At 73.2% G+C, this 44,354-nt stretch carries 48 protein-coding genes and 1 pseudogene; 19 read left to right on the top strand and 30 right to left on the bottom strand.

What is annotated here, in order from left to right:
* From ACWEVN_RS14810 to ACWEVN_RS14790, 5 genes and pseudogenes are all read left to right on the top strand, one after another.
* Nucleotides 1-259: pseudogene (locus ACWEVN_RS14810) on the top strand (hypothetical protein); the annotation flags it as partial.
* Entirely contained in the window at nt 256-1,995 is a 1,740-nt protein-coding gene (locus tag ACWEVN_RS14805) for a CocE/NonD family hydrolase (RefSeq protein WP_452051568.1), read from the top strand. The pseudogene ACWEVN_RS14810 and the gene ACWEVN_RS14805, both read left to right, overlap by 4 nt.
* Complete coding sequence (locus tag ACWEVN_RS14800; RefSeq protein ID WP_452051567.1) at nt 1,992-2,468, top strand: nuclear transport factor 2 family protein; 477 nt, start codon at nt 1,992-1,994, stop codon at nt 2,466-2,468. Before ACWEVN_RS14805 ends, ACWEVN_RS14800 begins: the two co-directional genes overlap by 4 nt.
* Nucleotides 2,469-2,490: 22 nt before the next feature.
* On the top strand, nt 2,491-2,805 hold the full coding sequence (locus tag ACWEVN_RS14795) for an NIPSNAP family protein (protein ID WP_452051566.1): 315 nt from the start codon (nt 2,491-2,493) through the stop codon (nt 2,803-2,805).
* Between the two features lie 26 nt (nt 2,806-2,831).
* A complete protein-coding gene (locus ACWEVN_RS14790; protein WP_452051565.1) occupies nt 2,832-3,737 on the top strand; it encodes an acetamidase/formamidase family protein in 906 nt (301 codons plus the stop codon).
* Nucleotides 3,738-3,749: 12 nt separating this feature from the next.
* Here the strand turns inward: ACWEVN_RS14790 and ACWEVN_RS14785 are convergent, their stop codons facing one another.
* The 3 genes from ACWEVN_RS14785 to ACWEVN_RS14775 form a co-directional block, all read right to left on the bottom strand.
* The gene (locus ACWEVN_RS14785) at nt 3,750-5,969 is read right to left on the bottom strand and encodes a heavy metal translocating P-type ATPase (RefSeq protein WP_452051570.1); all 2,220 of its coding nucleotides are present in this window, start codon (nt 5,967-5,969) and stop codon (nt 3,750-3,752) included.
* 86 nt (nt 5,970-6,055) lie between these two features.
* Complete coding sequence (locus tag ACWEVN_RS14780) at nt 6,056-6,199, bottom strand: hypothetical protein (protein WP_449680885.1); 144 nt, start codon at nt 6,197-6,199, stop codon at nt 6,056-6,058.
* Nucleotides 6,200-6,214: 15 nt separating this feature from the next.
* A complete protein-coding gene (locus tag ACWEVN_RS14775) occupies nt 6,215-6,421 on the bottom strand; it encodes a heavy-metal-associated domain-containing protein (RefSeq protein WP_452051564.1) in 207 nt (68 codons plus the stop codon).
* A gap of 135 nt (nt 6,422-6,556) precedes the next feature.
* Here ACWEVN_RS14775 and ACWEVN_RS14770 point away from each other — a divergent pair, with 135 nt between their 5' ends.
* Nucleotides 6,557-7,126 (top strand): sigma-70 family RNA polymerase sigma factor, encoded by a 570-nt coding sequence (locus tag ACWEVN_RS14770; RefSeq protein WP_449680883.1) that lies wholly within the window; start codon nt 6,557-6,559, stop codon nt 7,124-7,126.
* A 1-nt stretch (nt 7,127) separates the two neighbouring features.
* Here the strand turns inward: ACWEVN_RS14770 and ACWEVN_RS14765 are convergent, their stop codons facing one another.
* The 6 genes from ACWEVN_RS14765 to ACWEVN_RS14740 all read right to left on the bottom strand — a co-directional run bounded on the left by ACWEVN_RS14765 (nt 7,128) and on the right by ACWEVN_RS14740 (nt 14,593).
* Complete coding sequence (locus ACWEVN_RS14765) at nt 7,128-9,356, bottom strand: heavy metal translocating P-type ATPase (protein WP_452051563.1); 2,229 nt, start codon at nt 9,354-9,356, stop codon at nt 7,128-7,130.
* 11 nt (nt 9,357-9,367) lie between these two features.
* Nucleotides 9,368-11,278, bottom strand: coding sequence for a cytochrome c oxidase assembly protein (locus tag ACWEVN_RS14760; RefSeq protein ID WP_452051562.1), 1,911 nt, complete (start codon nt 11,276-11,278; stop codon nt 9,368-9,370).
* Nucleotides 11,279-11,348: 70 nt separating this feature from the next.
* On the bottom strand, nt 11,349-11,963 hold the full coding sequence (locus tag ACWEVN_RS14755) for a DUF5134 domain-containing protein (protein ID WP_449680880.1): 615 nt from the start codon (nt 11,961-11,963) through the stop codon (nt 11,349-11,351).
* Nucleotides 11,960-13,300, bottom strand: coding sequence for a PepSY-associated TM helix domain-containing protein (locus tag ACWEVN_RS14750; protein ID WP_452051561.1), 1,341 nt, complete (start codon nt 13,298-13,300; stop codon nt 11,960-11,962). The genes ACWEVN_RS14755 and ACWEVN_RS14750 overlap by 4 nt, the downstream gene beginning before the upstream one ends.
* 263 nt (nt 13,301-13,563) lie before the next feature.
* Nucleotides 13,564-13,788: a hypothetical protein gene (locus ACWEVN_RS14745; protein ID WP_452051560.1), complete on the bottom strand. Its 225-nt coding sequence runs from the start codon at nt 13,786-13,788 to the stop codon at nt 13,564-13,566.
* A 73-nt stretch (nt 13,789-13,861) separates the two neighbouring features.
* Nucleotides 13,862-14,593: a zf-HC2 domain-containing protein gene (locus ACWEVN_RS14740; protein WP_452051559.1), complete on the bottom strand. Its 732-nt coding sequence runs from the start codon at nt 14,591-14,593 to the stop codon at nt 13,862-13,864.
* Nucleotides 14,594-14,655: 62 nt separating this feature from the next.
* Here ACWEVN_RS14740 and sigC point away from each other — a divergent pair, with 62 nt between their 5' ends.
* From sigC to ACWEVN_RS14725, 3 genes are all read left to right on the top strand, one after another.
* Nucleotides 14,656-15,222 (top strand): RNA polymerase sigma factor SigC, encoded by a 567-nt coding sequence (sigC, locus tag ACWEVN_RS14735; protein ID WP_452051558.1) that lies wholly within the window; start codon nt 14,656-14,658, stop codon nt 15,220-15,222.
* Between the two features lie 67 nt (nt 15,223-15,289).
* Complete coding sequence (locus tag ACWEVN_RS14730; RefSeq protein WP_452051571.1) at nt 15,290-15,526, top strand: hypothetical protein; 237 nt, start codon at nt 15,290-15,292, stop codon at nt 15,524-15,526.
* Entirely contained in the window at nt 15,451-16,056 is a 606-nt protein-coding gene (locus ACWEVN_RS14725; protein WP_452051557.1) for an RNA polymerase sigma factor, read from the top strand. Before ACWEVN_RS14730 ends, ACWEVN_RS14725 begins: the two co-directional genes overlap by 76 nt.
* Here the strand turns inward: ACWEVN_RS14725 and ACWEVN_RS14720 are convergent.
* Nucleotides 15,965-16,420: a hypothetical protein gene (locus tag ACWEVN_RS14720; protein ID WP_452051556.1), complete on the bottom strand. Its 456-nt coding sequence runs from the start codon at nt 16,418-16,420 to the stop codon at nt 15,965-15,967. The genes ACWEVN_RS14725 and ACWEVN_RS14720 overlap by 92 nt on opposite strands.
* Nucleotides 16,421-16,560: 140 nt before the next feature.
* Here ACWEVN_RS14720 and ACWEVN_RS14715 point away from each other — a divergent pair, with 140 nt between their 5' ends.
* Complete coding sequence (locus ACWEVN_RS14715; RefSeq protein WP_452051555.1) at nt 16,561-17,517, top strand: helix-turn-helix domain-containing protein; 957 nt, start codon at nt 16,561-16,563, stop codon at nt 17,515-17,517.
* Between the two features lie 50 nt (nt 17,518-17,567).
* Here the strand turns inward: ACWEVN_RS14715 and ACWEVN_RS14710 are convergent, their stop codons facing one another.
* From ACWEVN_RS14710 to ACWEVN_RS14680, 7 genes are all read right to left on the bottom strand, one after another.
* Nucleotides 17,568-18,296: a D-Ala-D-Ala carboxypeptidase family metallohydrolase gene (locus tag ACWEVN_RS14710; RefSeq protein WP_449680872.1), complete on the bottom strand. Its 729-nt coding sequence runs from the start codon at nt 18,294-18,296 to the stop codon at nt 17,568-17,570.
* Between the two features lie 35 nt (nt 18,297-18,331).
* Nucleotides 18,332-19,645: a GH25 family lysozyme gene (locus tag ACWEVN_RS14705; RefSeq protein WP_452051554.1), complete on the bottom strand. Its 1,314-nt coding sequence runs from the start codon at nt 19,643-19,645 to the stop codon at nt 18,332-18,334.
* Between the two features lie 360 nt (nt 19,646-20,005).
* Nucleotides 20,006-21,697: an alpha/beta fold hydrolase gene (locus ACWEVN_RS14700; protein ID WP_452051553.1), complete on the bottom strand. Its 1,692-nt coding sequence runs from the start codon at nt 21,695-21,697 to the stop codon at nt 20,006-20,008.
* A 63-nt stretch (nt 21,698-21,760) separates the two neighbouring features.
* Nucleotides 21,761-22,261 carry an RDD family protein gene (locus tag ACWEVN_RS14695; protein WP_449680869.1) on the bottom strand — a complete coding sequence of 167 codons (501 nt, stop codon included), beginning with the start codon at nt 22,259-22,261 and terminating at the stop codon, nt 21,761-21,763.
* Nucleotides 22,258-22,908, bottom strand: a complete 651-nt coding sequence (locus ACWEVN_RS14690; protein ID WP_310970117.1) for a response regulator transcription factor — start codon at nt 22,906-22,908, stop codon at nt 22,258-22,260. Before ACWEVN_RS14690 ends, ACWEVN_RS14695 begins: the two co-directional genes overlap by 4 nt.
* Entirely contained in the window at nt 22,908-24,098 is a 1,191-nt protein-coding gene (locus ACWEVN_RS14685) for a sensor histidine kinase (protein ID WP_452051552.1), read from the bottom strand. The genes ACWEVN_RS14690 and ACWEVN_RS14685 overlap by 1 nt, the downstream gene beginning before the upstream one ends.
* 25 nt (nt 24,099-24,123) lie before the next feature.
* Entirely contained in the window at nt 24,124-24,570 is a 447-nt protein-coding gene (locus ACWEVN_RS14680; protein WP_449680867.1) for a hypothetical protein, read from the bottom strand.
* A 184-nt stretch (nt 24,571-24,754) separates the two neighbouring features.
* Between ACWEVN_RS14680 and ACWEVN_RS14675 the strand changes: the two genes are divergently transcribed.
* The 3 genes from ACWEVN_RS14675 to ACWEVN_RS14665 all read left to right on the top strand — a co-directional run bounded on the left by ACWEVN_RS14675 (nt 24,755) and on the right by ACWEVN_RS14665 (nt 27,577).
* Nucleotides 24,755-25,222: a hypothetical protein gene (locus ACWEVN_RS14675; RefSeq protein ID WP_449680866.1), complete on the top strand. Its 468-nt coding sequence runs from the start codon at nt 24,755-24,757 to the stop codon at nt 25,220-25,222.
* 46 nt (nt 25,223-25,268) lie between these two features.
* Nucleotides 25,269-25,691, top strand: a complete 423-nt coding sequence (locus tag ACWEVN_RS14670; protein WP_449680865.1) for a hypothetical protein — start codon at nt 25,269-25,271, stop codon at nt 25,689-25,691.
* Between the two features lie 266 nt (nt 25,692-25,957).
* Nucleotides 25,958-27,577 carry a glycoside hydrolase family 27 protein gene (locus ACWEVN_RS14665; RefSeq protein ID WP_452051551.1) on the top strand — a complete coding sequence of 540 codons (1,620 nt, stop codon included), beginning with the start codon at nt 25,958-25,960 and terminating at the stop codon, nt 27,575-27,577.
* 222 nt (nt 27,578-27,799) lie between these two features.
* On the opposite strand, the gene ACWEVN_RS14660 is transcribed toward ACWEVN_RS14665, so the two are convergent.
* The 5 genes from ACWEVN_RS14660 to ACWEVN_RS14640 all read right to left on the bottom strand — a co-directional run bounded on the left by ACWEVN_RS14660 (nt 27,800) and on the right by ACWEVN_RS14640 (nt 32,924).
* The gene (locus tag ACWEVN_RS14660; RefSeq protein ID WP_452051550.1) at nt 27,800-29,011 is read right to left on the bottom strand and encodes a hypothetical protein; all 1,212 of its coding nucleotides are present in this window, start codon (nt 29,009-29,011) and stop codon (nt 27,800-27,802) included.
* The gene (locus ACWEVN_RS14655; protein WP_452051549.1) at nt 29,005-29,619 is read right to left on the bottom strand and encodes a hypothetical protein; all 615 of its coding nucleotides are present in this window, start codon (nt 29,617-29,619) and stop codon (nt 29,005-29,007) included. Before ACWEVN_RS14655 ends, ACWEVN_RS14660 begins: the two co-directional genes overlap by 7 nt.
* A gap of 221 nt (nt 29,620-29,840) precedes the next feature.
* Nucleotides 29,841-31,277: an alpha/beta hydrolase gene (locus tag ACWEVN_RS14650; RefSeq protein WP_452051569.1), complete on the bottom strand. Its 1,437-nt coding sequence runs from the start codon at nt 31,275-31,277 to the stop codon at nt 29,841-29,843.
* Between the two features lie 29 nt (nt 31,278-31,306).
* Nucleotides 31,307-32,026: an ABC transporter permease gene (locus ACWEVN_RS14645; RefSeq protein WP_449680861.1), complete on the bottom strand. Its 720-nt coding sequence runs from the start codon at nt 32,024-32,026 to the stop codon at nt 31,307-31,309.
* A gap of 13 nt (nt 32,027-32,039) precedes the next feature.
* Complete coding sequence (locus tag ACWEVN_RS14640) at nt 32,040-32,924, bottom strand: ABC transporter ATP-binding protein (RefSeq protein WP_449680860.1); 885 nt, start codon at nt 32,922-32,924, stop codon at nt 32,040-32,042.
* A 154-nt stretch (nt 32,925-33,078) separates the two neighbouring features.
* Here ACWEVN_RS14640 and ACWEVN_RS14635 point away from each other — a divergent pair, with 154 nt between their 5' ends.
* Nucleotides 33,079-34,200: a sensor histidine kinase gene (locus tag ACWEVN_RS14635; RefSeq protein ID WP_452051548.1), complete on the top strand. Its 1,122-nt coding sequence runs from the start codon at nt 33,079-33,081 to the stop codon at nt 34,198-34,200.
* Nucleotides 34,197-34,799 (top strand): response regulator, encoded by a 603-nt coding sequence (locus ACWEVN_RS14630; protein WP_449680858.1) that lies wholly within the window; start codon nt 34,197-34,199, stop codon nt 34,797-34,799. The genes ACWEVN_RS14635 and ACWEVN_RS14630 overlap by 4 nt, the downstream gene beginning before the upstream one ends.
* Before the next feature lie 12 nt (nt 34,800-34,811).
* On the opposite strand, the gene ACWEVN_RS14625 is transcribed toward ACWEVN_RS14630, so the two are convergent.
* A complete protein-coding gene (locus tag ACWEVN_RS14625) occupies nt 34,812-35,354 on the bottom strand; it encodes a hypothetical protein (protein ID WP_452051547.1) in 543 nt (180 codons plus the stop codon).
* 55 nt (nt 35,355-35,409) lie between these two features.
* The gene (locus tag ACWEVN_RS14620) at nt 35,410-36,600 is read right to left on the bottom strand and encodes an FAD-dependent monooxygenase (RefSeq protein ID WP_452051546.1); all 1,191 of its coding nucleotides are present in this window, start codon (nt 36,598-36,600) and stop codon (nt 35,410-35,412) included.
* A gap of 57 nt (nt 36,601-36,657) precedes the next feature.
* On the opposite strand from ACWEVN_RS14620, the gene ACWEVN_RS14615 reads away from it, so the two are divergent.
* Nucleotides 36,658-37,194, top strand: coding sequence for a MarR family winged helix-turn-helix transcriptional regulator (locus tag ACWEVN_RS14615; RefSeq protein WP_449680855.1), 537 nt, complete (start codon nt 36,658-36,660; stop codon nt 37,192-37,194).
* A 27-nt stretch (nt 37,195-37,221) separates the two neighbouring features.
* Here the strand turns inward: ACWEVN_RS14615 and ACWEVN_RS14610 are convergent, their stop codons facing one another.
* Together ACWEVN_RS14610 and ACWEVN_RS14605 are read right to left on the bottom strand one after the other, a co-directional pair.
* A complete protein-coding gene (locus tag ACWEVN_RS14610) occupies nt 37,222-37,800 on the bottom strand; it encodes a TetR/AcrR family transcriptional regulator (protein WP_449680854.1) in 579 nt (192 codons plus the stop codon).
* Between the two features lie 70 nt (nt 37,801-37,870).
* Nucleotides 37,871-38,881, bottom strand: a complete 1,011-nt coding sequence (locus tag ACWEVN_RS14605; RefSeq protein WP_452051545.1) for a glycoside hydrolase family 3 N-terminal domain-containing protein — start codon at nt 38,879-38,881, stop codon at nt 37,871-37,873.
* Nucleotides 38,882-38,997: 116 nt separating this feature from the next.
* On the opposite strand from ACWEVN_RS14605, the gene ACWEVN_RS14600 reads away from it, so the two are divergent.
* From ACWEVN_RS14600 to ACWEVN_RS14590, 3 genes are all read left to right on the top strand, one after another.
* Nucleotides 38,998-40,053 (top strand): LacI family DNA-binding transcriptional regulator, encoded by a 1,056-nt coding sequence (locus tag ACWEVN_RS14600; RefSeq protein ID WP_452051544.1) that lies wholly within the window; start codon nt 38,998-39,000, stop codon nt 40,051-40,053.
* Between the two features lie 83 nt (nt 40,054-40,136).
* Nucleotides 40,137-40,922, top strand: coding sequence for a GAF and ANTAR domain-containing protein (locus ACWEVN_RS14595; RefSeq protein WP_452051543.1), 786 nt, complete (start codon nt 40,137-40,139; stop codon nt 40,920-40,922).
* 86 nt (nt 40,923-41,008) lie between these two features.
* The gene (locus tag ACWEVN_RS14590) at nt 41,009-41,407 is read left to right on the top strand and encodes an ATP-binding protein (RefSeq protein ID WP_452051542.1); all 399 of its coding nucleotides are present in this window, start codon (nt 41,009-41,011) and stop codon (nt 41,405-41,407) included.
* Nucleotides 41,408-41,431: 24 nt separating this feature from the next.
* Here ACWEVN_RS14590 and ACWEVN_RS14585 read toward each other — a convergent pair whose 3' ends face one another.
* The 4 genes from ACWEVN_RS14585 to ACWEVN_RS14570 all read right to left on the bottom strand — a co-directional run bounded on the left by ACWEVN_RS14585 (nt 41,432) and on the right by ACWEVN_RS14570 (nt 44,185).
* Nucleotides 41,432-41,836 (bottom strand): VOC family protein, encoded by a 405-nt coding sequence (locus ACWEVN_RS14585; protein WP_449680849.1) that lies wholly within the window; start codon nt 41,834-41,836, stop codon nt 41,432-41,434.
* 19 nt (nt 41,837-41,855) lie between these two features.
* The gene (locus ACWEVN_RS14580) at nt 41,856-42,404 is read right to left on the bottom strand and encodes a hypothetical protein (protein WP_452051541.1); all 549 of its coding nucleotides are present in this window, start codon (nt 42,402-42,404) and stop codon (nt 41,856-41,858) included.
* Nucleotides 42,405-42,492: 88 nt separating this feature from the next.
* Entirely contained in the window at nt 42,493-43,608 is a 1,116-nt protein-coding gene (locus ACWEVN_RS14575; protein WP_452051540.1) for a hypothetical protein, read from the bottom strand.
* Nucleotides 43,562-44,185: an RNA polymerase sigma factor gene (locus ACWEVN_RS14570; RefSeq protein ID WP_452051539.1), complete on the bottom strand. Its 624-nt coding sequence runs from the start codon at nt 44,183-44,185 to the stop codon at nt 43,562-43,564. Before ACWEVN_RS14570 ends, ACWEVN_RS14575 begins: the two co-directional genes overlap by 47 nt.
* Between the last annotated feature and the right edge of the window lie 169 nt (nt 44,186-44,354).

The following is a 44,354-nucleotide window of genomic DNA, read 5'->3' as shown; positions in this document are numbered from 1 at the left end:
CTGCCAGCCGGCGGAATCCATCGCGTCGCGGAACCGCTTGAAGAACGGCCACAGGACGTTCTGCTCCCACGCCTTGCTGTCCTGGCCGGCCGCGGCGCTGGGCGCCTACGAGGCGGACCGGATCCCCCGGTACGCCCGTGCCGCGGAACTCTCGGCGGCCGTGGAGCACGCCCCCACGCCGCAGGGGTTCGCGCGGCACTACGCCGCGTTCAGCCACTGGATGCTCACCTCGTCCGCCGGGAACCCGGTGCCGGCATGAGGTTCACGGTGGAGGTGGACGTGCCGGTGCCGATGCGCGACGGCGTCGCGCTCGCCACCAACGTGTGGCTCCCGGACGGGCCCGGGCCGTTCCCGGCGCTGCTGGTCCGCACGCCCTACGGCAAGGATGACGCCGGACTGTACGGCAATCCGAAGCTCCCCGACGTGTTCGCCCTCGTCGAAGCGGGGTACGCCGTGGTGGCGCAGGACGTCCGGGGCACGTCCCGCTCCCCCGGGACGTTCGTGCCGCACGCCCACGAGGGCCCGGACAGCGTCGACACCCTCGCCTGGCTGGCCGCGCAGCCGTGGTGTGACGGTGCGATCGGCATGTGGGGCGGGTCGTACCTGGGGTTCAGCCAGTGGCAGGCCGCCGCGCGGAACGTTCCGGCGCTGCGGGCGATCGCGCCGGTGATGACCTCCGCCGATCCGTACGCGGCGCCGTGGCGCTCCCCCGGCGGCGCGCTGTCCCAGGACGCGGTCCTGACCTGGGCCACCCTCTCGGCCCTGCGCACCCTGCAGCGGGGACGCGACGAAGGGCGCGGTGACGCCGGGACACTGCTGTCCGGCCTGGCCGAGCCGCGGTCGCTGCACGAGCCGTTGCCGATCGCCGACCGCGCCGCGGTGGCCCGATCGCTGCCCTGGCTCGGCGACGTGCTCGCCCACCCGGAACGGGACGCCTTCTGGCAGGAGATCGCGGCGACCGACCACGGCGAGCGGATCACCGTCCCGGCGCTCCACATCGGAGGGTGGTACGACGTGTTCATCCATGAAACCGTGCGGTCGTACCGGATGCTGCGCCGCCGCGCCGGCAGCGCCGCCGCCCGCGACGGCCAGCGGCTGATCATCGGCCCCTGGTCCCACCCCGACGGCACCGACCTCGGCACCTACCCCGACCGGTCGTTCGGGCTCGCCGGCAGCATCAAGACCGCCGGCGTCACCGAAGCGCACCTGCGGTTCTTCGACCGCTGGGTCCGCGGCCGCGAGCTGCCCGACGACCCCCACCGGGTCCGGATCTTCGTCATGGGAACCGACGAATGGCGCGACGAGCCGGACTGGCCGCTGCCGGACACCCGCTACACCGACTTCTTCCTCGACGGCGGCGGACGCGCCAACACCGCCGGCGGCGACGGTGTCCTGACGTCCGACGCCCCGGCCGGGAACGCCACCGACACGTTTCGCTACGACCCGCGCGATCCGGTGCCCAGCCTGGGCGGCACCGTGCTCGCCGCCGCGCCGGGGGCCTACCCCGGACCGGCCGATCAGGCCGCGGTCGAAGCGCGCGAGGACGTCCTGTGCTTCACCACCCCGGTGATCGAGCGCCCGGTCGAGGTCGTCGGGCACGTCACCCTGGTGCTGCACATCCGATCGTCCACACCGGACACCGACTTCACCGGCAAGCTCGTCGACGTGCACCCCGACGGCCGGGCGATCCTGCTGTGCGAAGGCATCCAGCGCGTCCGCTACCGCGAGTCCCTCACCGAACCGGTGCTCCTCGCGCCGGGCACGGACGCCGAACTGACTCTCGACCTGGGCGTCACGGCGAACGTCTTCCGGCCGGGGCACCGCATCCGGCTCGAGGTGGCCGGCAGCAACTTCCCCCGTTACGACCGCAACACCAACACCGGCGCGGCGATCGCCACCGACGGCGCCGACGACGTGGTGGTCGCCGTCAACCACGTCCACCACGGCCCCGCGCACCCCAGCCGGCTGGTCCTGCCGGTGGTCGAACGCCCATGAACGCCCTGCAGGAACTCCTCGACCGCGCGGCCATCGCCGACGTCGTCGCCAATCTCGCCCACGCCCAGGACGACCGCGACTGGGCCACCTTCCGGCGGCTGTTCGCCGACGAGGTGACGCTGGACCTGTCGACGCACTACCACGGCCGCCCGCCGACGACCGTGACCGCCGATGCCCTGGCCGAACTGGCCCGCGCGACCCTGGAGGGTTTCGACAGCACCCACCACACCGCCACCGGCCTCGTCGTGGACTCGTCCGGCGACGACGCGACATGCCGCGCGCACGTGGTCGCCTACCACCACGTCCCCGCCGAGCCCGGCGTCGTCGACCACTGCACGATGCGCGGCCGCTGGGAGCTGGAGCTGCGCAAGCTCGGCGGGCGGTGGCTCATCTGCCACTGGACCGTCCTGCGCACCGCGCCCTGGGACGGCTCCCCCGACGTCTACGCCCTCGCCGCCGCCCGCCGCTCTTGATCGCCCCCGAGGAGGACCGCCGATGTTCTACGAGATCCGCACCGAGCACGCCCGCCCCGGCCGCGGCCGGGAACTCGCCCGCTACCTGGACGAGACCGTCATCCCCCTCCACCGGGAACGGGGGATGGAGGTGGTGGGCTCGTTCACCGTGGCCGGCGACGAGGACGCCGTCGTCTGGATCCGGCGCTTCGCCGGCGACGCCGACCGCGAACGTATCCTGGACGCCGTCCACCGGGATCCCCGGTGCGCGGCCCTGGCCGAGACCGTCGCCGCGCTGACCGGGGAGCCCGCGTCCACGGTGCGCCTGGTACCGACCGCCGGGTCCCGGCTTCGCTGAACATCCTTATCCGGAAAGGAAAAACCGTGGCCGAGTACCGGCTTCCCGCGACGCGGGAGACCACAGTGGACGTCCTCGACCGGGCCACCCCGCCCGTGCTGACCGTCGATCCGGGCGACTCCGTCCTGGTCGAATCGCTCGACGCCGCCGGCTACCTGGACCGCCGGGTCGATGGCCCGGCGAGGTACCCGCAGCGGCGCGGGCACTGCCTGACCGGGCCGATCGCGGTGCGCGGCGCCGAGCCGGGCATGGTCCTGGGCGTGCACTTCAGGTCGATCACGCCCGGCGACTGGGGCTGGACCACCGCCGGGGTGAAGGACACCGCGCTCAACCGCAGGCTCGGCGTCGCCGACGGCCCGGCGACGGCGCTGACGTGGGACATCCACGGCGACACCGCGACCAGCAACCTCGGCCACACCGTCGGCATCGCGCCCTTCCTCGGTGTCGTCGGCGTGCCCCCGGCCGAGCCGGGACCGCACTCGACCATCCCGCCGCGGGCGCTCGGCGGCGGCAACCTCGACTGCCGGGACCTCGTCGCCGGGTCGACGTTGTACCTGCCGCTGACCGTGCCCGGTGCGCTGCTGCACCTGGGCGACGGGCACGCGGCCCAGGGCCACGGCGAAGTCGGGGGAACGGCGATCGAGTGCCCGATGACCACCGAGGTGACGCTCACCCTGGCGGCGGACGCGGCGGTCCCGGGCATCCACGCCGAAACCCCCGAGGGCCAGGTCACCTTCGGCTTCGGGGCCGGCCTCGACGAGGCGATGGCCGACGCGCTGGCCACCATGGTGACCTGGCTGCAGCAGCTTCACGACCTCGACCGGGCCACCGCGCTCGCGCTGGCCTCACCGGTCGTCGACCTGCGGATCACCCAGGTCGCCAACGAGACGTGGGGCGTGCACGCCGTCCTCCCGCACGACGCGATCCGCTGAGGGGCATCCGGTTCACAGTCCGCGCGCGACCGGCAGCCCCGGCCGGTCGCCCGCCGGCTGGAACCGGGTCAGGCGCAGGCTGTTCGAGACGACCAGGCAGCTCGACAACGCCATCGCCGCACCCGCGATCATCGGGTTCAGCAGGCCCGCCGCCGCCAGCGGCAACGCGGCGACGTTGTAGGCCAGCGCCCAGAACAGGTTCGCCTTGATCGTCCCCAACGTCCGGCGCGACAGCCGGATCGCGTCGACCGCGGCCATCAGGTCACCGCGGACGAGCGTGAGGTCACCGGCTTCGATCGCGGCGTCGGTTCCGGTGCCCATCGCCAGCCCGAGGTCGGCCGAGGCGAGCGCGGCCGCGTCGTTGACGCCGTCGCCGATCATCGCCACCACGTGGCCCCGCGCCTTGAGGTCGGTGATCACCTCGACCTTCTGCTCCGGGGAGACGTCCGCGATGACCTCGGTGATCCCCGCCTCGCGGGCGATCGCCTGCGCCACGGCCTCGTTGTCGCCGGTGAGCAGGATCGGCGTCAGCCCGAGCCGCCGCAGCTGGAAGATCGCCGCCGACGACGTCGGTTTCACCGTGTCGGCCACCACGAGCACGGCGTGCGCGAAACCGTCCCACGCCAGGATCACCGCGGTGTGCCCGGCCTGCTCGGCCTTCTGCTTCACGGCCAGCAGCGCCTTCGGCAGCCGCACCGAAAGGCGGTGCATCAGCTCGGGCCGGCCGACGACGACGCGGTGCCCGTCGACCCGGCCCAGCACCCCGTACCCGGCGACGTTGCGGAACTCCCGCACCTCCCCCACCGAACCGAACCGGCGGAGCGCGGCGGACACCACGGCGTCGGCGATCGGGTGCTCGGAGGCGTTTTCGAGCGCTCCGGCCAGCTGCAACGCCAGGTCCGAGGGGACGCCGTCGACCGTGCGGACGGCGACCAGGCTCATCTTGCCCGTGGTCACGGTGCCGGTCTTGTCGAGCACCACGGTGTCGACGCGGCGGGTCGACTCCAGCATCTCCGGCCCTTTGACCAGGACGCCGAGCTGGGCGCCGCGGCCGGTGCCGACCAGCAGCGCCGTCGGCGTCGCCAGGCCGAGCGCACACGGGCAGGCGATGATCAGCACCGCGACCGCGGCGGTGAACGCCACCGCGGTGTCCGCGCCCGTCCCGAGCCAGAACCCCAGGGTGGCCAGGGAAAGCGCCATGACCACGGGGACGAACACGGCGGACACGCGGTCGGCCAGCCGCTGCACGTCGGCCTTGCCGCTCTGGGCGCGTTCGACCATCGCCGCGATCCGGGCCAGCCGGGTGTCCGCACCGACGCGCGTCGCCCGCACGACCAGGCGGCCGCTCATGCTGACCGTGGCGCCCACGACGGGGGTGCCGGCGGACACCTCGACCGGGACGGCCTCCCCGGTCACCAAGCTCAGGTCGACCGCGGAGTCGCCTTCCTCGACGACGCCGTCGGTGGCGATCTTTTCGCCGGGCCGGACCACGAACCGCTCGCCGACCCGCAGCTGCTCGATCGGGACCCGCTCTTCACGGCCGTCTCGCAGTACCGACACCGACTTCGCGCCGAGGTCCAGCAGCGCGCGCAGGGCCGCGCCGGCCCGGCGCCGGGACCGGGACTCGAAGAACCGGCCCGCGAGGATGAACAGGGTGACGCCGGTGGCGACCTCGAAGTAGATGCCGTCGAGGTTGTGGTCGGCGGCCAGGGTCAGGGCGAACTCGTGCCGCATCCCGATCACGCCCGCGCCGCCGAAGAACAGCGCGTAGAGCGACCAGAGGAAGGCCGCGGCGACCCCCATCGACACCAGCGTGTCCATGGTCGCGGTGGCGTGGCGCAGGTTGGTCCACGCCGCGCGGTGCAGCGGCCACGCACCCCAGACGACGACCGGAGTGGCCAGCACCAGCGACACCCATTGCCACGCGGGGAACTGCAGCGCGGGCACCATCGCGAGGACGATCACCGGCACGCTCAGGACGGCCGAGCCGAGCAGCCGCTGCCGCAGCAGATCCGGTGCCGCCGCAGCGGGCTCGGCGGCCTCCGGTTCCGGCGGAGCGGGCGGCTGCGCGGTGTACCCGGCGGCCTCGATCGCGCGGACGATGTCGTCGACGGTCAGCGCCGCCGGCACCGAGACCAGCGCTTTTTCGGTGGCGTAGTTGACCGACGCCTCGACACCGTCCAGCCGATTGAGCTTGCGCTCGATCCGCGCCGCGCACGACCCGCAGGTCATGCCGCCGATGACGAGTTCGATCTCCGTGCCCGGCACGACCGGCACCGGCGGGGCCGGAGCGGGCCGCACAGGAGGCGAGGCGGGCGCTACGGGGTGCCGGGCAGGTGCATGGAGGGCGTGGATGGGGCGGGTGACGGGCTCGGGCCGACGAGGCTGCCCAGCAGCCACGCCAGACCGAACACCAGTCCCAGCACCAGCACGAACCCGCTCACCTTGGCCGAAGTCGGCATGACGGCCTCTCTCGTTCATCGGACGAGCTGGTAGCCCGCGACCTGGACGGCGCCCTCGACCTGCTCCAGCGCCAGCACGCCCTCGCTGGTCACCAGGACGCGGCCCGAGCTCAGGTCGACCTCGACGTCACGGACCCCCGGCAGCTCGCCGACCTCCTCCTTGACCGACGCGACGCAGTGTCCGCACGTCATTCCCGTCACCACGTATGTGCTCTGGGTCATCGTCACACCTTCCGGGCCCGTGGCCGTCTCCTGACGAGGCAGTGGCCTCGTTGCAGCAGAGGTCGGCCCGGACGGCGGAATGGTTCCCGTGATTTCTTTTTGAACCATCCCGGCTCGAGCCGCGTAGTAGCCGGTGTGAGGCCACAGTCATCGGATGACGCCGACATCACCCACTGGGCCCGGCTCGCCGGCCGCGGCGATCGGGTTGCGCTCGAGCGGTTCCTGCGGGCGACCCAGCCGCACGTCTGGCGGTTCGTCGCCGGCCTGAGCGACCCCCAGTCCGCCGACGACCTGACCCAGGAAACCTACCTGCGCGCGCTGGGCAGCCTCGGCCGCTTCCGCGCGGAATCCTCGGCGCGGACGTGGCTGCTGAGCATCGCCCGCCGCGTCGTGGCCGACCACATCCGCGCCGCCCAGGCCCGCCCCCGCCCGGCGACCCTGGCCGACTGGCGGGTCGACGCGGGCCGGACCACCGAACGCACCGCGTTCGAAGAACGCGTCCTGCTCGACCACCTCGTCGCCGCCCTCGAACCCGACCGGCGGGACGCGTTCGTGCTCACCCAGACCCTGGGACTGTCCTATGCGGACGCCGCCGAGATCATCGGCTGCCCGGTCGGCACGGTCCGCTCCCGGGTCGCCCGGGCCCGCGACGACCTCGCGGCGGCGATGCGCGACACGACCGTGCGGCGGACCGCCGCCGGGTGAGTCACCCCTCCCGCTCCCCGGAACCGCCGAACGAACGCAGCCGCAGGCTGTTGGACACCACCAGCACCGAGGACAGCGACATGGCCGCGCCGGCGATGAGGGGGTTGAGCAGGCCGAGGGCCGCCAGCGGCAGTGCGGCCACGTTGTAGCCGAACGCCCAGGCCAGGTTGCCGCGGATGATCCGCAGCGTCCGGTCGGCGAGCCGGATCGCGTCCGGCACCACCCGCAGGTCCTCGCGCACCAGCACCAGGTCGGCCGAGCGCAACGCGATGTCGCTGCCGCGGGCCATCGCCATCCCGAGGTCGGCGGTGGCCAGGGCCGGGGCGTCGTTGATGCCGTCGCCCACCATCGCGACCCGGGCGCCGGTGGCCCGTAGCTCCTCGATCGCGCGGGCCTTGTCCGCGGGCAGGACCCCGGCGCGGACCTCGTCGACGCCGATCTCGGCCGCCACCGCCTGCGCCGCGACCTCGTGGTCGCCGGTGAGCAGCACCGTCCGCAGGCCCTGGGCGCGCAACGCGGCGACCGCGGCCGCGGCGGACGGCTTGACGACGTCGCGGACCTCGATCAGCCCGAGGGGTTCGCCGTCGACCGCGACCAGCACCGGCACGGCCACCCCGGCGGGCGTCCCGAACTCCGAGGGGATGCCTCGTTCGCCGAACAGCCGCGGGCTGCCGACGAGGACGACGTGACCGTCCACAGTGGCCTCGGCGCCCAGACCGGGAAGAGCGGTGAACTCGGAAATTCCGGGAAGCGACGGGAGTTCGGCTCGGGCGGCGCCGACGATGGCGGCCGCGATCGCGTGCTCGGAACCCGACTCGACCGCGCCGGCGAACCACAGCAGGTCGCCTCGGGTGCGGCCGGGCGCCGGGCGGCACGCGGTGACGGTCATCCGGCCGGTGGTCACCGTGCCGGTCTTGTCCAGCACGACGGTGTCGACCTTCCGGCTCGCTTCGAGGGCGTCCGGGCCCTTGATCAGGATGCCCAGCTGCGCGCCGCGGCCGACTCCGGCCAGCAACGCCGTCGGCGTCGCCAGGCCCAGTGCGCACGGGCAGGCGATGATCAGCACCGACACCGCCGCGGTGAAGGCGGCCCGGCCCGGGTGCCCGGTGAGCAGCCACGCGCCGAGGGTCGAAGCCGCCAGGACGAGGACGACGGGGACGAACACCGCGCAGATCCGGTCGACCAGCCGCTGCACGGACGCCTTGCGCGCTTGGGCGTGCTCGGCGAGCGCGGTCATCTGCGCGAGCTGGGTGTGGGTGCCCACGGCCGTCGCGCGGACCACCAGCCGTCCTTCGCGGTTCACCGACGCGCCGATCACGCGGTCACCCGGGGCCACCTCCGCGGGCACCGGCTCCCCCGTGACCGCGCTGACGTCCACAGTGGATCGTCCACTTTCGACGATGCCGTCGGCGGCGAACGCCTCCCCCGGCTTCACCACGAACCGGTCGCCGACGGCCAGCTCCCCCACCGGGACCAGCGCCTCGACGCCGTCGCGCAGGACGCGCACCTCCTTGGCGGCGAGGGCGTCGAGCGCGGCCAGCAGCCCGGCGGCGGTGCGCCGGGACCGGCTCTCGAAGTAGCGCCCGGCCAGCAGGAACGTCGTCACGCCCGCGGCGACGTCGAGGTAGATCGCGTCCGCGCCGGCCGCGGTCGGGCCGAACCCGACCCAGTACCCCGGTTCGTGGTCGCCGAACACCGTCGCCCAGGCCGACCAGCCGAAGGACGCCAGCACCCCGAGCGACACCAGGGTGTCCATATTGGACGACCGGTGCCGCAGGTTCCGCAGCGCCGCCCGGTGGAACGGCAGCGCCGCCCAGAACACCACCGGCACCGCGAGCGCGAGGCACAGCCACGGCCAGCCGGGGAACCGCAGCGACGGCACCAGCGCCAGGGTGATCGACAGGTTGCCCAGGGGCACGGCCAGCAACGCCGCGACGAACAGCCGCCGACGCAGGTCACGCACCCGGGTCAGGGTGAGGTCCTCGTCGTCCTCGCCACGGACGCGCGCGCCGTAACCCGCCTTGCGGATGCGCTCGACCAGCAGGTCGTCGCCGACCGCGGCGGGGACCTGCACGGTGGCGCGCTCGGTCGCGTAGTTGACCGACGCGCGGACGCCGTCGACTTTGTTCAGGGTGCGTTCGACCCGCGCCGAGCAGGCGGCACAGGTCATTCCGGTCACGGCCAGCTCGACCGTCCGGACCTCCCCGGCGACCGGGGTGGTGGTGGACATGCGGGTTCTCCTCAGTTTCTGCGGGCCGCGAGCTCGGCGAGCATCGCGTTGTAGGCGTCGAAGTCGCCCTCGCCGTGACGGTCGGCGCGGCGGGCCTTGCGTTCGTCGTCGCGCGCCCACTGCACGAGCAGCGCGACGACCAGCACCACCATCGGGATTTCCCCGCTCGCCCAGGCGATCCCGCCGCCGAGCCGCTGATCGGCCAGGAGGTCGCCGGCCCACGGCAGGGCGAGGTAGTGGTAGTAGGTGGCGGCGATCAGGGTCTGCTTGCTCATCAGGAGCACGCCGAAGAAGGCGTGGAACGGCATCACCGCGAAGAGCATCCCGAGCCGGGCCAGGTGCGGCAGCGGCCGCGGCGTCCGGTCGGCGCCGACCGCGACCCACGCGAACAGGTAACCCGTCCCCAGGAAGTGCAGCTTCATCAGCTGGTGCGCCCAGTGGTAGAGCATCGCCTGGCCGAACAGGTCCGAAAAGTACAGCGCGTAGAACGATCCGGTAAACAGGATCGCCGCGACCGCCGGGTGCGCGAAGAAGCGCGTGACCGGGGCGTGCAGCAGCGCGACCACCCACTCGCGGGCACCGGGGACGTCGCCGCGGGCCGGAAGGGCGCGCAGGGCGAGCGTGACCGGCCCGCCGAGCACCAGCAGCACCGGTACGAACATGTTCAGCGCCATGTGCGTCGCCATGTGCAGGCTGAACGTCCCCGGCGCGTAGACCCCGAGGCCGGACGACGTGCCGGCCACGACGATCGCCCACCCGGCGAGCCAGGCCGCCACGCGGCCGGGCGGCCAGTGGTCACCGCGGCGCCGCAGCCGCCGGACGCCGAGCAGGTAGGCCGTCACCGCGATCAGGGCGAGCGGGGCGAACAGGAGGTCCGGCCGCCAGTCCCCGAGCAGCCGGGCCAGGGTCCGGGGCGCGTCGAGGTCGTAGCCGAGGACGGTTTCCTGCACGGTCGCCGGGTGGTTCACGAACGACGGCGGCACGAGCAGGGTCAGCGCCGCCGAGCCGCCGGTGCCCAGGGCCAGCAGGAGCAGTTCCGCCACGGCCGGCCGGAAACCCGTCTGGCGCCGGCGCCACGCGGCGATGCCGAACCCGGCGGCGAGCAGCAGGACGGTCTCGACCGCGAGGACGAGCCCGTAGCGGCTCACCAGCCCGTCGGGGCGGGCGAGTGCGAAGCCGGAAACCACGCCCGACACGGCCGTCACCACGAAGCAGGTCAGCGACAGGCGGTGGTAGCGCCGCAGGACGAGATCCGCGGGTCCGCGGCGAAGCCGGGCCAGCAGGGCCACCGACGCACCGAGCCACGCGCTCGCGGCGAGCACGTGCCAGAACATCGCGTTGGTCGCGATGTCGTGCCCGGCGCCGACGGAGACGTGTCCCACGGCCACCAGGGGCAGCAACCCCACTCCGGCGACCGCTGCCGCGGCGACGACCGTGCGCCAGGCCATCGCCGGCCACGCCAGCGCCGTCGCCACCGCCGCCGCGGCCACGACGCACAGCCAGGCCTTCGGTTCTTCGGTGGCGCTGAAGGTCGGCAGGAACACCTCGGGCCGCAGGACGCGGGACACCGGCAGGCCCGCGGCGACCGCCGTCGAGAACGGCACCGCGACCACCGCGGCGGCCAGCCAGCAGGCCGCACAGCCCGCGGCGAACCGGCTCGCCCCGAAGGCGTCCGCCGACAACGAGCCGCCCCGGCGGCCCGGCGCCACGAACGCGGCGAACACCAGGCCGCCGAAGCAGCCGGCCGCGGCCGCGTCGGCGGCGAACCGGACGACCGCGAACCCGTAGGTGGTCAACGGCCCGGGATCGGCGTTGCCCACGGGCGCGTAAACATCGCCCGCGGTGGCGACGACGAGCAGCACCAGGGCGAGCCCGGCCACCACCGCCGTCACGACCGCGGCGCGGAACCGGGACGTCGTCACCCCTCAGCCGTCGGACCGGACCCGGCCGCGGTTCCCGCGGGTGAGCCAGCCCACAGTCCACTGAGGACGATCAGGCCATGGTCAGCAGCATCAGCGCCATGCCCAGCGCCATCACGCCGTTCGCGCCGCTGCCGAGGCTGCGCAGCGGCGGCCGGGACACCCGCGCCTCGTCGATCGCCCGGGCCAGGAACACCAGCCCGGCCACGGCGAACACGACCACGAGCACCAGCGCGACGGTCGTGACGTCCGCGGGCGTGCTCCCGGCGGCGCCGGACACGGCCATCGCCATCCCGGCGTGGCCCGGCATCTCCATCGTCCCGCCGGGCCCGGCCATCCCGGCCATCGCCCGCGGCATCACGAACACCATCCACGCCATCGCCGCCATCATCACGACGTGGTAAAGCGCCGCCCGGCGGCCGCCGTGGTCCCCGTGTGCCGCCCCGGTGACCACGGTGACGGCGAACCACAGCGCCGCGAGGGCGAAGAACACCGTCTGCGGCCAGCGGGCGAAGCTCATCGTCGCCGGCCACGCCATCGCGACCATCGCCACGCACATCACGACGTGCAGCACGTCGCCGGCGCGCTCCCCCGCGGTCCGGTCCTGCAGGCACCGGTAGGCGCAGAACGCCCCGGTCAGCGCGAACAGGGCCGTCACGATCCAGCGCAGGCCTTCCGCGGTGATCATGCCGCCACCTTCCGCCGCCGGGCCTCGAGCAGGCCGTCCACGATGAGGAAACCCAGCAGCGACAGGCCGAACAGCGGCAGGTAGTAGCCGACGACGGCGACCACAACCAGCGCCGGGGCCAGCGCCCGCCCGGGGATCTTCCGCCACGTGGCCCGGGCCGGTGGCCGTCCGGCGCGGGCTTCCCCGCGCGTCGGCCGGCGCAGCCACCACATCCGGTAGCCCCAGCCGATCACCGCGATCAGCGCGACCGCCAGCAGCGTCAGCACGATCTGGTTCCAGATGCCGAAGAGGAAGCCCATGTGGGCGTCGATTCCCCATTTGCTCAGCTTTGCCGCGAAGTTGTAGTCGGCGAACCGCAGCGTGTCGGTGACGGTCCCGGTCGCCGGGTCGACAGCCATCGAATCGGCCCGCGTCGGCCAGCTGCGGCCCGTCTGCGCCACGACATAGCCCTTGCCGGGCCCGGCCGGCGGCCGCACTTCGACCGGCCCGGTCAGCCCGGCCTGCACCGTCGCTTCGCGAGCGCCGTCGAAACCGATGTCCCGGCCGCTCGACGCGGGCACGGTCGCGGACACCGACGGAGTGGTCCAGTCCAGCTGCGTACGCAACTCGCTGATGCTGTTCCCGGCGTACTCCGACCACGTCAGGCCGGTGGCCGAGAGGAACAGCAGCCCGATCGCCAGGACCAAACCGGTCCGGCCGTGCCAGGTCAGCAATTTGGCGCGCCGGCTGGCGGCGGCGGCCCGCTTGCGGCGGACCCGCCCGAACCAGAGCGCGAGCCCGGCCAGCACGACCCCCCAGAGCCAGCTGGCCGCGAGTTCGCTGTACAGCCGCCCGAAATCGCCGAGGTGCAGGCTGCGGTGCAGGACGTCGATCCAGGCGCGCACCGGCATCGCCTGGCCGGAGCCGTAGGTTTCCAGCTGGCCGCGGACGTCCCCGGTGTGCGGGTCGACGAAGACCGTCCAGTGGAAGCTGGGTTCGAGGCCGGGGCGGTCGAAGATCACCTGGGTCGTGTCGGTCGGGGTGGGGCCGGGACGGACGCCGGTGAGGGTGCCGTCGGGCACGAGGGCTTTCGCCGTCGCGGCCTGCTGGTCCAGCGGAATCGTGGTGGCCGCGGCCGGGACGTGCAGTTCGTGGTCGTAGACGGCTTGTTCCGCCTGGGGCGCCCAGACGTAGGCGAGCCCGGTGATCGCGGCGATGAGCAGGAACGGCCCGACGAAGACGCCCGCGTAGAAGTGCAGGCGCAGCAGCAGCGGCCGGATCCCGGCCCAGCCGAGCCGAGGTTCGGCCGGGCTTTCCCGCTCCGGCGTGAGCTGTTCCGCGTTCTGGTCGATCGACATCGAGCTCCCTTCAGCCACCGCCCTGGTGAAAGAGTCGGCCCGGGAGCGCCGCTGGTTCCCGGCAACCGGGTGACCCGGCTCACCGCCCCCAGCTCTGGGGAGCCACGGGCCGGCCCGGCGGCGATTTCTTGTCGGGAACTTCGCCCGGCGGGCAGCCGACCACTGGTGCGCGGGGATCACGCGGCCGGGGCCGCTCCGCGCACCAGGGCCGGCGGCGCCAGGGGTTCTTCACTCCTGAGGCTCCCGGATCGCCGCCGGCCCGCTCAGCCCGCCGGGGCGAGCACCGCGTCCAGGACGCCGGATTTCACGTCGGCGACGAGCACCGCCAGCTGTTCGCGGCTCATCTCGATCCGCTGCCCGAAGTCGTCGGTGATCACCACCTCGCGTTCCGCGGGCGCACCGTCGGCCAGGAACAGCTCCGGGCACCCGCAGTTGCACTGGCCGCAGAACGTCGCGACGTGCCGCAGGCCGGAACCAAGCTCGGACATGGTGATCAGCTCCTCGTCGGTCGATCCCCTCACCCGGTAGTCGGCCGGCAGACGCCTTCGGTTCCCGCCGATCTCAGGCCGCGTGGCGGCCGGTGGGTCGCTGCGGAAACCGGCGCCGCTGCGGCCGGTCGCCGGATCCGAGCTCGGGAGCGTCCGAGGCGCTCGTGTCCGCACCGCCCGGCGCCGGGAGGCGGTCGGCCGATGGGGGTGCGGTCTGCCGCGTGTGCTGCCTGCGCACCGCGAACAGCAACGCGACCCCCACGACCACCAGCCCGTGCGACGCCACCCGGTCGAACGCCACCTGCCCGGTCGACAGATCGACCCCCGACACGAGACCGAGCACCACCACGAACCCACCCAGCGCGGGCAGCAACCCCGAAGCGGTCGCCGGGCGCAGCGCGGCCCACAGCAATCCGATCCCCACCGCGACGTTCCAGGCCGCGCTCTCGTTGCCCAGGTGCACCGCCGCGGCGAGGCCGCCATGACCCGCGTGGCCGACGTCCGCGCCCAGCAGCTCGGCCAGCCCGAGGCCGCTCTGCACCAGGGCCACCAGGCCCAGCGCCAGCCGCAGACCCCACCGCTGCGGCTGCGGCGCGGGCACCTCGGCCAGGATGCGGGCCGTCAGGTCGGGGACCTGTGGCGCTTCCCGGACCAGGGTCAGGCGGCGCAACGCCATCGCGCGCTCCTGCCAGGCCCGGCACTCCGGGCACCCGGCCAGGTGCCGGTCGAGCAGTTCGTCCGGCACCGCCGGCTGCTCGCTGTCGATCCGGGCCGAAATCGATTCGCGCAGTTCGGAGCAGTCCACACCCCAATAGTCGCCCACCGGGCGGTCCCGGTTCCCGCGGGTGTCGGCTACCGTGTCCGATCGTGACTTCCGGCAGGGACCGCGACGACGAGCGGATCACCGCGCTCGCCTTGGCCGCCGTCCGCGGCGACCAGGGTGCCTTCGAGGCGTGGGTGCGGGCGACGCAGGCCGACGTGTGGCGCTTCGTGACGCACCTCAGCGACGCGACCACCGCCGACGACCTCACCCAGGAGACCTACGTCCGCGCCGTCACGGCGCTGGCCCGGTTCGCCGGCCGCTCCTCCTCCCGCACCTGGCTGCTGTCCATCGCCCGCCGCGTCGTCGTCGACCACTTCCGCGCCCGCTCGGTCCGCCCGCGCTCGTCCGGCCAGGAGTGGGAAGCCGCCGCCGAAGCCGAGTCCGCCCGCCGCACCGGCCGCGGGTTCGAGGACCTCGTCGAGCTGGGCCTGCTCCTCGACGACCTCGACCCGCAGCGCCGGGAGGCCATCGTGCTCACCCAGGTCCTCGGGTACTCCTACGCCGAAGCCGCCGAGATCTGCGACTGTCCGATCGGGACGGTCCGGTCCCGGGTCGCCCGCGCCCGCGAAGACCTCCTCGCCGCCCGGGACGAACGGGACAACGCCGTCTGAGCCCGTTCTGCGCCACCCGCGGTCGGGAGCCGGGGAACCCGGAAGGCCGGCGGTGGCAAAGAGGGGCATGACATCGTTGCGTGCCGTGGGAGACAGCGATCCGCCGGTGGCCGGGTTGCCGGGGTCGGACGCGGAGCTGGTGGCCGGGAACGCCGAGCAGTTCGGCGTGGTGTTCGATCGGTACGCGGGGGTGCTGCACCGGTACTGCGCCGGCCGGGTCGGGGCGAGGTGGCGGAGGACGTCGTCGCCGACGTGTTCTGCGTGGCGTTCGAGCAGCGGGACCGGTACGACGCCGGCCGGGTGAACGCCCTGCCCTGGTTGTACGGGATCGCGACCAACCTGGTGCGGCGCCGGTGGCGGCAGGAGGTCGCGCGGTACCGCGCCATGGCGAAGGTGGTGCCGCCCCTTGCCGGCGGTGACGAGCCCGCGCAGCGGGCCGTCGAGCGCACCGATGCCGCCGAGTACGTGCGGCTGATCACTTCGGCTCTCGAACGGATGCCGAGCGCGTCGACGTCCAGGACGGCGAACAGGCTGAGCGGAACGCCGTTGTGCTCGGGCCACGGCGTGCCGGGGTCCAGCAACGCCGGACCGCCCCACCTGCCCAGGCCGGCCGCGGGGCGGCCCGGCTGCACCGGACGCAGCCCGAAGCCGGGTTCCGCCAGGGCTGCGACCTGGGTCCCGACGAGCTCGCCCAAGTGCTCGACGCACAGCTCCCGCACCCTCGCGCAGGCTTCCGCGAAGCTCACCGGCGCACCCTCCGGCGGTAGCGGATCAGGCTCGCGACGACCAGGGCGAACAGGACCAGCGCGAGGCCGCCCACCACGAAGGAGATGACGGCGGTGGTGCGGGTGTCGCCGTTGCGCTCGGGGTCTCCGGGGTCGTAGTTGATCTCGAATCTGTCCCCGACGTGGGCGTTGTAGGGAATGGCCCGTTCGGTGTGGTAGGTCCGGGCGCCGACAGTGAAGACCGCGTCGCCGGTGCTGCAGGCGTTGTCCGCTGTCGCGGTGTGGCAGGCGACGACCGTCGCGGTGGCGGACGCGGGCTCGCTGGGCGCCTGCTGCCACTTGACCACGCCGATCGCGAGCAGAGCCACCGCGAGACCGCCGGACAGCACCGCGCCGACGACGAAGGCCGGCCAGTTGAAGCGTTCAGGCCTGCGCCGGGACGGCCCCGGGTGACGCTTGCGGCTCTGGTTCACCGGTCCACGATGTCATGACCCGCTCGCTCCCGGCGGCGCTCCCCCGGGTGGCGTAATCCGTCAGTTTCTGCCCGGAGTGCGCCGCGACGGTGTTAACTTCCGTCCGTCATCCGCTGCCCGAGCGAGGTGTTCGAGTCACAGTGACACTGCACACGGACAAGTTCGCCGCCTACCTGCGCATGCTGAAAGACCGCAGCGGGCAGGGCTATGAACGGCTCGGCAAACAGGCCGGGGCCAGTGGCTCCAGCCTGCACCGGTACTGCTCCGGCAAGAGCGTCCCCGCCGACTACCGCGTCGTCCACTCGTTCGGCAAGGTCTGCGGCGCCTCCCCGGCGGAACTGCGGGAACTGCACCAGCTGTGGGCCCTGGCCGACGCCGGCCGCGTCGACGAAGCCGAGCAGGCCGGGACCGGTGCGGACGCCGCGCCGCCACGCCGGCGGCGCGCCTACGCCGCGATCGCCATCGCGGTCGTGGTGCTGCTGGCGGCCGGTCTGGTCTGGCTCACCGCCGACGCGTCCCCGCCGGCGCCCGGCCGGTACGCCGACCGGACGCTGTTCTCCCCGGGGTGCCAGCCGCCGGTCAGCATGGGGCAGCACGACGAATGCGTCACCGAGGTGCAGAACCTGCTGGTCGCGGCCCAGGGGCGGCTCTCGGTCGACGGCTCGTTCGGACCGGAGACGCTGCGCCGGGTCACCGCGTTCCAGGTGCTGGCGGGCCTGCCCGCCCGCGGGGTGGTCGACGAGGCCACCAAGACCGCGTTGTACGACCGCCGGACCAGCATGGCGACCTGGCCGGCGGCCATGGTGGAGCAGCGGGTCCGGGCCGTGTTCACCGAAGCGCCGGACACCGCGGTCGCCATCGCGCGCTGTGCCTCGTTCCTCGATCCGCTCTGGGTGCTGCCGAACACGAACGGCAGCCGCAACTGGGGCGTCTTCCAGATCTCCGACGCCCGCCTGCTGGAGCTGGGCGGCTCGCCGCGGCAGGCGTTCGACCCCGTCTGGAACATCGACGCGGCGCACCGCCTGTGGAGCGTGCGCCACGACTTCCACGACTGGCCGGCCTGTTCGGCGGCGCTGACGGACCCGAAGCCGCACTGAGCACGGCCGGGCGCCGGGAATCCCCAGGTCCCCCGGCGCCCGCCGCCGGATCAGACGGTGCCGTTCTCCCACCACCACGACCGGCCGAGGTCGGCCCGGCTGTCGACGTGCTGGTGGTCGGTGTTGTAGGTCTCCAGTCCGGAGAACCCGCACGTCTCGGCCTTCTGGTAGACGGTCTTGTTGGCCACGCCCGGCACGTTCAGGTCGGCCGCGGTGCCGTACAGGTGCATGCTGTCGCTCGCGCCGCCGATCTCCGCGTTGTGCGCGATGCTGCGGAACCCGGAGTTCACCGTGATCGGCTTGTTCCCGAGCTTCTTGCGCAGCGCCTCCAGCTTGTACATGCAGCGCCGGGCGTTCTCCTTGGCGGTGGCCGCGCTGACCTTGCCGCCGTTGAAGGTGCCGCTGTCGCGGTCGGTGAACTCGCTGAAGTTGAAGTGGACGGTCGACCCGTCGCTCTGCTCCAGCGCGTTGAGCGCGGCCTGGGTGGCCGGACCGACCTGGGCGTCCGCGCCGAGGCCGTAGGCCGACTGGAACCGGCGGACGGCCGCCGCGGTGCCGGGCCCGAACTCGCCGTCGATCGAGACGCGGCTCTGGGCCGCGTGGTCGGCCGCCCAGCCGGCGACCCGGATCTGGAGCTCGGTGACGTCGGCGCCGGTGCTGCCCTCCTTCAGCGTGCGGGACCACGGGTAGGCCTGGGCGGTGCCGGTCAGCAGCAGCGGGCTCACGGCGGCGGCCGCGCCGAGCACCACCGCGCCGCGGAGCACCGAACGGCGGCTCATGGGAAGACTCATTCTCGTCCTTTCCTAGCGGGGATTCAGCGGTTGGCGAGCTGGTCGAGGTCGGCCTGGGTGCCGTTGAAGACGTCGCCGGTGGCCGGCGCGGGGATGCCGGCGGGGATGGCCGCGTCGGTGTACTGCCACATCAGCCAGGTCTTCGAGCCGGCGGGCAGCGCGGGCTGGGTGACGGACTGCCGGTAGTCCGCGAGCTGCATCGGGTAGGCCGAAAACGCCGTGGTGCCGCCCAGGCACGCGTCCAGGAACGACTTCTGGGTGTAGATGATCGGGGTCCGGCCGAACGCCGCCTGGACCTTGTCCAGCCACGCCTTGGCGTCGGCGACGGTGACGTGCGGCGGGCACCCGCCGGAGCCGTCGTCCTTCCACTCCAGGTCGAACACGGGCGGCAGGTCACCGGCGCGCTTGCCGGTGTAGCCGGTGGCCTTCACGGCGGCGATGAACCGGTCGGCCTGCGCGCCGCCGGTGCCGGCCGCGGTGCCCGTGTAGAAGTGGTAGGGCCCCACGGCCAGGCCGGCGTTGCGCGCGGCGGGCAGGTCGGTGGCCAGGTAGTCGTCGGTGACGTTGAGGCCGCGCGTCGCTTTGACGGTCGCGAACTCGACTCCGGACGCCTTGACCGCGGCCCAGTCGATCGGCGCGCCCCCGGGGTGCTGGTACTTGGCCGTGTCGACGCCGTCGATCGGGTGCCCGGCGGGCTTCGGCGGCGTGCAGTAGGTGTTGCGGCCGGACCAGTCGGTGACCTTCGCCCAGGTGGTGGGCCCAGCGATGCCGTCGGCACTGGCGTTGACGCAGTGCTGGAACTGGATCACCCGGGTGCGGGTGCCGTCGCCGAACTGCCCGTCGATCGTCAGCGGCGGGTAGTGCCCCGGCTCCATGGCGAGGTTGAGCCGGCACTGCAGTTCCTCGACGTCGGTGCCGCTGGAGCCGCTCTGCAGGGTCGGGCGGGCGGTGGACAGGCCGCACACGACGCTCTGCGCGGCGCCGGCGGTCCCTTGGGTGGCGCACTGGCGCGGCCTCGCGGCCCAGGAGTTGAGCGCGGCCCAGGTGTTCGGCCCGATCCGGCCGTCCACGCTCAGGGCGGCGCACTTCTGGAAGACGCGGACCCGCGCGTCGGTCGCCGGGCCGAAGGAGCCGTCCGCGCCGATGGGCGGGTACCGGCTCGCCTTGGTCGCCAGGTTCAGTTCGCACTGCGCCTCGGCGACCGCGGCGCCGGTCGCCCCTTGTTCCAGGGTGGGCCGGCTGGTGGTGTGCCCGCACACCGCACCGGGTTCGGCCGCGACCGCGGCTGCGGCGGGGACCACCAGCAGTACCGCGACGGCCAGAGCGAGTCTTTGCATGGCGAGAAGGCTGGCAGCGGCCGGGCCGCCGATCGCCCTCCGGCGGCCGACCCGGGACGCCGGGACGGTCCCACCCCGCCGGACCAGCGGGAACGCCACTCCCCTGGGACGCGGCGGGGACGCCGGGCCGGCTCAGCCCCGCGGCACGCCGAGGGGTCGACCGGCCGCCGCGACGCCTGCGTACTTCACCTCGGACTGCCGTCGCGGCGGTCCCCGAGTTCGGGGGCGACGGGCGGCCGGGCCGGCGCGGAAATCCTCGCCGGCCGCGTCGCCCGGGACACGCGACGCGGTCCCCGCCGGGCGGCGGGCCACCTGGCCTCCCGCCGCCGCGGCAAGCGACCCCCTCGGAGACGAACCCCGTCAACGCCCGTCGTTGAGCTCCCCGATGCTGCGGCGCACGACGGCACGCAACGCCGGCTCGCGAGTGTCGGCGGCACTGGCCGTCGCCACGTGACCGCCGGTGACCGGGCCGGCCACCGGGAAGACGCGCTCCTCGCCGGGCAGGGGCACGCCCGGGCAGGTGACCGAGCCCGGCCGGGAGTTCGCCGTCAGGAAGACGTTGACCATGCCGTCGACGCACGGGTTGCCGCCCAGGGCGTACTGGCCGTGGAACGCGGCGTCGTCGACCGACACCAGCGGGACCCCGGCGGCGCGGACCGCCGAACGTGCCTGCTCGTAGCCGGTCTGCGGGTCGAACTCACCCTGGACCACCAGCACGTTCGCCGCCGCCTCGGGCGGCAGCCCGGCCAGGGCCTGCCGAGGCCGGTCGGACCAGAACCCGCACGGCTCGGTCAGCCCGTAGGCCCAGCCGAAGATCGGGTACTGCGGGCCCTGCCGGTCGGACAGGCGCCGGTACCAGCCGGCGGACCTGGTCGGCTGGTCTCCGCACGCCACCGCGTAGCGCGTCCCGGAAACCTTGCGGTAGTCCGGTTCCGCCGCCGCCAGCCCGGCGGCGACGTCGGCGCTGGTCAGCTGGGCCAGGCGCTTGCCGAACACGGCCGTCGACCAGGTGTCCAGCTGCCCGGCGAGGGCGGCCGGGGGCTGGACCGGCTTGCCGTCCAGCTCCCCCGCGCCGGCGACGAGCACAGCGGCGACGAGGATCCAGCGGATTTCGTTGCCGTTGCCGACGAACAGGGCGTCGAACTGGTCCGGGGCGACGCCGTGCCCGGCGTAGAACCCGCGCAGCCGCTCGATCTTCTGCTTCACCTCGGCCGGCGAAGCGCCCAGCTGATCGGGGAACTGCCGGGCCAGCCACGGGACGAAGACCTCGTCGGTCTGCCGCTGCCCGATCTTCGGGAACGCCTCGAAGTCGGCCTGGAGCCGGCCTTCGAAGTCGACGCTGGAATCGAGCACCACCTTGCCCGCGCGGTTCGGGAACAACGACGCGTACTTGGCACCGAGCCAGGTGCCGTAGGAGTACCCGAGGTAGTTCAGCTTCTCGTCCCCGAGCAGGGTCCGGATCAGGTCCATGTCGTGCGCGGTCTGCCACGTCGTGACGAACGGCGCGACCGCGTCGCTCTGGCAGGCCTCCGCGATCGCCCGCGGTGTCTTCTGGTGCTCGGCGATGCTCGCCGCCGAGCGGTCCCGCGCGTCGAGCGGGCCCTGCGGCAGCCGTCCCGCCGGGACCTGGCAGACGAACCCGGCGTCGGTGGTCCCTTCGTGCCCGGTGCCGCGCGGGTCCATGCCGATGATGTCGTACCGCTCGTTCACGCTCGGCTCGAGGCCGGCCAGCGCACCCGCGAGGGAACTGCCCTGCCCGCCGGGGCCACCCGGGTTCACCAGCAGTGCGCCGAGGCGCTCGCCCGTTGCCGCGACGCGGCTGACGGACACGCTCAGGTCCACTCCGGAATCCGGGTTCGCCCAGTCCCGCGGCACGGTGATCACCGCGCATTCGGCCGGCTTCGCCCCGGCGGTGACCGGGAACGGGCACGCTCCCCAGGTCACCTGCTGTTCGGCGTAGCGGTCCGGCGTGGCCGCGGCGGCGGTGCCCGCGGGAACCGCCGCCGCCAGCACGACGGTGACCAGAAACCGGCTCGCTGTCTTGTTTTTCACGTGACGCCCCTCGTCCGGGTGAATGATCAACCCGGAGTATGGCGCGCATTCCCGGCGCCGGGATCAACCAAAAGTACGAGGACCGGCCCGCACCACGAGGGTCCGCGCCACCAGGTCGCCGATCCGCTGCCGCCGCCGGGAAACCGCGATGCTGACGACGGCCACCAGCCCGAGCAGCAACCCGTCGACCGTCATCAGCAGCCACCGGATCACGTAGGCACGCGCCCTGGGCGGCCCGCCGCGCAGGGTTTCCACCCGCAGCCCCATGACGAGCATGCCCGGCGTGACCCCGCCGCGGCGCAACGGGATCCAGATCTGGATCACCGCGTCACAGGCGTAGTTCACCGCGAAGAACGTGATGACCGGACCCCACAGGATCACCTTCGGCGGCACCCACCCCCACTGCAGCAAGGGAATCACGACGAGGCCGGCCGCGAGCGCGGCGAACACCCCCACGCCGGTGGCGAGCGCCTGGTCCAGCCCCGCTTGCACCACCCGGCGTCCCGCCATCCGCAGCCGCTCCGGCAGTTCTCCGGGCGCGTCCCGCCCACCGGCCGAGGTCATCCCAGCAACCCGCGCTGCCACGCCCAGACGGCGATCTCCGTGCGGTTCCGGAGTTCGAGCTTGCGCTGCACGCTCGCCAGGTGCGTCTTGACCGTCGAGAGGGAGACGCGCAGGTCGTCGGCGATCTCCGCGTTGGTCCGGCCGCGGGCGACCGCGAGCACCACATCGGACTCGCGGTCGGTCAGCAGGCCCGGTGTCCCCTGCGCGCGCTGCCGCGCCTTCTCGGTGAACCGGGCCAGCAGGCGCACGGTCACCGACGGCGACACCATCGCCTCGCCGCCGGCCGCCGCGCGGACCGCGTCCACCAGCAGCTGCGGGCCGGCGTCCTTGAGCAGGAACCCGCTGGCGCCGCCGAGCAGGGCGGCGTAGACGTTTTCGTCCGCGTCGTAGGTCGTCACCACCACCACGCGCAGCGGTTGCGCGACGCCCGGCCCGGCCAGCAGTTCGGTGGCCCGCAGACCGTCCACTTTGGGCATCCGGATGTCCATCAGCGTGACGTCCGGCCGCAGCTGCCGCGCCAGCCGGACGGCGGTCTCCCCGTCGGCGGCTTCGGCGATCACCTCGATGTCCGGCGCGGCGTCCAGCACCAGCCGGAACCCGGTGCGCACCAGCACCTGGTCGTCGGCGACGAGCACCCGGATGGTCATCAGAGCCCCCTCGGCAAGGCGTCGAAGGGCGCGTCCTCGCCGGCGAGCGGGAGCCGCGCCGCGACCCGCCAGCGCGCCCCGGGTTCCGGCCCGGCGGTCAGGCTGCCGCCGAGCATGGTGAGCCGCTCGGTCATGCCGATGATCCCGAACCCGCCGGGTGCGGCCCGGCCCGGCGCGGCGACCCCGTCGTTGCGCACCTCGAGCACGAGCTCGTCGGCCTCGACGCGGGCGGAGACGACCACCTCGGTCGCGGCCGGCGCGTGCCGGCGGGCGTTGGTCAGCGCTTCGGTCACGACGCGGTGGACGGTCGTGGCCACCTGGGCCGGCACCGGCAGCTGGTCCAGTTCTTCGGCGACGTCCACGCGAGCCGAGGAGCCGGCGGCCGCGCGCACCGCGTCGCCGAGCGCGGCACCGGACAGCAGGGGCACGTCGCGGGTGTCCCGCAGCATCCCGACCAGCCGGCGCGCGGCGGCCAGTGCCGCACCGCCGGCTTCCTCGATCTCGCGGTAGACCGCCGCATGCCCGCCGACGTCCGCGTTCGCCTCGGCGATCGCCCGGGCGGCCTGCACGCGGACGACGATCCCGCTGACGTGGTGGGACACCAGGTCGTGCAGTTCCCTGGCCAGCTGCAGGCGTTCCTGGCCGCGCACCCGGTCCAGCGCGGCCCGCTGCCGGGCGTCGGCCGCCCGCAGGATCAACCCGACGCCGAGGCAGGCGCCCCAGTACGCCGCGGCCGCCACCGCCAGCAGCGTCTCCGGCTCGCCGGCGCCGTAGCGGAGCAGCGGCGCGGCGATCATCACCGCCCCGAGGGCCGGCGCCAGCGCGGCCGCGTGCCTCGGTTCGAGCTTGCGGCCGGCGGCGGCCGTGAGCAGCCCGGCGGCCACGATCTCGGCGAACGGCGGCTGGCTCCGGGCGTGCGCGGTGATCACCACGACCGTGCTGAGCGCCGACAGCGCGGCGACGACGCTCCCCAGCACGCCGACGTGGCGGGGGAAGCGCCGCCGCAGCACGGCCAGCACCGGGATGGCCGTCCCCGTGGAAGCCAGGAGCCCGGTGAGCGGCGCCGCCCAGCCCCCGCTGCCGCCGGGGACGCGCAGCACCAGCACCACGTCGGCGACGATCGCCGCGACCAGCACGGCGAGCTCGGTGCCGAGCATGCCGCGCCGGGCCCGTGCCCCCGCTCTCCGCATGGCCGTCATGATCTCGCGCCCCGGCTCAGCCCGCGCGCCGAACCCCGGCGAGGTAGCGGTTGGACGGCGTCAGGTAGCTGAGCACCGTCGCGACGACGGCCACCCCGCAGCTCAGGTAGCCCGCCCACGACGGTTCGGTGGTGAGCAGCGACGCCGCCTGCAGCAGGGTGAAGACGGTCAGCGTGACGCGCGCCCAGTTGCGGCCGGCCTTGAGCTTGAACGACAGCCACAGGTAGACCAGCGCGATGACCACGGCGATGGCGACCGGAACGGCCTGCGCGACCAGCGTGAGCCGGTCGAGCTGCTCCGGCGCCAGCGTGGGGTTGGTCCGCCGCAGAGCCGCCGCGATCTCGTCGCGCGCGCTGAGGACGAGCAGCCCGCCGGCGATCGCGGACACGGTGGACACCAGGAAGCCGAAGAAGGCGGCGATGATCGTGCTGGGCGGGTTTTCCCGCGCGGTTTCGGTAGTCATATCGGAAAGTTAGGACGCACCGCGCCCCGATACCGGCTGAGGCGAGCCCGTCTCGTACTTTCGGCCGAGGCACTCGTCCGCTCCGCCCGACCGGCCACGTTCCGCGAGACTGCAGTGCGACTGCAGTGCCCGCTGCCAGGCTCCCCGGCGACAGCAGGTCGATCTTGACGAGGGGACACGCACGATGACGGGCAAGACGTGGATCAGGGGAATCGCGGTGGCCGTGGCCGCGGCGGCGTTGCCGGTGGTTCTGGCCGGCCAGGCCGGCGCGACGACGACCGCGTTCCCCAACGACTCGTGGGACATCAGCAACGACGTCTCCCCGCTCGGGCTGAGTTCCGGCGGGGTCATCTGGAGCAATCGGAGCGCCGTCCTGCAGGGCAGCGTGCAGGATTTCGGCGGCAACTTCGCCACCAGGGTCTACTTCACCGCGTACGCCGGTGACACGAAGGTCGACGGCGACGGGCGCACCGCGGGCCCCGGCAAGACGGTGCCGTTCAACTTCTCCGTCGGCGATCCCGACCGGGTCGGCGGGTTCGACCGCCTCTCCATCCAGGTGTGCGAGCTCGGCGCGGACGGGCCGCAACTCTGCAGCCCCGGCGTCAACCTGCACCGGGACGACCTGGGCGAACGCCGGGTCTGGCGCCCGTAGCCTGCGCCCACCCGGTGTACCGAGCCGAGCGAAGGAAGAAATCGCCATGAAAACCCGGACCATTCTCGCCGGCGCGCTGCTGAGCGCCGCGGCCGTGGTGACGACCGCGGCGCCCGCCAGCGCGGCGACGAACCCGTACACCGCGGCCGAAGTCTGCGGCAGCGGCTACCGCGTCATCTCCTCGAAGCCGGCCAAAACCGACGCCGGACGCGAGTACGGCGGTGTCTACCTGCTCTACAAGTCCGGCGGCTACAACTGCGTCGTGACCATCAAGTGGACGTCCATCGGGGTGGCCAGCGACACGATGGCCGCGCTGTACCGGGATTCCGAGGACCACAGCCGGAACCTGATCGACCAGGGGAACTTCAAGTACTACGCGGTCGTGCGCGGCTACGCGCCCGACTGCATCAGCTACGCGGGCTGGGTCGGCGACGCCGTCGCCACCAGCGGGTGGGGTTGGTGCGACTGAACGCTCACGCGGCAGATTCGCCGTCATGAGCGATCCGAATCCCCGTACGAAGGCCGCCGGGTGCTGAGGGTCTTGGGGGTCGGCGCGGCCGGGGCCGTTCTCGCTGCCTGCGGGAGCGGGTCCGGCGGCGCCGGAAACTGAAAGTTTCAGCGGGAAAAGCCTCCTCCGCGGCAGTTGTGTTAGCGTTCACACTCCACCGTCACTGCCGATGGGGGTTTCCGTTGCCGCACGCGCAAGCACGCCGAACCAAGCGCTCACCAGGTCCTTTGTGGACGGTCTGCGCACTGATCGCCGCCCTCTTCTCCCTCGCGACGCCGTCGAGCGCCGCCGCCGCGCCGGCGCCGATCACCAAGCCGCCGATGGGCTGGAACTCCTGGAACTCCTTCGCCGGGGCGATCGACCACGCCGTCATCGAGCAGCAGGCGGACGCGCTCGTGTCCTCCGGTATGAAGGATGCGGGCTACGAGTACGTCAACATCGACGACGGCTGGTGGACCGGCAGCCGCGACGCGAGCGGCAACATCACCGTCGACACCGCCAAGTGGCCCGGCGGGATGTCCGCCATCACCGCCTACATCCACAGCAAGGGCCTGAAGGCGGGCATCTACACCGACGCCGGCCGCAACGGCTGCGGCTACTACTACCCCACCGGACACCCCGCCTACCCCGGCACCGGCGCCGAAGGCCACTACGACCAGGACTTCCTCCAGTTCTCCCGCTGGGGCTTCGACTACGTGAAGGTGGACTGGTGCGGCGGCAACGCCGAAGGGCTCAACGCCCGCACCGCCTACACCCAGATCAGCGACTCGATCTCGCGCGCCACCGCCCAGACCGGGCGCCCGATGACCTTCTCCGTCTGCGAATGGGGCGGCAACCAGCCCTGGAACTGGGCGCCCGGCATCGCCAACCTGTGGCGGACCAGCGGCGACATCATCTACTGGGGCGAGCGGCCGTCGATGTCGAAGATGCTGGCCAACTTCGACGCCGCACAGCACCCGAGCGCGCAGAGTCCCGGCCACTACAACGATCCCGACATGCTCATCGCCGGCCTGCCCGGCTTCTCCGACGCGCAGAACCGCACCCACCTGAGCCTGTGGGCGATCTCCGGCGCGCCGCTGATCGCGGGCAACAAGCCCAGCGACATGAGCGCGGCCACCCGCGCGACGCTGACCAACCGCGAGATGATCGCCATCGACCAGGACTCGCTCGGCCGTCAGGGCACCAAGGTCGCCGAGGACGCCTCGGGCCTGCAGGTCTACCAGAAGGTGCTGTCCGGCACCGGCCGCCGGGCCGTCGTCCTGCTCAACCGCACCGGCTCGGCCGCCACCATCACCGCCCGGTGGTCGGCACTGGGCCTGTCGGGCTCGGCGGTCGTCCGCGACGTCTGGGCCGGCACCGACCGCGGCACCTTCACTTCGAGCTACGCCACCACCGTCGGCGCCGGCGAGGCGGCCCTGCTCACCGTCACCGGCACCGACGGCACACCCCCGGGGGGCGGCGGGCCGATCACCGGCAAGCAGTCCGGCCGCTGCCTCGACGTGCCCAACGCGACCACCGCCAACGGCACCCAGCTGCAACTGCTGGACTGCCAGGGCGGCCCGGGCCAGACCTGGACCCGGACGGCGAGCCGCCAGCTGACGGTCTACGGCAACAAGTGCCTCGACGCATCCGGCCAGGGCACCGCCAACGGGACGGCCGTGGTCATCTGGGACTGCAACGGCCAGGCCAACCAGCAGTGGACGGTCAACGCGAACGGCACGATCACCGGCGTCCAGTCCAACCTCTGCCTGGACGCCAGCGGCCAAGGCACCGCGAACGGCACCAAGGTCCTCCTCTGGGCGTGCAACGGCCAGGCGAACCAGCAGTGGACCGCGCCCACGGCGTGAGCGTCACCACTGAACCGGCTCGGACACAGCACTCCGCACGAGAACCTCCGTCCGCCACGGCACCGGGGACACGGAACCCCGGTGCCGGGCGGCGCCCGGCCTCCGCCCTAGCCACCTTCCTCATCGCCACCGACGACCGCCAGGTCCTCCAAGGTCCACGGCAGACTTGGCTTGCCCTCGACCGTCACGCCGTACCTACGCAGCTCGTCGAGAGTGGTGGTATCACCGTTGGCCTTCAAGATCCGCTCGACCTTGTCCCAGACATCGGCCCGCCCACGGCAGAAGGCGACGAGATAGTGGTCCAGCGCCTTGTCGTACCGGTTCTGCCGCACCTGCCGGTCGGCCAGGATGACTCGAGCGTCCACGTTCCCCGACGTCCAGTTCGGACTCGATCATCGCGAGCGCTTCGTCGAAGTGCTTCTCCCTGATCAACGCGACCAGCAGCCGCGGATCCGTCCGGCGCAGCAGTCCCGTCGACTGCACCTCCCGCAGCAGCACCAACGCTTCGGACGTGCGATCGAACTCGAGCAGCAACTCCGCGGCTTGCAGCCGTGCGGCGGGGTAGCCGTGGCAAGCCGCCTGCTCGAACCAGTACACCGCACCACCGAACTCCCGCAAGGGCATCTCCCCCAGGAATTTCGCGGTGTTGGTGGATTCCTGCAACGACGCGTTCGCCGCCGCGGCTCTTCTCGCGGCCAATGCGAATCCCTCGGCCAGCCACTTCATCGCCGTGCCCGGGTCCGCTCCGTGGCGAGCCGAATACGCCTCGAGCGCGGCTACGGCGGCATCACCACCCAAGAAGTCCGCCACCGGCAGTGCCGTGTCCGGGTGAGCCGAATCCACTACACCGAGGTACCACCGCACCGCCTCGTGAATCGTCTCCGGCCTGTCGGGACGACACAGTGCGACGGCGATCCGAGCCGCCGCCTGCGGCGATCCCGCACCGCGGGCCCGCCGGTAGTAGTCGGCAACGGCAGCCACCTCAAAGAGGAACGCGGCTTGTTCCGCGGCCGACACCCACGACTCGTCGTGTCCGCGTGCTGCGGCCTCGGCGTAGCATTCCATCGCTCGACGGCGAAGGCCGCGCTCCACATGAACTTTGGCGACTTCGGCGAGCGCCTGCGGTCCACCTTGGCGGGCAGCATGCGGGGCGTGCGCCAGTGCCGTATCGCTGAGGCCGGCGCGCGCGTACATCCTGGCTGCGTGGATGCGCGCACCCGCGACGTTCAGCTCGATCGCTCGGTCGCACCAGCGCAGCGCCTCCTCGATCTCACCACGGCCGAGCAGCAGATCCGCCCCGACCAGGTAGGCATCGGCATCGCCGGCTTGCGCGTGCTCCCACAGCCACCGGACAGCCCGTGCTTCGTCGACGTATTCGGTAACGAGCTCAGCGATTCCGGGCAAGGTGTTCAACCCCGTCGCCGTCCTCAGCACGCTGAGGAAGCTGCTTCATGCCCGCCCAGGCGAAGATCCCGGCGGCGACCGCCATGGCCCCGCACAGCGGCCAGATGCCGCTGCCGAGCCGAGTCCAGGCGAACACCCCGAACGCAATTGCGCATCATGTCGGCGAGTTCGCGGCGCGCGGCCGAGGTTGCGCCGTCACGCACAAGCTTGAAAAACTGCGCTGCTTCGCGAATCAGGCCCCGGCGCCGGCACTCGCGCCCCATCGGGATCAAGCTGCTCGGTGCCGAAAACGCGAACAGTGCGGACCACAGATGCCGGGCCGGTAGTGCATGCTTTCCCGCCTCGGTGACGAACTCGCACTCCAGGTAGTCGTTGAGCCGGTACATCTGCTCCGTCACGCTCGCGTCGGTGCCATCGCCGGAGCGCGCCAGCAGCATCCCGGTGTCGCCGACTCCACAGGCCGTCAGCTGGTCGATCGCCTCCTCGAACCAGCTCTCGCTCGGCCGGGCCCGCTCCCACGCCGGCAGGTACTCCGCGGCTCCGGCTTTCACCACCTGCGCCCGCATCCACGGGCCGTGGCCGATGATCCCGGCGTCGATGAGGCACTGCATGATCGCTCTGGCGGCCGGGCTGGCCATCGAGAACCGAACGGCCCGGCCACACCGCCGACTTCCTCATCAGCGCGCAACGGCAGCGCGCCGGCCGTCGCGTCGTCCACCGAGTCCGACGCTTCACAAGGGATGAAGAGCGTCCTCGGCACGCAACCGCGGCTCCAACGCGTCGTCGCGCATCGGGTGCTGACCCGCCGCACAGGTGCGGCGGGTCAGCACCCCGAATGGTGACCGGGCGGCGCGGTCCCTCAGGAACCCCCGCCGACCTGGGCTGCGCAGTGGACGTCACGTGCGGGCCGCTCCCCCGTCGCCAGGAAGTTCGTCACCGCTGTGTTCGCGCACTGGTTGAGACCCAGGTACACGCCGTGGCCGCCCTGGTCGGCCGTCACCATCCGGGCGCGCTCGCCGAAGGCCGTGCGCAGCTTGAAAGCGTTCACCGACGGCGTTGCCGGGTCGCGGTCGTTCTGCACCATCAGGACGTTCGACGGGCCGTGGCCGGTGATTCGCACCGGTTGCTCCTTCGGGGGTGCCCAGTAGGCGCACGCCGAGATGTTCGCCGTGGCCGCTCCGAGCAAGGGGTAGCGGATGCGGTCGACCGCCACGTTGACCTGGTACGTCGCCACCGATCGCGGCCACGGCGAATCGCCGCAGATCACTGCGAAGCGGGAGGCGAAGAGGTTCTCGACCGAGCCCCACACGGGCGCCGGTTTCGGCGGACGGCCCTGGTCGAGGGCCTGCCAGTCCGCGGCCAGCGGGGTCAGGTCCGTCGCGTACAGGCCGCTGAACGTCAAGCCGCGGAAGACCGAGCCCGTCACCTCCGCCACCGGGGTGCGGTCCAAGCGCGCCGCCAGCTCGTGGAACTTGGCCGTCACCTCCGCCGGCGTGCGGCCGAGGCCGTACTCCGGGTGCGCCGCGGCGAACTTCGCGAAGTCCGGAAAGCGGTCTTCCATGCCCCGGGCGAACGCGCGCATCGCCGTGATGTCGTAGCCGTCCGGGCCGAGATTGCTGTCCAGCACGATGCGGTCGCTGCGGTCCGGGAACATCGTCGTGTACACCGCGCCCAGGTACGTGCCGTAGGACGCGCCGAGGTAGGACAGCCTGGACTCGCCGAGCGCGGCCCGGATGCGGTCCATGTCCCGCGCGATGTTCGCGGTGGTGACGTGGGGCAGCATCGGGCCGGTGGCGGCGTCCCGGCACTGCTGTGCCTCGGTTTTCGCCAGCTTCGCCTGCTTCACGACGTCGGCCGGGCCGCCGGCGTAGGGCAGATTGCCGACCGCCAGCTGCTCCGGCGTCAGGTCGCACGTCACCGGCGTGCTGCGCCCGACGCCCCGCGGGTCGAACCCGATGACGTCGTAGGCGTCCAGCACGCTCTCCGGCAGCTTCAGGTACTTCAGCAGCTGCGGGTAGTCCAGGCCCTCGCCGCCGGGGCCGCCCGGGTTGGTGAACAGCACGCCGCGGCGCTTTTCCGGGTGCTTGCTCGGCATGCGCGACACGGCGAGGTCGATCGTGCGGCCGCCCGGGTCGCCGTAGTCCAGCGGCACCTTCATCGTCGTGCACTGCAGGTCCGGGACCGGGAAGGCGCCGGCCGGGCACGGTCCCCAGGCCGGGCCGGTCGCGGCGGACGCCGGGGCCACGGCCGTCGCGCCGAGCAGGGCGACCGCGGTGGTGAGCAGGGTTTTGCGCAACATCGGTGTTCCTTTCGTCCGGCCGCGGTTCAGCGGCGCGGTTCCCAGCGGAAGAGCCGCGCGGCCAGCGCGACGGCGACGACGACCCAGGCGAGCGTCGGCGCGAAGAGCACGAGCGAATCGGCGAGCGGGACGCCGCCGTTCCAGGCGTTCAGCACCAGCTCGGTCGCCGAGCCACCGGGCAGCAGGCGCTTGAGCAACGTCAGGTCGCCGGTGCCGGTGAGGCCGACCCAGCCCGACACGGCGAGCACGCCGATGCTGATCGGCAACGTCGTGACCTGCGCGTGCTCGGGCGAGTTCGTCAGCCCCGCCGTGGCCAGTCCCAGCGCCAGCATCATGACCACGGTGGCCACCACGGCAGCGGTCAGCAGCAGCGGGTTCGCCGGCTTCCCGGCGACCCCGGCCAGCACGCCGAGGATGACCGCGATCTGGAGCACGGAAAGCGCGGTGATCGGCAGCAGCAGCCCGCCGAGGATGCCGGCGTCCCCCGCCGCGGTGGAGCGCAGGCGCTTGAGGAACAGGTTCTGGCGGCGGGAGGCCAGCGTGGTCACCGACGTCGTGTAAAGGCCGATCCCGGCGACGAAGAACAGCGCCAGCGTCGCGATGTAGCCGATGCTGCCCCCCTCGGTGAACAGGTCGCGCTTGGCGACGAAGAACGCGCTCAGCGCGGCCGGCAGCACCAGGGCGGTGACCAGCACCAGGCGGTTGCGGAAGATCTGGATCAGCTCGCCGCGAGCGATCGTGAGCATGGGAGTCCTTCTCTCAGGAGTGTTCGATGGCGCGGAAGACGTCGTCGAGCCGGGTCGGCCCGGCCGCCAGGTCCTGCAGTTCGACGGCGTGGTCCTCGGCCCAGCCGAGCAGCGTGTGCAGGTCCTTCTGGAGGCCGAAGGTCTCGACGAGGAACTTGCCGTCGCCGCCCCGCGAAGCCAGCAGCGGCGGCGCCGGCGCGTGCGGCGGCAGTCCGAAGTGGATGGTCGCGGGCAGGGTGCGGGTCAGCTCGGCGACCGTGCCCTCGCGGTGGAAGGCACCCTGGTGCATCAGGCCGATGCGGTCGGCGCGCTGCTGGGCCTCCTCGAGGTAGTGAGTCGTCAGCACGACGGTCGAGCCGTCCTCGCGCAGCCGGTCCACCGCGTCCCAGAGCGCGTCGCGGGACTGGATGTCCAGGCCGGTGGTCGGTTCGTCGAGGAAGACCAGCTCGGGGGTGCCGTACACGGCGGTGGCGAAGTCCAGCCGCCGCTTCTCGCCGCCCGAGAGCTGCCCCACCTTGGTCCCGGCCTTGCCGGTGAGGCCGACGACGCCGAGCACGCGCCCGACGTCGTCGGTGCGTTCGGTGAGCCGCCCGACCAGGCCGACGGTCTCGCGCACCGTCAGGTCCGGCGAGAACCCGCTCTCCTGCAGCATGATCCCCATCCGCGGGCGGACGGCGGCGCGGTCGCGGGGGTCCTTTCCGAACACCCGCACGGCACCCGAGGTCGGCGTGCGGTGCCCTTCGACCGTTTCCAGGGTCGAGGTCTTCCCGGCGCCGTTGGTGCCGAGCAGGGCGTACAGCTCTCCGCGTTCCACTTGGAACGAAAGGTCCTTCACGGCGGGGAAGCCGCCGTAGGTGAGGGTGAGACGATCGACGTCGATGACCGGTGTCGTGGACATGCCGCCATTCCAGCGCCGATCGCGGCGGGGCGGCAGTGCGCTCGCGTCACCACCGCACCGTGACATTCCGGCCCCGGAAGCATGACGTGGCGTCACTGGTCGGGCCCCGGGCGGTGCGGCATGCTGGCGGGTACCGCGCCGACCCCGGAGGACCATGACCGAGACCCGCCGGAGGTGGTCCGGCGGAGCCGTGCAGGACCGGCTGCGCCGGCTCAACCTCCTCACGACGGTGCCGCCGCTGGCCTTCGTCGGCGTACTGCTGCTGGGGCTCACCGCCCGGTCGTGGTGGCACGCCGGCATCCAGGTCGTCGGGCTCGTCGCGGCGCTGGCGACGGCCGAACGCTGGACGGCGGGCGACTACCTGCGCGTCGCGCGGCCGAGCCTGGCCGTCACCTCGGTCGTCTGGCTGGCCGGGGCACTGACGGACGACACCGGCGCGTTCTTCGGCGTGTCCATCGTCGGGTCGTTCCTCGTCCCCCCGCTGCGCCGCCACCGGCTCGCGGCCCTCTTCGGGGTCGCCGCGCTGGTCGCGGTCCTGGGCCTGCCCAACGTGCTCGTGCACCCCGGTGACACCGGGCCGCGGCTGGTGCAGTTCGTGGCCGTCCCGGCGATCGCCGTGCTGATCTCCACCGGGTTCATGTTCGCCACCCAGCGGCTGTTCGACCTGGTCGCCGAGCTGGAGCAGTCCCGCGAGCGGGAGGCGGAACTGGCCGTCGCCCGGGAGCGCGTCCGCTTCGCGAGCGACCTGCACGACATCCAGGGACACACGCTGCACGTGGTGAAGCTCAAGGTGGCGCTGGCGGAGAAGCTCCTGGACGCCGACCCGGACCGCGCGCGGGAGGAGCTGCGGGAGGTGCACACGCTCGTCGGCGACACGATCGTCCAGACCAAGGAGCTCGCCTACGCCCAGCGGCGGCTCAACCTGTCGGCGGAGCTGGAGAACGCGAAGAACCTGTTCGAGGCGGCGGGCATCCACGTGCGCCTCGAACGGGAAGCCGAGCCGGACACGCGCGTCGGCGAGCTGCTCGGCCAGGTGCTGCGCGAGACGACGACGAACATCCTGCGCCACGCCGAGGCCCGGCACGTGCGGATCACGCTCGGCCGCACCGGGATCGCGATCGTCAACGACGGCGCGGGCGAGCCCGGTCCGCTCGGCGGGCTTTCGGCGTTGCGGCACCGGCTGGCGGAGAACGGAGGCGAGCTCGAGGTGTCGCACGAGGACGGCCGGTTCCTGACGGCGGTGGCGTTCCCGGAGCTCGGCGGAGCCGTCCGATGACGACCGTGGTGCTGGCCGACGACGAAGTCCTGCTGCGCAAGGCGCTGGCGGCGCTGCTGCCGCTGGAGGGCGGGATCACCGTGCTCGCCGAGGCCGAAGACGGCGAGCAGGCGGTGGCGGCCACCCTGCGCCACCGCCCCGACGTGCTCGTCATCGACCTCGAAATGCCGGCGGTGGACGGTCTCGGCGCGGTCGCGGAAATCCGGCGGGCCCGTCCGGAGCAGGTCGTCCTCATGCTGACCCGGCACGCCCGCCCCGGCGTCCTGCGGAAGGCGCTGAAGCTGGGCGTCCAGGGGTTCGTCAGCAAGGCCGCGGAACCCGCGCACATCACCGCGGTGATCCAGACCCTGCACGCGGGCAAGCGCTGGATCGACCCCGACGTCTCGGCGCTCGCCGTCGTCGACGACTGCCCGCTGACCGAACGCGAGCTCGACGTCCTGCGCGCGACGCGCGAGGGGTATTCGGTGGCCGAGATCGCGGGCCGGCTGCACCTGGCCGAGGGCACGGTGCGCAACTACCTGTCCAACGCGATGCAGAAGACCCAGACCCGCACCCGCCACGAAGCGGCCCGCTACGCCCACGAGCACGACTGGCTGTGACCGCCGCGGCCGTCACCGGGTCGCGGACGTCGCCGGAGCGAGGGCCCGGCTTCGCCCGGAAGATCGCGGGCGAGCCCACGGCGTGCGGCCCCAGGGCTTGGCCACCGACAGCCACGTCATGAACAAGAAGGCCAGGATGTTGAGCCCGGCCCCGTAGGCCAGCCGGCCCGCCACCGGGCTCTCGACCCCGGAACCGGCCGCCGCGATGCTCTGCTCGACCCAGACCCCGAGACCGAACGTGCTGTAGCCGATCACCGCCACCGTGAGGACCAGCTTCACCAGCACCCACCAGAACCGCGTGACCCCCCATTTCGTCACCAGGCCGAGCAGCACGCCTCCGGCCAGTGTGGCGAACGCGGCCGGGATGACCACGAAGTCGTCGATCCGCTCGATCAGCACGTACGACACCCGCCGCACGGCCGCGTCTGCGGTGTAGCCGGCCGTCATCGCGAGCACGACGTTCGCCGCGCCCGCCCCCATCCAGCCGACCGACACCGCCACGTGCAGGAACACCAGCACCTGCCGGAAGCGCTTGCCCACCGTCCACCGCGTCACCCGTCCATCGTGACCGCCGGAACGCCCGGCCGCAGCGCCGGCGAGCAACGATTCCTCAGCTCGTCACGAGGTGCGGCAGCGGACGCTCGGTGGCCGCGACGCTCGTCACCTTCGCGACGAACGGGGCGAACGGCCGCGAGGTGAGGACCTTGTCGGCCATCCGGCGCAGCCGCACCCCGAACCGGGTCCGCGGGTACGCGAACGGCACGATCCAGCGCGGCAGCGTCTGGACGTCGTCGACGAGCGGCCGCATCCACTCCTCGTAGGCCACGAGCGCCGGTTCGAGGTCGCCGCCTTCCGCGGCGGCCAGCGACGCGGCGAGGACGTAGCCGCTGACGAGCGCGAGTGACGCACCGCCCCCGCCCATCGGGGTGACGCACCAGGCCGCGTCGCCGGCCAGGCAGACCCGCCCGCGGTGCCAGGCCGGCATGCGGATCTGGGTGAGGTTGTCGATGTAGACGTCCTCGGCGGTGTCGAAGGCGTCCAGCACTCGCGGTGCTTCCCAGCCGGCGTCGGCGAAGCGGGCACGGACGCGGCTGAGCGCGCCGGCCCGGTCCAGGCGCGTCAGGTCTTCGGCGCGGGAGAAGGACAGGATGGCCCGCGTGGTGCCGTGGTTGTCCGGCCGCAGGTGCACCTGGCGGCCGCCCACGGCGGTGTACCAGCGCCAGCGGTCGTCGTCGCCGGTGACCCGCGGGATCGTGCCGAACACCATCGCGATCCCGAGGTCCCGGCGTTCGACGCGGTCGCCGAAGAGCCGGTCGCGGGTCGAGGACCGGACGCCTTCGGCGATGACCAGGAGGTCGGCTCGCAGCGTCCGGCCCGACGTGGTGGTCACCGAGACCGCGGCGGCGTCCTCGCCGACCTCGGTGATCGATTCGCCGTAACCGATGTCGACGCCGTCGGGCAGGTGTTCGAGGATCGTCCGGGCGAAATCGCCGCGCAGCACTTCGAGCTCGGCGGTCGCGCCGTCCGGGCCGCCGGTGGGCAGTTCGCCTAACACCCGCCCGGCGGCGTCGACGAAGACGGTGCCGGTTTCGGTGGTGTTCCGGGCCTTGATCGCCTCCGTCAGGCCCATCCGCGCCAGGACTTCGCGGCCGGCGCCCCGGACGTCCACGTTCTGCCCGCCGTCGCGGAACGCCCCGGCTCGTTCCAGCACGGTCACCTCCCACCCGGTCCGCCGCAGCCAGAAGGCCGCCGACAGACCGGCGATGCTCGCCCCGGAGACCACCGCGTGTCGTGTGCTCATCTCACTCCCGATCAAGGTAGCTTTACTCTGAAGCTACTTCATGGTGAAGGGATCTGCATGGCCACGCCGGATCCGCTGACCGCCGACTGGACCTCGGCCCAGGTCGGCGTGATGCACTCGCTGCGGGACTGGGCAGTCGGCTTCGCCGAGCTCACCCAGCACCTCGCGGCCTGGATGGGCTTGCCGGGGTCGGACGCCAACGCCCTGAGTCAGATCACCTGGGCCGCCGAGACGGGCACCCCGCTGTCCCCCGTGCAGCTGGCCCGGCGGATCGGCATGACGACGGGTGCGACCACGGCCCTGGTGAACCGGCTCGAGGCGGCCGGCCACCTCCGGCGCAGCCGCGAAAGCACCGATCGCCGCCGGGTGACGTTGCGCCCGTCCCCCGCCGCCCGCGAGCGTGCCCGCGAGTTCCTCGCCTTCGCCGGCGTGGAGGTCGCGGCCGTCCTGCAGGCCGCCGACCCGGACGAGCTCCGGATCGTCACCGCGTTCCTGTCCCGGATCACGACGGCTTCGGCCCAGGCGAACCACCGCCTGGGCGGCTCGTCCGGGCGGCGTCATCCGACGGGCGGCCAGGAGCCGCTGGCTCGGTGACACCGGTTTCTTCGCCGAAGCGGCGAGCTATCCGTCTTCGCGCGGGCGGCGCAGCCCGTCCAGCACGAGGGTGATGACACCGTCGGCCTCGGTCCGCCAGCCGGGGCGGTCGTGGGCCGCGCCGATGCCGTGCAGGGCCATCAGCACGGCGCCGGCGTCGACGTCGTCGCGGACGGTGCCGTCCCGGACCGCGGCGGCCACCAGGTCGACGACCGCCTCTTCGAGCGCGCGGCCGCCTTCGGCGAGGGCACCCGATCGGTCGGCCCACAGCGTGGCCAGCGTTCGGGCGAGGCCTGCGTGGGCAGCGATGTGATCGACCATGGTGCGCAGGAAGGTCGCCAGCGCCTCGGCCGGGGGCAGGGTGGCCTGCAACCGGCGGGCGCGCTCGCAGAGCATGGCGACTTCCCCGCGGTAGACCGCCTCGGCCAGCGCCTCCCGGGTGGGGAAGTGCCGGTACAGCGTGCCGGTGCCCACGCCGGCCAGCCGGGCGAAGTCGTCGAAGCGCAGGTCGAAGAAGCCTCCGGCGTCGAAGACTTCCCGAGCCTTGGCGAGCAGGGCCTCGCGCTTGCGCTGGGCGTCGGCCCGCAGCGGCTTGTCGGCAGTCACGCGCTCCCCCGCCGTAGCAACTGGAGATGATCTCCACATCGATGCTACCGCACGAGGTGACCGGGGCGGGTCAAGCCCTTCCGCGCGCGAAGTCGCCGGCCGCGCGGCGGACCCGGGTGGCGGCCTGGGCCAGGCGGACGGCGAACGCGTCGTCCGCCTGGGCCCGGGCGGCGATGGCGGCGGCCAGCTCGGCGACTTCGGGGCCGCCGGGGAGCAGGAGGAGGTCCGCGCCCGCGGCGAGCGCCGCCAGCACCGTCTCGCGCACCGGACGGCCCTTGGTCGTGGCCGGGGTGTCCAGGTCGTCGCTGACGACCAGGCCGGTGAAGCCGAGGTCGCGGCGCAGCACCGCCACCGTCGCCGCCGAGGTCGACGCGGGTTCGGCCGGGTCGATCGCCGGCACCACCACCGGGCCGGTCATGATCGCGCCCACGCCGGCCGCCACCACCCGGCGGAACGGGGTCAGGTTCGCCGGGACGGGCTCTTCCAGCGCCGTGTCGTGCAGGGCCGGGTCCAGGGCGAGCTCGGGGTGGCCGGGGAAGTGCTTCGCCACCGCCAGCACGCCGGCGCTCTGGACGCCCGTCACGAACGCGGCTCCGATGCGCCCGGCCTCGTCGTGGCCGAAGGGCAGCGTGCGGCCGGTCAGCCACGGGTTCGGGCCGGAGAGGACGTCGAGCACCGGGGAGAGGAACACGCTCACCCCGAGCGCGCGAGCGGCCCGCGCGACGGCGGCCGCGGCCGCGGAGATCTCCTCGTCGGGCAGCCCGGCCAGGGTGCCGGCGTCCGGGAAGGCGGGCACCAGGTCGTGCAGCCGGGCGATCCCCCACGGCTCCTGGTCGACCGCGAACAGCAGCGGCTCCCCGGCGATGTCGTCCAGGTCGGCGGCGAACGCCGCGAAGTCCGCGGCCGACTCGACGGCCCGCCGCTCGGGGGTCATCGCGCGGGCGACGTACTCCTCGCGGGTCTCCCCGATCAGGACCGCCCGCGTACCCCGTCCCACCAGGTCGCGAAGCCACGGTTCGGGCTTCAGCGCACCGGCGACCGGCAGCAGGACGGCATGCGCGTCGCGTTCGAACTCGGTCACGTCCGGCCTCTTCCCGACTTCACTGCGTGGTTGGTTATACGATTAAATTTGAACGGAGAGTAGGGCCGCTGTCAAGCGGTCGTGCGTCACCGGACTCGATCGAGGAGACTGCGCCGATGGTCACGATGAAGGACGTCGCCCGGGCCGCGGGGGTCTCGCAGGCCGCGGTGTCCTACGCCTACGGCCGGCCCGAGAAGCTCTCGACGGCCCAGCGCGAGTCGATCCTGGCGGCCGCCGCCCGGCTCGGGTACGCCGGGCCCGACGCCGTCGGCGCCAGTCTCCGCTCCGGCCGCAGCGGCGCGATCGGCGTGATGCTGATGGACACCCTCGAGTACGCCTTCACCGACCCCTCCACCCGGTGCCTGCTCGAAGGCATCGTGCGGACGCGCCGCTTCGACGACCTGGGCCTCACGCTCCTGCCGCTCCCCCACGACGGCGGCGGCCAGGCGGCGTTGCGCGGCCTGGTGGACGGGGTGATCGTGCACAGCCTGCCCGACGACCACCCCGCGCTGCTGACCCTCCGGTCGCGCGGCCTCCCGATCGTGGTCGTCGACGCCCCGCGGCTGCCGGACGTTCCGCTCGTCGGCATCCCCGACCGCGCGGCCGCCCGCACCCAGGTCGAGCACCTGCTCGAGCTGGGCCACCGCCGGCTCGGGATCATCGCCGAACGCCTGGTGCCCGACGGCTTCCGCGGGATGGTCGACGCGAGCCGCCGCGCCGCCTGCACCGAACGCGTGGTGCGCGAACGGCTCACCGGCTACCAGGAGGCCGCCGAAGCCGCCGGCCTGGACTTCGAGGGGCTGCCGTTGATGGAGGCCGGCGGCTTCGACCGCACCGCGGGCGTCCCGGCGGCGCACCGCCTCCTGGCCGGCCACGACGTGACGGCGGTGGTGGCCACGTCGGACACGATGGCCATCGCCGTGCTCGAAGCGGCGGCCGAGCGCGGGTTGCGGGTACCCGAGGACGTGTCGGTGGTCGGCTTCGACGACGCGCCGGAGGCCGGATCCCGCGGCCTGACCACCATCCGGCAGCCGATGGTCCGAAAAGGACAGTCGGCCGCCGAGCTGTTGTTCGCCCTGCTGCGCGGCGATCCGAAGCCGGACGACGTGTCCCTGCCCACCGAACTGGTGCGGCGGCGCACCACGGGCCCGCCGGGCCCCAGGCGGCCGTAGCGGGCGGCGCCCCGGCGGGCTAGTTTGGTCGTCGCGATGGTTGAGCACACAGCCGTCTTCCGCAGCGACCCGGGGAGATCGGCATGAGCAGTGACCAGGACTGGCAGCGCGACAAACAGGCGTTCGTCTCCGACCTCCTCGCGCCCGGGCCCCTGGCCCGGCAGTTCGCCGAGCTGACGCGCACCCTGCTCACCGCCCCGACCGTCGAGGACGTCCTGCAGCGCGTGCTCGAAGCCACCACGGTGATGGTCCCGGACGCCGACCTCGCCAGCTTCACGCTCCTCGACGCCGACGGCGGCTTCCACACCCCCGCCGAGACCGACGAGGTCGCCACCGAACTCGACCGGCTGCAGTACCGGTTCCGGGAAGGCCCCTGCGTCGAAGCCGCCGAGCCCGGCGGCCCGGCCGTCGCGATCGCCCCCGACCTCACGGCCGAACCGCGCTGGCCCCGCTGGGCGCCGGCCGCCACGGAACTCGGGATGGGGTCCGTGCTGTCCACCGCCCTCATCAGCGGGCCCCCGGCCGGCGAGTCGAGCGGCGCGCTCAACGTCTACTCCCGCGACCGCCACGGGCTCGACGCCGCCGACCGCGACGTCCTGCTGCTGCTCGCCACCCACGCCTCCCTCGCCCTGGCCGCCACCGACGCCGTGACCCGAGCCGAGCTGCAGGCGGCCCACCTACGCAGAGCCATCGACAGCCGGGACGTGATCGGCCAGGCCAAGGGCATCATCATGGCGCGCCGGGGCGTCTCCGCGGACGACGCGTTCGACGTCCTGCGCCGCACGTCCCAGGACCTCAACGTCAAGCTCGCCGACCTGGCCCGCACGCTCGCCGACCGGCACACCGAGATCGACCTGCCCACCGGCTGAACTCTCCGGCGGGCGGGTTGATCGCCGCGGCCAGCGGGTAGTCCCTGCCCCACACGGACTCGTCTCGACCGACAGGAAGGGCCTCGATGCCTACCGAGCAGCTGGACGACTCGTTGCGGGTGATCGCGCTGGAGGTCGCCGACGACCTCGCCGAGCTGGCGAGGGTGCGTGCCTGGGCCGACCGGTTGCTGCAGGACCTGCCCGAGGACCAGCGCGTCGACGCACTCATGGTGGTCGACGAGCTGGCCTCGAACGCCCTCCGGCACGGGTCGCCGCCCCGTCAGGTCCGGCTGCTGCGCAAGCGGAACTGGCTCTCGGTGGAGGTCGACGACACCTGCCTCGATCCGGTCTGCCCGCGGCCGCCCTCCGCGGGCGGCGGGCACGGGCTCAAGCTGGTGGCCGGGATGAGCGTGTCCTGGGGTCAGTCGCAGCGGCCCACCGGCAAGACCGTGTGGGCCGAGATCGACCTCACCCCACCGCGCTGAACCGCCACCGGCGAAGGAGCGCCCTCACCAGGCCGCCCCCGGGCGATGGGTCCCGGCGCTCCACTCCTTGCCCTCCGGGTCGAGCACGCGGGCGCGGCGCGTCCCCCACTCGGTGTCCTCCGGCGCGATCACCGCCCGCGCGCCCGCCGCGACGGCGCTGCCGAACCAGCCGTCCACCGATTCGGGCCGGTCGAACCCCAGGTAGAGCCCGTCCCCGGTGCTGCGGCCGAGCAACCGCGGCCGGTCGTAGTCCGCGTCCGCGGTGGCGATCATCAGCACGACCGTTCCGAACCGGACCTCCGCGTGGACGACGCCGCCGCCGGCACCGTCCACACGGGACACGACCGCGAACCCCGTCGCGGTCAGCCAGCCGAGGGCCGCGGCCGCGTCCCGGTAACTGAGGTACGCGTGCAGACCCGGTGCGTCCATGGTGCCCTTTCCCTTCCGGTCACTTGCGGATCATCGGGTTCCCGTAGCCGATGACCAGTCCCGTGGTGAACGCGCTGACGCCGAACGTCTTGTTCAGCAGCGCCGCGGCCGGTGCCGTCAACGCCAAGGTGACCCCGGCGGGGGTCGCCGCGCCGATGGTGAACAGGTCGGCGCGGGTCCCGAAGTCGATCCGGCCGCTCACCACACCGCGCCCGAGATCGATGGTGTAGCCGGTCAGGTACAGGCATTTGCCGCCCGCGCGCAGCAGCAGCCCGCCGAGGTGCTCGATGGTGCCGTCCTGGGGGTTGCCGACGATGGTGAACCCGAAGACCGTCTGGCCGCCCGGGTGGCTCACCCGGGCCAGAACCGGCGAAACCTTGACCCCCAGCGAAGTGAGCGCCTTCGCGGCCGCCGGATCGAGCGTCAGGTCGGTCCGGCCTTTCCCGAAGTGGTACGGGTGGTGGTGCGAGACGCCGTGGGCCGGTTGCGCCGCCTGAGCGGGCGCGGCGGCCACGCCGGCCAGGGCCGCCGCGGCCACGATGGACATCCCGAGCATCCGAACGCGCATGATGACTCCGTTCCCGATGAGGACTGGACACCCGGGATACGAGCCGGGGCCCCGGATCGGATGCAGCCGTGCGGAAGTTTCCCGGCGATCAGGCACGGACGGTCCCCCGCAGCACGCTCGTCCCGTGCTCCTGCTGCCCCAGCGCCTGGGCCGACACGTCGATCACCGGGAACCGGCTCAGGGAAAGCCCCGGCGGGACCGCGACCTCGAGGTCGGCCCCGGCCGTGACACCGAGCGGGATCATCGTCTTCACGCCGTCGTAGAGCCACACCTCGTAGAGGCCCTCCGCGGCCGGCATCCCGGTCAGCCGGACGTTCAGCCGCACCGTCCCGGACCCGTCGTCGACGACCTGCACCTGCCCGCCGGCCCCGGCCGGTGCGCCAGCCTGGCGGCTCAGCGGTACCTCGGCGACCACCCGGCCGGGGTCGCCGCCGGAGGCGGTCACCACCAACGTGACCGCGACCAGAACCGCCGCCACGGCAACGGCCGCGTACCGGAACAGCCGGCGCGCCGGAGTCCGCCGGCCACGGCGCGGGAGGGCATGCACGGTTGCCCGCGGCGAGTCCGCCGGGTCCTGGCCGACCGGCACACTCGCCCCCGGCAAGCCCACCGGACCCTGACCAGCCGACACGCTCGCCCCCGGCAAGCCCACCGAGTCCTGGCCGACCGGCACACTCGCCCCCGGCAAGCCCACCGAATCCCGACCAGCCGACACGCTCGCCCGCGGCGAGTCCGCCGGGTCCTGACCGACCGGCACACTCGTCCCCGGCGAGTCCGCCGGGTCCTGACCGACCGGCACACTCGCCCCCGGCGGGCCCACCGAATCCCGACCAGCCGACACGCTCGCCCCCGGCAAGCCCACCGAGTCCTGGCCGACCGGCACACTCGCCCCCGGCAAGCCCACCGAATCCCGACCAGCCGACACGCCCGCCCCCGGCCAGTCCGCCGGACCCTGACCAGCCGACACGGCCGCCCCCGGCAAACCCACCGGGTCCTGGCCGGTCTCGGCGGCGATGCGGTGCCAGACGTCGTCGGCCACCGGTGGCAGTGACAGCTCGGCCGCCACTTCCCGGCCCAGTCCGGCGATCGTGCGCAGCGAGTCGTAGTCCGAACGGCACGCCGGGCAGGTGTCGAGGTGAGCGGTGTCGGGGCCGGGGTCACCGAGGGCGAGCAGCGTGAGGCGATCGGGATCCGGGTGCGCCATCGTTCACCTCCTCCGCGCTCGACTCGAGCTGGTCGCGCAGCGCACGCATGCCGCGGCGCAGGTGGCTTTTCACCGTGCCCAGCGGAAGGTTCGTGCGGTGGGCGATCTGGGTGTGGGTCAGATCGGCGTAGAAGGCCAGGTGCAGCACCAGGCGTTGCGCCTCCGGGAGCCGCGCCAGGCCGTCCGCGACGATCAGCCGGTCGAGCACCCGCTCCGGCGACTCCGCCGCGGCGGTCTCCGGCGGCGCACCGGCCGCGGCCGCTTCGCTGTCCCGGTGTTCTCGTCCGCGCGAACGCAGCAGGTCGACGATCCGGCGGCGGGTGATCCCCAGCAGCCAGACCAGCAGGCCGGCTCGGCCCGGGTCGTAGGTGCTCCGGCCGTTCCAGGCCGAGACGAAGGTCGACTGGACGACGTCGTCCACGTCCGCCGGATCGCGCAGGCTCGCGCGGGCGAGCCGCTGCACGGCGGGCCCGTGCCGGTCGAAGACCGCGCGCAGCGCGCCCGCGTCCCCGCCGGCGAACCGCCGGTCGAGGTCGTCGGGCACGAGCGGCCTGACGGCACCTTCGGTCCTCGGCATCGCCGTCTCCCGGCCGATGGAAGCACCGGCCGCCAGGCGGCGGCTCACGACGCCGGCCTTCGGGGTTTGCGGCTCGTTCGCCGGTAGACGTCGGCGAAGCGGGCGGCGACCTGGGTGATGCCGAACCGGCGCCGGACCGTGTCCCGGCCGGCGGCCGCGGCCGCGCGTG

The organism is Amycolatopsis sp. NPDC003861 (genome assembly GCF_053605405.1).
This window is presented reverse-complemented; position numbering and strand designations above follow the sequence as displayed.

Bases quoted from the DNA above. Each gene is read 5' to 3' on its own strand.
- ACWEVN_RS14805 (WP_452051568.1), top strand. From the start codon at position 256: ATGAGGTTCACGGTGGAGGTGGACGTGCCGGTGCCGATGCGCGACGGC.
- ACWEVN_RS14800 (WP_452051567.1), top strand. From the start codon at position 1,992: ATGAACGCCCTGCAGGAACTCCTCGACCGCGCGGCCATCGCCGACGTC.
- ACWEVN_RS14795 (WP_452051566.1), top strand. From the start codon at position 2,491: ATGTTCTACGAGATCCGCACCGAGCACGCCCGCCCCGGCCGCGGCCGG.
- ACWEVN_RS14785 (WP_452051570.1), bottom strand. From the start codon at position 5,969: ATGACCTGCGGGTCGTGCGCGGCGCGGATCGAGCGCAAGCTCAATCGG.
- ACWEVN_RS14780 (WP_449680885.1), bottom strand. From the start codon at position 6,199: ATGCCGACTTCGGCCAAGGTGAGCGGGTTCGTGCTGGTGCTGGGACTG.
- ACWEVN_RS14775 (WP_452051564.1), bottom strand. From the start codon at position 6,421: ATGACCCAGAGCACATACGTGGTGACGGGAATGACGTGCGGACACTGC.
- ACWEVN_RS14765 (WP_452051563.1), bottom strand. From the start codon at position 9,356: ATGTCCACCACCACCCCGGTCGCCGGGGAGGTCCGGACGGTCGAGCTG.
- ACWEVN_RS14755 (WP_449680880.1), bottom strand. From the start codon at position 11,963: ATGATCACCGCGGAAGGCCTGCGCTGGATCGTGACGGCCCTGTTCGCG.
- ACWEVN_RS14750 (WP_452051561.1), bottom strand. From the start codon at position 13,300: ATGTCGATCGACCAGAACGCGGAACAGCTCACGCCGGAGCGGGAAAGC.
- ACWEVN_RS14745 (WP_452051560.1), bottom strand. From the start codon at position 13,788: ATGTCCGAGCTTGGTTCCGGCCTGCGGCACGTCGCGACGTTCTGCGGC.
- ACWEVN_RS14730 (WP_452051571.1), top strand. From the start codon at position 15,290: ATGACATCGTTGCGTGCCGTGGGAGACAGCGATCCGCCGGTGGCCGGG.
- ACWEVN_RS14710 (WP_449680872.1), bottom strand. From the start codon at position 18,296: ATGAGCCGCCGTTCGGTGCTCCGCGGCGCGGTGGTGCTCGGCGCGGCC.
- ACWEVN_RS14705 (WP_452051554.1), bottom strand. From the start codon at position 19,645: ATGCAAAGACTCGCTCTGGCCGTCGCGGTACTGCTGGTGGTCCCCGCC.
- ACWEVN_RS14695 (WP_449680869.1), bottom strand. From the start codon at position 22,261: ATGACCTCGGCCGGTGGGCGGGACGCGCCCGGAGAACTGCCGGAGCGG.
- ACWEVN_RS14690 (WP_310970117.1), bottom strand. From the start codon at position 22,908: ATGACCATCCGGGTGCTCGTCGCCGACGACCAGGTGCTGGTGCGCACC.
- ACWEVN_RS14685 (WP_452051552.1), bottom strand. From the start codon at position 24,098: ATGCGGAGAGCGGGGGCACGGGCCCGGCGCGGCATGCTCGGCACCGAG.
- ACWEVN_RS14680 (WP_449680867.1), bottom strand. From the start codon at position 24,570: ATGACTACCGAAACCGCGCGGGAAAACCCGCCCAGCACGATCATCGCC.
- ACWEVN_RS14675 (WP_449680866.1), top strand. From the start codon at position 24,755: ATGACGGGCAAGACGTGGATCAGGGGAATCGCGGTGGCCGTGGCCGCG.
- ACWEVN_RS14670 (WP_449680865.1), top strand. From the start codon at position 25,269: ATGAAAACCCGGACCATTCTCGCCGGCGCGCTGCTGAGCGCCGCGGCC.
- ACWEVN_RS14655 (WP_452051549.1), bottom strand. From the start codon at position 29,619: ATGGCCAGCCCGGCCGCCAGAGCGATCATGCAGTGCCTCATCGACGCC.
- ACWEVN_RS14645 (WP_449680861.1), bottom strand. From the start codon at position 32,026: ATGCTCACGATCGCTCGCGGCGAGCTGATCCAGATCTTCCGCAACCGC.
- ACWEVN_RS14640 (WP_449680860.1), bottom strand. From the start codon at position 32,924: ATGTCCACGACACCGGTCATCGACGTCGATCGTCTCACCCTCACCTAC.
- ACWEVN_RS14635 (WP_452051548.1), top strand. From the start codon at position 33,079: ATGACCGAGACCCGCCGGAGGTGGTCCGGCGGAGCCGTGCAGGACCGG.
- ACWEVN_RS14630 (WP_449680858.1), top strand. From the start codon at position 34,197: ATGACGACCGTGGTGCTGGCCGACGACGAAGTCCTGCTGCGCAAGGCG.
- ACWEVN_RS14620 (WP_452051546.1), bottom strand. From the start codon at position 36,600: ATGAGCACACGACACGCGGTGGTCTCCGGGGCGAGCATCGCCGGTCTG.
- ACWEVN_RS14615 (WP_449680855.1), top strand. From the start codon at position 36,658: ATGGCCACGCCGGATCCGCTGACCGCCGACTGGACCTCGGCCCAGGTC.
- ACWEVN_RS14600 (WP_452051544.1), top strand. From the start codon at position 38,998: ATGGTCACGATGAAGGACGTCGCCCGGGCCGCGGGGGTCTCGCAGGCC.
- ACWEVN_RS14595 (WP_452051543.1), top strand. From the start codon at position 40,137: ATGAGCAGTGACCAGGACTGGCAGCGCGACAAACAGGCGTTCGTCTCC.
- ACWEVN_RS14590 (WP_452051542.1), top strand. From the start codon at position 41,009: ATGCCTACCGAGCAGCTGGACGACTCGTTGCGGGTGATCGCGCTGGAG.
- ACWEVN_RS14585 (WP_449680849.1), bottom strand. From the start codon at position 41,836: ATGGACGCACCGGGTCTGCACGCGTACCTCAGTTACCGGGACGCGGCC.
- ACWEVN_RS14580 (WP_452051541.1), bottom strand. From the start codon at position 42,404: ATGCGCGTTCGGATGCTCGGGATGTCCATCGTGGCCGCGGCGGCCCTG.
- ACWEVN_RS14575 (WP_452051540.1), bottom strand. From the start codon at position 43,608: ATGGCGCACCCGGATCCCGATCGCCTCACGCTGCTCGCCCTCGGTGAC.
- ACWEVN_RS14570 (WP_452051539.1), bottom strand. From the start codon at position 44,185: ATGCCGAGGACCGAAGGTGCCGTCAGGCCGCTCGTGCCCGACGACCTC.